At 61.9% G+C, this 57671-nt stretch carries 54 protein-coding genes (2 of these 54 cut by a window edge); 18 read left to right on the forward strand and 36 right to left on the reverse strand.

Annotated features, from left to right (window positions below; genetic code table 11):
- From dnaE to rpsB, 16 genes are all read right to left on the reverse strand, one after another.
- On the reverse strand, nt 1-499 hold the 5' portion of the coding sequence (gene dnaE / locus AACY45_RS16465) for a DNA polymerase III subunit alpha (protein ID WP_339546433.1). 3023 nt of this gene lie to the left of the window's left edge; 499 of the gene's 3522 nt are visible here — the first part of the coding sequence; the start codon lies at nt 497-499; its stop codon lies off the left edge, out of view.
- A gap of 73 nt (nt 500-572) precedes the next feature.
- On the reverse strand, nt 573-1199 hold the full coding sequence (rnhB, locus tag AACY45_RS16470; protein WP_339546523.1) for a ribonuclease HII: 627 nt from the start codon (nt 1197-1199) through the stop codon (nt 573-575).
- 11 nt (nt 1200-1210) lie between these two features.
- Entirely contained in the window at nt 1211-2341 is a 1131-nt protein-coding gene (gene lpxB, locus AACY45_RS16475; protein WP_339546434.1) for a lipid-A-disaccharide synthase, read from the reverse strand.
- Between the two features lie 2 nt (nt 2342-2343).
- On the reverse strand, nt 2344-3120 hold the full coding sequence (lpxA, locus tag AACY45_RS16480) for an acyl-ACP--UDP-N-acetylglucosamine O-acyltransferase (RefSeq protein ID WP_339546435.1): 777 nt from the start codon (nt 3118-3120) through the stop codon (nt 2344-2346).
- Entirely contained in the window at nt 3117-3557 is a 441-nt protein-coding gene (fabZ, locus tag AACY45_RS16485; protein ID WP_027619040.1) for a 3-hydroxyacyl-ACP dehydratase FabZ, read from the reverse strand. The genes lpxA and fabZ overlap by 4 nt, the downstream gene beginning before the upstream one ends.
- Nucleotides 3558-3665: 108 nt before the next feature.
- Nucleotides 3666-4721: a UDP-3-O-(3-hydroxymyristoyl)glucosamine N-acyltransferase gene (lpxD, locus tag AACY45_RS16490; RefSeq protein WP_339546436.1), complete on the reverse strand. Its 1056-nt coding sequence runs from the start codon at nt 4719-4721 to the stop codon at nt 3666-3668.
- Between the two features lie 3 nt (nt 4722-4724).
- On the reverse strand, nt 4725-5228 hold the full coding sequence (locus AACY45_RS16495) for an OmpH family outer membrane protein (RefSeq protein WP_339546437.1): 504 nt from the start codon (nt 5226-5228) through the stop codon (nt 4725-4727).
- A 45-nt stretch (nt 5229-5273) separates the two neighbouring features.
- Nucleotides 5274-7649 carry an outer membrane protein assembly factor BamA gene (bamA, locus tag AACY45_RS16500; RefSeq protein WP_339546438.1) on the reverse strand — a complete coding sequence of 792 codons (2376 nt, stop codon included), beginning with the start codon at nt 7647-7649 and terminating at the stop codon, nt 5274-5276.
- Between the two features lie 72 nt (nt 7650-7721).
- A complete protein-coding gene (gene rseP, locus AACY45_RS16505; protein WP_339546439.1) occupies nt 7722-9074 on the reverse strand; it encodes a sigma E protease regulator RseP in 1353 nt (450 codons plus the stop codon).
- 54 nt (nt 9075-9128) lie between these two features.
- Nucleotides 9129-10319 (reverse strand): 1-deoxy-D-xylulose-5-phosphate reductoisomerase, encoded by a 1191-nt coding sequence (gene ispC / locus AACY45_RS16510; RefSeq protein ID WP_339546440.1) that lies wholly within the window; start codon nt 10317-10319, stop codon nt 9129-9131.
- Complete coding sequence (locus AACY45_RS16515; RefSeq protein ID WP_339546441.1) at nt 10316-11122, reverse strand: phosphatidate cytidylyltransferase; 807 nt, start codon at nt 11120-11122, stop codon at nt 10316-10318. The genes ispC and AACY45_RS16515 overlap by 4 nt, the downstream gene beginning before the upstream one ends.
- Nucleotides 11122-11877: a polyprenyl diphosphate synthase gene (uppS, locus tag AACY45_RS16520; protein WP_095166791.1), complete on the reverse strand. Its 756-nt coding sequence runs from the start codon at nt 11875-11877 to the stop codon at nt 11122-11124. Before uppS ends, AACY45_RS16515 begins: the two co-directional genes overlap by 1 nt.
- A 13-nt stretch (nt 11878-11890) precedes the next feature.
- Nucleotides 11891-12448 carry a ribosome recycling factor gene (frr, locus tag AACY45_RS16525; RefSeq protein ID WP_339546442.1) on the reverse strand — a complete coding sequence of 186 codons (558 nt, stop codon included), beginning with the start codon at nt 12446-12448 and terminating at the stop codon, nt 11891-11893.
- Entirely contained in the window at nt 12445-13188 is a 744-nt protein-coding gene (gene pyrH, locus AACY45_RS16530; protein ID WP_011059526.1) for a UMP kinase, read from the reverse strand. The genes frr and pyrH overlap by 4 nt, the downstream gene beginning before the upstream one ends.
- Before the next feature lie 209 nt (nt 13189-13397).
- Nucleotides 13398-14261 (reverse strand): translation elongation factor Ts, encoded by an 864-nt coding sequence (gene tsf, locus AACY45_RS16535; RefSeq protein ID WP_339546524.1) that lies wholly within the window; start codon nt 14259-14261, stop codon nt 13398-13400.
- A gap of 191 nt (nt 14262-14452) precedes the next feature.
- Nucleotides 14453-15190: a 30S ribosomal protein S2 gene (gene rpsB / locus AACY45_RS16540; RefSeq protein ID WP_003219330.1), complete on the reverse strand. Its 738-nt coding sequence runs from the start codon at nt 15188-15190 to the stop codon at nt 14453-14455.
- Nucleotides 15191-15561: 371 nt separating this feature from the next.
- Between rpsB and map the strand changes: the two genes are divergently transcribed.
- The 3 genes from map to dapC all read left to right on the forward strand — a co-directional run bounded on the left by map (nt 15562) and on the right by dapC (nt 20448).
- Nucleotides 15562-16344, forward strand: coding sequence for a type I methionyl aminopeptidase (map, locus tag AACY45_RS16545; protein ID WP_339546443.1), 783 nt, complete (start codon nt 15562-15564; stop codon nt 16342-16344).
- A 38-nt stretch (nt 16345-16382) separates the two neighbouring features.
- The gene (locus tag AACY45_RS16550) at nt 16383-19085 is read left to right on the forward strand and encodes a [protein-PII] uridylyltransferase (protein WP_339546444.1); all 2703 of its coding nucleotides are present in this window, start codon (nt 16383-16385) and stop codon (nt 19083-19085) included.
- A 163-nt stretch (nt 19086-19248) separates the two neighbouring features.
- Nucleotides 19249-20448: a succinyldiaminopimelate transaminase gene (gene dapC / locus AACY45_RS16555; RefSeq protein WP_339546445.1), complete on the forward strand. Its 1200-nt coding sequence runs from the start codon at nt 19249-19251 to the stop codon at nt 20446-20448.
- A 7-nt stretch (nt 20449-20455) separates the two neighbouring features.
- On the opposite strand, the gene AACY45_RS16560 is transcribed toward dapC, so the two are convergent.
- Nucleotides 20456-22087: a Na+/H+ antiporter gene (locus AACY45_RS16560; protein WP_339546446.1), complete on the reverse strand. Its 1632-nt coding sequence runs from the start codon at nt 22085-22087 to the stop codon at nt 20456-20458.
- 289 nt (nt 22088-22376) lie between these two features.
- Here AACY45_RS16560 and AACY45_RS16565 point away from each other — a divergent pair, with 289 nt between their 5' ends.
- From AACY45_RS16565 to AACY45_RS16580, 4 genes are all read left to right on the forward strand, one after another.
- Nucleotides 22377-22685 (forward strand): arsenate reductase, encoded by a 309-nt coding sequence (locus AACY45_RS16565; RefSeq protein ID WP_339546447.1) that lies wholly within the window; start codon nt 22377-22379, stop codon nt 22683-22685.
- 33 nt (nt 22686-22718) lie between these two features.
- Nucleotides 22719-23753 (forward strand): 2,3,4,5-tetrahydropyridine-2,6-dicarboxylate N-succinyltransferase, encoded by a 1035-nt coding sequence (gene dapD / locus AACY45_RS16570; RefSeq protein ID WP_095166776.1) that lies wholly within the window; start codon nt 22719-22721, stop codon nt 23751-23753.
- Nucleotides 23754-23843: 90 nt separating this feature from the next.
- Nucleotides 23844-25049 (forward strand): aminotransferase class V-fold PLP-dependent enzyme, encoded by a 1206-nt coding sequence (locus AACY45_RS16575; RefSeq protein ID WP_339546448.1) that lies wholly within the window; start codon nt 23844-23846, stop codon nt 25047-25049.
- Nucleotides 25046-25450, forward strand: a complete 405-nt coding sequence (locus AACY45_RS16580) for a SufE family protein (RefSeq protein WP_339546449.1) — start codon at nt 25046-25048, stop codon at nt 25448-25450. Before AACY45_RS16575 ends, AACY45_RS16580 begins: the two co-directional genes overlap by 4 nt.
- A gap of 117 nt (nt 25451-25567) precedes the next feature.
- Here the strand turns inward: AACY45_RS16580 and tcdA are convergent, their stop codons facing one another.
- On the reverse strand, nt 25568-26380 hold the full coding sequence (gene tcdA, locus AACY45_RS16585; RefSeq protein WP_445261191.1) for a tRNA cyclic N6-threonylcarbamoyladenosine(37) synthase TcdA: 813 nt from the start codon (nt 26378-26380) through the stop codon (nt 25568-25570).
- A 219-nt stretch (nt 26381-26599) separates the two neighbouring features.
- Here tcdA and AACY45_RS16590 point away from each other — a divergent pair, with 219 nt between their 5' ends.
- From AACY45_RS16590 to AACY45_RS16605, 4 genes are all read left to right on the forward strand, one after another.
- Complete coding sequence (locus AACY45_RS16590; RefSeq protein ID WP_339546451.1) at nt 26600-29191, forward strand: glycosyltransferase; 2592 nt, start codon at nt 26600-26602, stop codon at nt 29189-29191.
- A gap of 198 nt (nt 29192-29389) precedes the next feature.
- Nucleotides 29390-30541: a succinyl-diaminopimelate desuccinylase gene (dapE, locus tag AACY45_RS16595; protein WP_339546452.1), complete on the forward strand. Its 1152-nt coding sequence runs from the start codon at nt 29390-29392 to the stop codon at nt 30539-30541.
- A complete protein-coding gene (locus AACY45_RS16600) occupies nt 30541-31350 on the forward strand; it encodes a putative RNA methyltransferase (RefSeq protein WP_339546453.1) in 810 nt (269 codons plus the stop codon). The genes dapE and AACY45_RS16600 overlap by 1 nt, the downstream gene beginning before the upstream one ends.
- Nucleotides 31351-31436: 86 nt before the next feature.
- Nucleotides 31437-31814, forward strand: coding sequence for a hypothetical protein (locus AACY45_RS16605; protein ID WP_339546454.1), 378 nt, complete (start codon nt 31437-31439; stop codon nt 31812-31814).
- Between the two features lie 133 nt (nt 31815-31947).
- Here AACY45_RS16605 and AACY45_RS16610 read toward each other — a convergent pair whose 3' ends face one another.
- The gene (locus tag AACY45_RS16610) at nt 31948-32157 is read right to left on the reverse strand and encodes a cold-shock protein (RefSeq protein WP_095166762.1); all 210 of its coding nucleotides are present in this window, start codon (nt 32155-32157) and stop codon (nt 31948-31950) included.
- A 248-nt stretch (nt 32158-32405) separates the two neighbouring features.
- On the opposite strand from AACY45_RS16610, the gene plsB reads away from it, so the two are divergent.
- Together plsB and AACY45_RS16620 are read left to right on the forward strand one after the other, a co-directional pair.
- Nucleotides 32406-34907 carry a glycerol-3-phosphate 1-O-acyltransferase PlsB gene (gene plsB / locus AACY45_RS16615; RefSeq protein WP_339546455.1) on the forward strand — a complete coding sequence of 834 codons (2502 nt, stop codon included), beginning with the start codon at nt 32406-32408 and terminating at the stop codon, nt 34905-34907.
- Nucleotides 34908-34958: 51 nt separating this feature from the next.
- Nucleotides 34959-35357, forward strand: a complete 399-nt coding sequence (locus AACY45_RS16620; RefSeq protein WP_339546456.1) for a YbaY family lipoprotein — start codon at nt 34959-34961, stop codon at nt 35355-35357.
- Nucleotides 35358-35363: 6 nt separating this feature from the next.
- Here the strand turns inward: AACY45_RS16620 and AACY45_RS16625 are convergent, their stop codons facing one another.
- Entirely contained in the window at nt 35364-38423 is a 3060-nt protein-coding gene (locus AACY45_RS16625) for an efflux RND transporter permease subunit (protein WP_339546457.1), read from the reverse strand.
- A 6-nt stretch (nt 38424-38429) separates the two neighbouring features.
- Nucleotides 38430-39530 carry an efflux RND transporter periplasmic adaptor subunit gene (locus AACY45_RS16630; RefSeq protein WP_339546458.1) on the reverse strand — a complete coding sequence of 367 codons (1101 nt, stop codon included), beginning with the start codon at nt 39528-39530 and terminating at the stop codon, nt 38430-38432.
- Between the two features lie 94 nt (nt 39531-39624).
- Between AACY45_RS16630 and AACY45_RS16635 the strand changes: the two genes are divergently transcribed.
- Entirely contained in the window at nt 39625-40260 is a 636-nt protein-coding gene (locus AACY45_RS16635) for a TetR/AcrR family transcriptional regulator (protein WP_339546459.1), read from the forward strand.
- 41 nt (nt 40261-40301) lie between these two features.
- Here AACY45_RS16635 and AACY45_RS16640 read toward each other — a convergent pair whose 3' ends face one another.
- Nucleotides 40302-41084, reverse strand: coding sequence for a class I SAM-dependent methyltransferase (locus tag AACY45_RS16640; RefSeq protein WP_339546460.1), 783 nt, complete (start codon nt 41082-41084; stop codon nt 40302-40304).
- A 93-nt stretch (nt 41085-41177) separates the two neighbouring features.
- On the opposite strand from AACY45_RS16640, the gene AACY45_RS16645 reads away from it, so the two are divergent.
- Nucleotides 41178-41804 (forward strand): energy transducer TonB, encoded by a 627-nt coding sequence (locus tag AACY45_RS16645; RefSeq protein WP_339546461.1) that lies wholly within the window; start codon nt 41178-41180, stop codon nt 41802-41804.
- A 3-nt stretch (nt 41805-41807) separates the two neighbouring features.
- Here AACY45_RS16645 and AACY45_RS16650 read toward each other — a convergent pair whose 3' ends face one another.
- From AACY45_RS16650 to ppc, 7 genes are all read right to left on the reverse strand, one after another.
- Nucleotides 41808-42455: an extensin-like domain-containing protein gene (locus AACY45_RS16650; protein ID WP_445261192.1), complete on the reverse strand. Its 648-nt coding sequence runs from the start codon at nt 42453-42455 to the stop codon at nt 41808-41810.
- A 70-nt stretch (nt 42456-42525) separates the two neighbouring features.
- Nucleotides 42526-43347, reverse strand: a complete 822-nt coding sequence (locus AACY45_RS16655; RefSeq protein WP_339546462.1) for an isocitrate lyase/PEP mutase family protein — start codon at nt 43345-43347, stop codon at nt 42526-42528.
- A 33-nt stretch (nt 43348-43380) separates the two neighbouring features.
- A complete protein-coding gene (locus AACY45_RS16660; RefSeq protein WP_339546463.1) occupies nt 43381-44241 on the reverse strand; it encodes a DUF72 domain-containing protein in 861 nt (286 codons plus the stop codon).
- Entirely contained in the window at nt 44241-44537 is a 297-nt protein-coding gene (locus AACY45_RS16665) for a hypothetical protein (RefSeq protein ID WP_339546464.1), read from the reverse strand. The genes AACY45_RS16660 and AACY45_RS16665 overlap by 1 nt, the downstream gene beginning before the upstream one ends.
- 153 nt (nt 44538-44690) lie before the next feature.
- Complete coding sequence (gene tsaB, locus AACY45_RS16670; RefSeq protein ID WP_339546465.1) at nt 44691-45365, reverse strand: tRNA (adenosine(37)-N6)-threonylcarbamoyltransferase complex dimerization subunit type 1 TsaB; 675 nt, start codon at nt 45363-45365, stop codon at nt 44691-44693.
- A 93-nt stretch (nt 45366-45458) separates the two neighbouring features.
- Nucleotides 45459-46106 (reverse strand): adenylate kinase, encoded by a 648-nt coding sequence (adk, locus tag AACY45_RS16675; RefSeq protein ID WP_166588584.1) that lies wholly within the window; start codon nt 46104-46106, stop codon nt 45459-45461.
- A 288-nt stretch (nt 46107-46394) separates the two neighbouring features.
- Entirely contained in the window at nt 46395-49025 is a 2631-nt protein-coding gene (gene ppc / locus AACY45_RS16680; RefSeq protein WP_339546466.1) for a phosphoenolpyruvate carboxylase, read from the reverse strand.
- 215 nt (nt 49026-49240) lie between these two features.
- On the opposite strand from ppc, the gene AACY45_RS16685 reads away from it, so the two are divergent.
- The 3 genes from AACY45_RS16685 (at nt 49241) to AACY45_RS16695 (ending at nt 51127) form a co-directional block, all read left to right on the forward strand.
- Nucleotides 49241-49585, forward strand: a complete 345-nt coding sequence (locus AACY45_RS16685; RefSeq protein ID WP_339546467.1) for a pilin assembly protein — start codon at nt 49241-49243, stop codon at nt 49583-49585.
- Between the two features lie 285 nt (nt 49586-49870).
- A complete protein-coding gene (locus AACY45_RS16690; protein WP_339546468.1) occupies nt 49871-50284 on the forward strand; it encodes a DUF4398 domain-containing protein in 414 nt (137 codons plus the stop codon).
- Nucleotides 50285-50338: 54 nt separating this feature from the next.
- On the forward strand, nt 50339-51127 hold the full coding sequence (locus AACY45_RS16695; RefSeq protein WP_339546469.1) for an OmpA family protein: 789 nt from the start codon (nt 50339-50341) through the stop codon (nt 51125-51127).
- Nucleotides 51128-51243: 116 nt separating this feature from the next.
- Here the strand turns inward: AACY45_RS16695 and AACY45_RS16700 are convergent, their stop codons facing one another.
- The 7 genes from AACY45_RS16700 to prfB form a co-directional block, all read right to left on the reverse strand.
- A complete protein-coding gene (locus AACY45_RS16700) occupies nt 51244-51573 on the reverse strand; it encodes a hypothetical protein (protein WP_339546470.1) in 330 nt (109 codons plus the stop codon).
- Complete coding sequence (locus AACY45_RS16705) at nt 51570-52484, reverse strand: alpha/beta hydrolase (protein WP_339546471.1); 915 nt, start codon at nt 52482-52484, stop codon at nt 51570-51572. Before AACY45_RS16705 ends, AACY45_RS16700 begins: the two co-directional genes overlap by 4 nt.
- A 75-nt stretch (nt 52485-52559) precedes the next feature.
- Entirely contained in the window at nt 52560-53837 is a 1278-nt protein-coding gene (locus AACY45_RS16710; RefSeq protein ID WP_339546472.1) for a flavohemoglobin expression-modulating QEGLA motif protein, read from the reverse strand.
- Between the two features lie 26 nt (nt 53838-53863).
- Complete coding sequence (locus AACY45_RS16715; protein ID WP_339546473.1) at nt 53864-54424, reverse strand: hypothetical protein; 561 nt, start codon at nt 54422-54424, stop codon at nt 53864-53866.
- Between the two features lie 57 nt (nt 54425-54481).
- Nucleotides 54482-55198: a TetR/AcrR family transcriptional regulator gene (locus tag AACY45_RS16720; protein WP_339546474.1), complete on the reverse strand. Its 717-nt coding sequence runs from the start codon at nt 55196-55198 to the stop codon at nt 54482-54484.
- A 97-nt stretch (nt 55199-55295) separates the two neighbouring features.
- On the reverse strand, nt 55296-56798 hold the full coding sequence (gene lysS, locus AACY45_RS16725) for a lysine--tRNA ligase (protein WP_339546475.1): 1503 nt from the start codon (nt 56796-56798) through the stop codon (nt 55296-55298).
- A 115-nt stretch (nt 56799-56913) separates the two neighbouring features.
- The gene (gene prfB, locus AACY45_RS16730) for a peptide chain release factor 2 (protein WP_339546476.1) occupies nt 56914-57671 on the reverse strand (it continues 338 nt past the right edge of the window). Within the gene, nt 56914-57671 belong to an annotated coding region that runs on past the window's edge; the region does not span the whole gene.

Here is a 57671-nt window from a genome sequence, read left to right on the forward strand (position 1 = left end):
GGTAAAAACGGTCCGGGAACACCGCCATCCACTCGCGGGCCAGGGTTTCGGCTTCATCCGGATTGCCGCCGAGCAGGGCCATGCCGATCTCGCCCTCCTTGGCCGCCGAGAGCATGATCAAGCCTTCGTTGGCTTCGGCCACCCACTCGCGCTCGATGATGATCTGGCCATTGCGCTGGCCGTCGATGAATCCGCGGGAAATCAGTTCGGTAAGATTGCGATAACCGACCGCATTCATCGCCAGGAAGCTGATCCGGCTCAACGCGTTGTCCGGATCCTTGTTCGACAGCCACAGGTCAGCGCCGCAGATCGGCTTGATCCCCGCGCCCATGGAGTTTTTGTAGAACTTGACCAGGGAACACATGTTGTTCTGGTCGGTGACCGCCACGGCCGGCATGTTCATGCCGACCAGGGTCTTGACCAGCGGCTTGATCCGCACCAGACCGTCGACCAGGGAGTATTCAGTGTGCAGGCGTAGGTGAACGAATGAAGCCGGCATAGTGATCCTGCTAATAACGTGGAGACAACAAGGCCCGGATTGTACCGGGCCTTGGCAAAAACATCAGCTTGGACTAGCGCTCGAGCAACCCTTCGCGAGCCTCGTAAGCCTGCCGCACCGGCGCGAACGAACGGCGGTGAATCGGGGTCGGACCCAGGCGTGCCAAGGCTTCCAGATGCACAGGGGTCGGATAACCCTTGTGACCGCCGATGCCATAGCCCGGGTAAATCAATTCAAAGGCCGCCATTTCGCGGTCGCGGCTGACTTTGGCCAGGATCGACGCCGCGGCAATCGCCGGGACCTTGCTGTCGCCCTTGACCACCGCTTCCGCCGGCATGGCCAGCTTGGGGCAACGGTTGCCGTCGATCATCGCCAGTTTTGGCTGGATGTGCAGGCCTTCGACGGCGCGCTGCATGGCCAGCATGGTGGCATGGAGAATGTTCAGCTCGTCGATTTCTTCGATTTCAGCGCGAGCGATGCACCAGCTCAGGGCCTTCTCACAGATTTCGTCGTAGAGCTTTTCGCGCCGGGCCTCAGTGAGTTTCTTGGAGTCATTGAGGCCGAGGATCGGGCGCAGCGGATCGAGGATCACCGCCGCCGTCACCACCGCGCCACAGAGCGGACCGCGCCCGACTTCATCGACTCCGGCGACCAGCGCCTCTGCATCCGCGACGAGGTTGAAATCCAGGCCCATTTGCATCTTTACGGTACTCATTGTGCTGCGCCGATCAAATTGAGGACCGCGTCGGCGGCCTGGTTCGAGGCATCGCGGCGCAGGGTCCGGTGGATCTGGTCAAAACCGAGGGTTTGCTCTTCGCCGCCATCGATCAGCGGCGAGAGGGTCAGCGCCAACGCTTCGGGCGTCGCATCGTCCTGCAGCAACTCGGGCACCAGCAGACGCTGAGCCAGCAAGTTCGGCAAGGAGATGTAGGGGCTTTTCACCATGCGCTTGAGAATCCAGTAGGTCAGCGGCGCCAGGCGATAGGCCACGACCATCGGCCGCTTGTACAACAAGGCCTCCAGGGTCGCGGTGCCCGAGGCGATCAGGACCGCGTCGCAGGCCGCCAGCGCCTGGTGCGAGCGCCCGTCCAGCAGGGTGACCGGCAAATCACGGCCCGCCAGCAGCGCTTCGAGCTGCACTCGCCGCTCCGGGTTGGCGCACGGGATGACAAACCGCACCCCTGGGCGCATGGCCCGCAGCCGCTGGGCCGCATCGAGGAACAAGCCGCCCAGGCGCCCGACTTCACCACCTCGGCTGCCCGGCATCAGCGCCACCAGCGGGCCGTCCGGCAGGCCCAGTTCGGCGCGCGCTGCGGCTCGGTCGGCTTCCAGGGGAATGGCATCGGCCAGGGTGTGGCCGACAAACCGCACCGGCACGCCTTGTTCTTCGTAGAAGCGGGCTTCGAACGGCAGCAGCGTGAGCATCAGGTCGCAGCCTTCGCGAATCTTCAGCACGCGCTTCTGCCGCCAGGCCCAGACCGAAGGGCTAACGTAGTGCACGGTCTTGATCCCGGCCTGGCGCAGCTTGAGTTCGATATTGAGGGTGAAGTCCGGCGCATCGATACCGATGAACACATCCGGTTTTTCGGCGATCAAGGTCTTGATCAGCTTCTTGCGCCGGGCCAACAGCTCACGCAGGCGACCCAGGACTTCCACCAACCCCATGACCGACAAACGCTCCATGGGGAAATAGGAAGTCAGGCCTTCAGCCTGCATCAGCGGGCCGCCGACACCGATGAATTCGACCGCCGGGTGGCGAGCCTTGAGGGCACGCATCAGACCCGCACCCAGGATGTCGCCGGAAGCTTCGCCCGCCACCAGCGCTATACGCAGATTAGCCATGGTTAGCGGGTGATGCCGCGGGTCGAAGACTGGATCGAGTCACGGAACACCGCAACTTCCGAAAACTGCGCCGAAGGCTCGGCCAGCTCAGTCAGCGCCTGTTCCACGGTCAAGCCCTGGCGGTAGACCACCTTGTAAGCGCGACGCAGGGCATGGATAGCTTCTTCGCTGAACCCACGACGGCGCATGCCCTCGAAGTTCATGCTGCGCGCTTCGGCCGGGTTGCCGAACACCGTGACATAGGCCGGCACATCCTTGCCGATCGCCGTGCCCATGCCGGAGAAACTGTGGGCGCCGATGTGGCAATACTGATGGACCAGGGTGAAACCGGAAAGGATCGCCCAGTCAGCCACGTGTACATGCCCGGCCAACGCAGTGTTGTTGACCAGGATGCAGTGGTTGCCGATGACGCTGTCGTGGCCGATGTGGGCATAGGCCATGATCAGGTTGTGATCGCCCAGGGTGGTTTCCGAACGGTCCTGGATAGTCCCACGGTGAATCGTCACCCCTTCACGGATGACGTTATGGTCACCGATCACCAGGCGCGTCTCTTCACCCTTGTACTTCAAGTCAGGGGTGTCCTCACCGATCGAGGAAAACTGATAGATGCGGTTGTGCTTGCCAATCCGAGTCGGCCCCTTGAGCACTACGTGCGGGCCAATCACTGTTCCCTCGCCGATTTCCACACCTGCGCCGACGATCGACCAAGGGCCGACCTCAACGCCGTCGGCCAGTACGGCCGTCGGATCGATGATTGCGCGAGGGTCAATCAAACTCATACTTTTTGTTCCGCACAGATGATCTCGGCCGAGCACACGGGCTTGCCATCCACCGAAGCCTGGCATTCAAACTTCCAGATCTTGCGCTTGCAGCTGATGAAGGTGGCTTCGAGGATCAACTGGTCGCCTGGCTTGACCGGCTGACGGAAGCGTAGCTTGTCAGAACCGACAAAGTAGTAAAGCGTGCCATCGGCAGGCTTGACGTCGAGCATTTTGAAACCAAGGATTCCGGCAGCCTGGGCCATCGCTTCAATGATCAATACGCCCGGCATGATTGGATGCGCAGGGAAGTGACCGTTGAAGAACGGCTCGTTGATGCTGACATTCTTGTAGGCACGAATGCGCTTTTCCTCAACATTGAGGTCCACTACGCGGTCCACCAGCAGGAACGGGTAACGGTGAGGCAGGTATTCGCGAATCTCGTTGATGTCCATCATTTCGGGGGGAAGCCTATGTAAAGATTGGGAACGCGCGACTGATGCACGCTCCTCTAGCAAATCAAGGAGGCAGTCTAACGGCTGTGCACACTTGATATGGAAATGGTATCAGCCATCTGATGAAGCATTACCACCAGGGGTCACTTCACTGACCTGCTTTTCCAGCTGGCGCAAACGTCGCGCGATGTCATCGAGCTGACGGATGCGCGCCGCGCTTTTGCGCCACTCGGCGGCCGGCTGCATGGCCGTACCGGAAGAATAGGCACCCGGCTCGGTAATCGAGTGGGTGACCATGGTCATTCCGGTCAGGAATACGTTGTCGCAGATCTCGATGTGCCCCACCAGCCCGACACCGCCGGCCAGCATGCAATGCTTGCCGATCTTGGTGCTGCCGGAAATGCCCACGCATGCCGCCATGGCGGTGTGATCACCGACCTGCACGTTGTGCGCGATCTGAATCTGGTTATCCAATTTCACCCCGTTGCCGAGAATGGTGTCAGCCAAGGCGCCACGGTCGATAGCGGTATTCACGCCAATCTCCACGTCATCACCGACCAGCACCCCACCGACCTGGGCAATTTTCTGCCAGATGCCCTTTTCGTTGGCGAAACCGAACCCTTCACCGCCGAGCACCGCACCGGACTGAATGACCACCCGCTTACCAATGCGCACGTCGTGGTACAGCGTCACTCGCGGGGCCAACCAGCCACCTTCACCGATCTCGCTACGGGCACCGATGAAGCAATGCGCGCCGACTGTGACGCCGGCAGCAATACGGGCACCGCTCTCGATCACCGCAAAGGCACCGATGCTCGCCGCCGGGTCAACCACTGCGTCCTGCGCGATGACCGCCGTCGAATGGATACCGGCAGCTGCCTTGGGCTTGGGATCGAACAAGTGGGACACCCGCGCGTACGCCGCGTAAGGGTCCGGCACTACCAGCGCGTCACCGGCAAAACCTTCGGCGTCAGCGGCCTTCAGCAACACGGCTGCGGCATGGCTGTCGGCCAGGTATTTGCGGTATTGGGGGTTTGCCAGAAAGCTCAACTGAGCTGGGCCAGCCTCTTGTAAAGTGGCTAGCCCAGTGATTGTCTTCTCTGGGTCGCCACACAGGGTGGCGCCCAGGAACTCGGCCAATTGGCCGAGGGTTTTAGTCGCTGTCATGGATTACTTCAGCTGATTCATGCGCTCGATCACCTGGCGGGTGATGTCGTATTGCGGCTTGACATCAATCACTGCGCCACGCTCGAAGACCAGGTCAAAAGCACCTTTCTTGATGACGGCTTCCACAGCGCTGTCCAGTTTCGGCTTGAGCTGCTTGAGCATTTCACGGTCGGCAACAGCCTTGGCTTCGTTCAATTCCTTGGACTGGAACTGGAAGTCGCGGGCCTTTTGCTTGAATTCAAGCTCCAAACGCTCACGCTCGCCCTGGGCCATTTTGTCGCCACCGCTGACCAGACGATCCTGGATGCCTTTGGCACTGCTTTCCAAGGTCTTGAGCTTGGTCAGTTGTGGGCCGAATTTCTTCTCGGCATCCACTGCGTACTTCTTCGCCGCGTCCGATTCCAGCAGCGCCATCTGGTAGTTCAGTACCGCGATTTTCATGTCGGCAAATGCCGGGGTCGCTACCAGGACAGTTGCCAGGAGAACCAATTGAGTCAACTTACGCACGATGCACTCCTACAAAATCCATTGTCGTTGTCTTGGGGCAGACGCTTAGAACGTCTGGCCGAGGGAAAATTGGAACACTTGGGTTTCAGCGTTATCCGGTTCTTTCACCGGCATGGCCAGAGCAAAGCTCAAAGGACCCAATGCGGTAACCCAGGTCACACCAATACCCACGGAGCTGGCCAGGTTGCTGAGACTGACGTCGTTGCACTGAGTTTTCGACTTCGAGCCATCGGCGTTGGTGCTCTGATCGCATTTGGCGTCGAACACGTTACCCACATCCCAGAACACGGAAGTGCGCAGCGAACGTTGATCCTTGACGAACGGCAGCGGGAACAGCAGCTCTGCACCGCCTTGGATCAGGACGTTACCACCAAAAGGCAGTGGGTCTTGGTCCGGATCGACCGAAGTACCCGGGTTAACGCCACGACTCGGGGTACTACGCGGCCCCAAGGTACTGTCCTTGAAGCCACGAACCGAGTTGAAACCACCAGCAAAGTAGTTTTCGTAGAATGGCAAGCCATCCGTCGAGCCGTAGCTGTCACCGTAGCCCAGTTCGGTGTGCAGGCGCACGGTGTAGTTATCGGTCAATGGCTGGAACAACTGGCCACGGTAGTCGAGCTTGAAGAACGACAGGTCGCTGCCCGGCACTGTGGTTTCCAGCGTCACGCTCTGGGAGTGACCACGGGTGGCCAATACGCCTTTGTTCAGGGTCGACTCGGACCAGCCGGCCGAAGCCTTGAAGTTCAGGTACTGGTCGCCTTCACGGTTTACGAAGTCGAAGATCTCGTCGACGGTGTACTGGCCGGTCTTGATCTTGTCTTGCTGGGCGTTAAAGCCGAAGGTCAGGCGCGACGTCTCGCTGATCGGGTAACCCACGCTGACACCTGCACCCAGGCTGTCCACGGCATAGCTGGCGACGTCGGTGTCGAGCTCATCGTAGTCAGTGGTGCGGTAGAAGGCGTTATAACCCAGGCTCACGCCATCGGCAGTCCAGTAGGGGTCCACGTAACCGAAGTTGTAGCGGCTCTGGTATTCACTGCGGGTCAAACCGATGCTGACCTTGTTACCGGTACCCAGGAAGTTGTTCTGGGTAATCGAACCACCGAGGATCAGACCGGCGCTCTGGGCAAAACCGACGCTGGCGGTGATGGAACCGGATGCTTGTTCTTCAACGCTGTAGTTGACGTCTACCTGGTCATCGACACCCGGCACGGCCGGCGTCTCGACGTTGACTTCCTTGAAGAAGCCCAGGCGCTCCAGACGGGTCTTGGACTGGTCGATCAGGTAGGTCGAAGCCCAGCCACCTTCCATCTGGCGCATTTCACGACGCAGCACTTCGTCTTCGGACTTGGTGTTGCCACGGAAGTTGATGCGGTTGACGTAGGCACGCTTGCCCGGATCGACCACGAAGGTGATATCGACCGTGTGGTCTTCGTCGTGCGGCTGAGGCACGCCGTTGACGTTGGCGAAGGTGTAGCCCTCGTTACCCAGGCGACGGGTGATCAGTTCGGAGGTGGTGGTCATCAGCTTGCGCGAGAACACCTGGCCTTTCTGCACCAGCAACAGCGCCTTGACCTGGTCTTCAGGTACTTTCAGGTCGCCGCTGAGCTTCACGTCACGAACGTTGTACTTCTGGCCTTCGTTGACGTTGACGGTGATGTAGACGTGCTTCTTGTCCGGGGTGATGGACACCTGGGTCGAAGCGATATCCATGTTGATATAGCCGCGGTCCAGGTAGTAGGAGCGCAGGCGCTCGAGGTCACCGGAGAGCTTTTCACGGGCGTACTTGTCATCGTTCTTGAAGAACGACAACCAGTTGGTGGTCTTGAGTTCGAACAGGTCGATCAGGTCTTCGTCGGGGAAAACCGTGTTGCCCACCACGTTGATGTGCTGGATCGCGGCAACGGTACCTTCGTTGATGTTGACCTTCAGGCCCACGCGGTTGCGCGGCTGGGGGACCACTTCGGTATCAACGGTGGCCGAGTAGCGGCCTTGAGCCACGTACTGGCGTTGCAGTTCGTTACGCACGCCTTCGAGGGTGGCGCGCTGGAAGATTTCGCCTTCAGCCAGACCGGATTGCTTGAGGCCCTTCATCAGGTCTTCAGTAGAGATCGCCTTGTTGCCTTCGATCTCGATACTGGCGACGGACGGACGCTCGACTACCGTGATGACCAGGACGTTGCCGTCGCGACCCAACTGGATGTCCTGGAAGAAACCGGTTTTGAACAGCGCACGAGTGGATTCGACCAGGCGACGATCATCCGCCTGTTCACCGACGTTCAACGGCAAGGCACCAAAGACGCTGCCAGCGGAAACCCGCTGGAGGCCGTTGACGCGAATATCGGAGATAGTGAAGGACTCGGCGTGAACTTCGGCGATCATCAATACGGTGAGAACCGCAGTTAGCAGCAGACGTTTCATGAAGTCCTTTCTTATTCCAACTGGCAATAAAAACTGCCGCAAAATGCGGCAGATTCGCAATTCAGCGAAGCGTTACAGTCGACCCAGATCGTTGACCAAGGCAAGCAACATCACCCCGACCACCAAACTGATACCGATCTGTATCCCCCAACCTTGCACCCGATCCGACAAGGGACGACCACGCGCCCACTCGATCAGATAAAACAACAAATGCCCCCCATCCAGTACAGGAATGGGCAACAAATTCAGAACCCCCAGGCTAATACTCAGATAAGCAAGGAAATTCAGGAAATCAGCGACGCCCGACTGGGCAGAAGCGCCCGCCACTTTAGCAATGGTTATCGGTCCACTCAAGTTTTTTACCGAGAGCTCGCCGAACAACATTTTCTTCAGCGAATCGAGGGTCAGCACACTCATGGTCCAGGTGCGTCGCGCCCCTTCGCCAATGGCCGCTACAGGACCGAAGCTGACCTCACGAATCATCGTTGGTGGCCAATCGACAGCTTTGACCCCAGCCCCCAGGTAACCGGTGGCGGCCTTGCTGCCCCCCCGGACTGCCAGGGTGACAAGGACGTCGATTTGAGCACCGTCGCGCTCGACCTGCAGCACAATTTTGGTTTCAGGACGTATACGCACCCAATCGACCACTTGCTGCCAATCCGTCAGCGCCTGTCCATCGAGTTTCAACAGGCGGTCGCCGGTTTTCAGGCCTGCGGCCTGGGCCGGCCCCTTCGGATCGAGTTCAGCCAGGACCGGCGGCAAGGCCGGACGCCATGGCCGAATGCCAAGGGAGCGAATCGGATCAGGCTCATCGGCACCTTTGAGCCATTGGTCCAGAATCAGCTCACGGGGAGTATCGGCAGTGGAACCCTCTTCGCGCACCAACAACTGCACTGCACCACTCTCGCCCAGACGGCGGACCAGTTGCAGATTGACCGCAGCCCAGCCGGAAGTGGCCTCGCCATCGACGGCGACGATTTCCTGACCCGGGCTCAAACCGGCCTTGGCGGCGATGCTGTCGGCATCTACACCGCCGATCACCGGGCGTATCTGCTCGGTACCGAGCATCGCCAGGACCCAGAAGAACACCAGGGCCAGCAGGAAGTTGGCGACAGGGCCGGCAGCAACGATAGCGATCCGCTGGCGAACCGACTTGCGATTGAAGGATTGCTCCAACTGATCGGCCGGTACCTCAGCCTCCCGCTCATCGAGCATTTTCACGTAGCCACCCAGCGGGATGGCGGCAATCACAAACTCGGTACCCTGGCGATCGTGCCAGCGCAGCAACGGCATGCCGAAGCCTACGGAAAAGCGCAGAACCTTGACCCCGCAGCGACGCGCGACCCAGAAGTGGCCGAATTCGTGGAAGGTGACCAGCACGCCCAGGGCTACCAGGGTGCCGACAATCATATAGAGCGCGCTCATCTACTTTCTCCGCAATCCTATTCAGCGCTGGCGCGGGCAAACCTGCCGCAACACCTATCGCCCGTGACGGCTCAACCAACGTTGCGCCAGTACACGCGCTTTCGCGTCCGCCGTAAACACTGCCTCAAGATCCGCCACAGCCACCACCGGCTCGAGGTTCAATACTTCCTCGATGATACTCGCGATCTCCAGGTAGCGGACACGCCCATCCAGAAAGGCGGCAACCGCCACTTCATTGGCCGCATTCAACATGGCCGGCGCGCTGTTACCCGCCTCGGCCGCCTGGCGTGCCAGGCGCAGGCACGGGAAACGCTCTTCGTCGGGCGCCTGGAAGTCCAGGCGCGCGATAGCAAACAGGTCAAGCGGTGCCACGCCAGAGTCAATCCGCTCAGGCCAGGCCAGCGCATTGGCGATGGGCGTGCGCATGTCCGGATTGCCCAGTTGGGCCAGCACCGAACCGTCCACGTAGTCGACCAGCGAGTGGATCACGCTCTGCGGGTGGATCACCACCTCGACCTGGGACGGTTTGGCATCGAACAGCCAGCAGGCCTCGATCAGCTCCAGGCCCTTGTTCATCATGCTGGCCGAGTCGACCGAAATCTTGCGCCCCATCGACCAGTTGGGGTGGGCGCAAGCCTGATCCGGCGTGACATGTGCCAGCTCGGCCAGGGCAGTCTGGCGGAACGGGCCGCCCGATGCCGTCAGCAGTATCCGCCGCACCCCGACATTGCCCAGCCCGCGGGAGAAATCCGTCGGCATGCACTGGAAGATCGCATTGTGCTCACTGTCGATCGGCAACAGCACCGAACCACTCTTGTGCACCGCCTGCATGAACAGGGCGCCGGACATCACCAGCGCCTCTTTGTTGGCCAGCAGGATCTTTTTGCCCGCCTCCACCGCCGCCAACGTCGGGCGCAGTCCTGCCGCACCGACTATCGCCGCCATCACCGCATCCACTTCGGGGTCGGCAGCCACCTGGCACAACCCCTCCTCCCCCACCAGTACACGGGTGGGCAGGCCAGCAGCCCGTAGATCATCCTGCAGGCGGCGAGCCGCCTCAGGTTGCGGGACCACGGCAAAACGCGGCACATGACGGACGCACAACGCCAGCAACTCGCTAAGGCGCGAGAAGCCGCTCAAGGCAAATACCTGGAAACGCTCAGGGTGGCGAGCGATGACATCCAGGGTGCTCAGGCCTATGGAGCCGGTCGCACCGAGCACGGTGATTTGTTGTGGCCGGCTCACGGTGCGGCCATCCACAACAACACGGCGAACAAGGGAATGGCTGCGGTCAGGCTGTCGATTCGATCCAGCACCCCACCGTGACCCGGCAGCAAGTTACTGCTGTCCTTGATCCCGGCCTGACGCTTGAACATGCTTTCGGTCAGGTCGCCGACCACCGAAATGAACACGATGATGGCCGCGCCGATCAAGCCCTTGAGCAACTGACCTACGGTCCAATCGCGCACCAGGCCGACGACCAGGGTAATCACCAGGCTCAACAGCAGGCCGCCATACACCCCCTCCCAGCTTTTGCCGGGACTGACCAGCGGCGCCAGCTTGCGCTTGCCGAAGGCTCGGCCGGAGAAGTAAGCGCCAATGTCCGCGCCCCAGACCAGCACCATGACCGCCATGATCAGCCAGTTACCCAGCGGGTACTGCTTGATCAGCACCAGGCCTTGCCAGGCCGGCAACAGGATCAGCAGGCCGATCACCAGCTTGCAGGCGGCACTGGCCCAATGTTCGCTAGTCTTGGGATAGGTCAGCACCAGGAAGGTCGCCACACCCCACCACAGCACGGCTGCACCCAACACCCAAGGCGCAAGCCCGGGCACCAAATGCAGGACCAGCAGCATCGCCGCCACTACGGCCGCGTAGGTGACACGCATCGACTGCGCCTCGAAGCCCGCCAGGCGCGCCCACTCCCAGGCGCCCAGGGTCACCACCAGGCCGATGAACAGCGCAAAAGCGGAACCTTCGAGCAGGAAAAACCCGCACAGGGCGATTGGCAGCAGGATCAGTGCCGTGATGATTCGTTGTTTAAGCATTAAACCCGGGCTCCAGCTTCAACCTGCTCACTCGTTTTACCGAAGCGACGTTGGCGAGAAGCGAAATCGGCCAGTGCAGTGCGCATGGCTTCGTGTTTGAAGTCCGGCCAGAACAGGTCGGAGAAGTACAACTCGGAATAGGCCATCTGCCACAACAGGAAGTTGCTGATGCGATGCTCGCCACCGGTGCGGATACACAGGTCGGGCAACGGCAGGTCGCCTGTGGACAGGCAGGTCTGTAGCAAATCCGGCGTGATGTCGTCCGGCCGCAGGTGACCGGCCTGAACTTCTCGCGCCAGACGTTGCGCCGCCTGGGCGATGTCCCACTGGCCACCATAGTTGGCGGCGATTTGCAGGACAAAACGATTGGCCCCGGCCGTCATCGCCTCGGCTTCACGCATGGCTGCCTGAAGCTCGGGATGAAAGCGCGAGCGGTCGCCAATGATGCGCAAGGAAATGTTGTTGTCGTTGAGGCGCTTGGCCTCACGACGCAACGCCTTGAAGAACAGGTCCATCAAGGCACTGACTTCATCGGCCGGGCGCTGCCAGTTCTCACTGGAAAACGCAAACAGGGTCAGGACTTCCACCCCCGATTCAGCGCACACCTCGATCACGGCGCGCACAGCATCGACGCCCGCCTTGTGCCCGGCAACGCCGGGCAAGAAACGTTTTTTTGCCCAGCGATTATTGCCGTCCATGATGATCGCGACATGTCGCGGCACCGTGGACAGCGCAGGCTGCTTGGTCTTTTCCATGAAAGCGCGACCCTTATACGGCCATCAAATCCGCTTCTTTTTGCTTCACGGCGACTTCGATTTCAGCCACGAACTTGTCGGTCAACTTCTGCACGTCATCAGCGGCGCGACGCTCGTCGTCTTCGCTGATTTCCTTCTCCTTGACCAGATCCTTGAGCTGGCTCAGGGCATCACGACGGATGTTGCGCACGGCAACACGGGCGTCTTCTGCCGCTTCACGGGCCTGCTTGGTGAAACCGCGACGGGTTTCTTCAGTCAGTGCCGGCATGGAGATCAGCAGCAACTCGCCCAGGTTGGTCGGGTTCAGGTTCAGGCCTGCGCTCTGGATCGCCTTGTCGACCGCTGCCAGCATGTTGCGTTCAAACGCAACCACTTGCAGGGTACGCGAATCCTTCACGGTCACGTTGGCGACCTGGCTGATCGGGGTGTCGGAACCGTAGTACGGCACCATCACGCTGCCCAGGATGCTTGGGTGAGCCTTGCCGGTACGGATCTGGCCGAATGCCTTGGACAGCGAGTCCAGGGATTTGGCCATGCGCTCTTGAGCGTCTTTCTTGATTTCGTTGATCATTGTTCGCCTTCCTCGATCAGAGTCCCTTCAGCGCCGCCATGTACGATGTTCAGCAGGGCGCCGGGCTTGTTCATGTTAAATACGCGCAGCGGCATCTTGTGGTCGCGGCACAGGCAGATAGCCGTCAGGTCCATGACACCCAGCTTGCGATCCAGTACTTCATCGTAGGTCAGATGATCAAACTTCTCGGCATGCGGGTCTTTGAATGGATCTGCGGTGTACACGCCATCAACCTTGGTCGCCTTGAGCACGACGTCGGCATCGATTTCGATCGCGCGCAGGCAGGCGGCCGAATCGGTGGTGAAGAACGGGTTGCCGGTACCGGCCGCGAAAATCACCACTTCCTTGGAGTTGAGGTGACGCATGGCCTTGCGGCGATCGTAGTGATCGGTCACGCCGACCATGGAAATGGCGGACATCACAATGGCCGAGATATTGGCACGTTCCAGTGCGTCGCGCATGGCCAGGGCGTTCATCACAGTGGCCAGCATGCCCATGTGGTCGCCAGTGACCCGATCCATGCCGGCCGCACTCAGTGCCGCGCCGCGGAACAGGTTGCCACCACCAATCACCAGACCCACCTGGACACCGATACCGACCAGTTGGCCGACTTCCAGCGCCATGCGATCCAGCACCTTGGGGTCGATCCCGAACTCTTCGGAGCCCATCAAGGCCTCGCCGCTAAGCTTGAGTAGAATGCGTTTATAGCGAGCCTGATAACCACTGCCCTGCTGAGCCATTGCGAATCTCTCCTGCGGCGTATTTTAAAAAATTCTGTGCGGGCTGTTTGCAGCCTGCGTTTACTCTAGCTTGACGCTATCACAGCGCCATCGGAACACGGCTTTGTAAGCCAGTTCCGAGGGGATGCCAAATAAAATCGACTTCCCATTTGAAAAGAGGCTGCGCGCGTGAGCGGGCAGCCTCTTTCGGGCGACAGTTGAAAACTGTCTTATTGCTTGGCAGCAGCCAGCTGGGCAGCAACTTCTTCAGCGAAGTTGTCGACCGGCTTCTCGATGCCTTCGCCTACTTTGAAGTAAGTGAAGGAAACGATTTCGGCACCGGCTTTCTTGGCCAGTTCGCCCACCTTGATTTCAGGGTTCTTGACGAACGCCTGCTCAACCAGGCTTGCTTCAGCCAGGAACTTGCTGATACGGCCTTTGACCATGTTCTCAACAATGTTTTCTGGCTTGCCTTTGATTTTTTCTTCGTTCAGCTGCAGGAACACGGCTTTTTCGCGCTCGATCGCGTCAGCGGAAACTTCCGATGGCAGCAGGAACTCAGGGTTGCTAGCCGCTACGTGCATAGCAATGTCCTTGGCCAGCTCAACGTCGCCGCCTTTCAGAACAACCGCTACACCGATCTTGTTGCCGTGCAGGTAACCACCCACCACATCACCTTCAACGCGAGCCAGGCGACGGATGTTGACGTTTTCGCCAACCTTGCCGACCAGTACCAGGCGAGCAGCTTCTTGAGCTTCGATCAGCGGAGCGACGTCAGTCAGCTTGTCGGCGAACGCTTTTTCAACGCTAGCAGCAACAAATGCCTTGAAGTCGTCCTGCAGAGCCAGGAAGTCCGTCTGAGAGTTCACCTCCAGCAGGACTGCGGATTTACCGTCTTCCTTCAGGGCGATAGCACCTTCAGCAGCAACGTTGCCTGCTTTTTTGGCAGCCTTGATGGCGCCCGAAGCACGCATGTCATCAATGGCTTTTTCGATGTCGCCGCCAGCCTTGGTCAAGGCCTTTTTGCAGTCCATCATGCCTTCGCCAGTACGCTCGCGCAGTTCTTTGACCAACGCTGCAGTAATCTCTGCCATTTTCAAATTCCTCTTGGATAGGTTTTCAACCATTCCACCCGATCGAACGGGCGTTCAATTCTTCTCGACCCACCCCTTGTTAGCTGCCGCACGTTACAAAAAAGGCAGTGGGCGCCGACAAATGGTTTTCGAGGTGGCAAAAAGGGGGCCAAGCCCCCTTTTTGCTTACTGAGTCAACGCCAAGGCGTCAATTACTCAGCTGCTGCTACCGGAGCTTCTTCTACGAACTGCTCGGTGCCGCCAGCAACGTGGTTGCGACCGCGGATTACAGCGTCAGCCATCGAACCCATGTACAGCTGGATAGCGCGGATTGCGTCATCGTTGCCTGGGATGATGTAGTCAACGCCTTCCGGGCTGCTGTTGGTATCGACTACGCCGATAACCGGGATGCCCAGCTTGTTGGCTTCGGTGATCGCGATGCGCTCGTGATCAACGTCGATAACGAACAGTGCGTCAGGCAGACCGCCCATGTCCTTGATACCACCCAGGGAACGATCGAGCTTTTCCAGGTCACGAGTGCGCATCAGCGCTTCTTTCTTGGTCAGCTTGGCGAAAGTACCGTCTTCGGCTTGCACTTCAAGGTCACGCAGACGCTTGATGGAAGCACGGATGGTTTTGAAGTTGGTCAGCATGCCGCCCAACCAGCGGTGATCGACGTACGGCGAACCGCAACGTGCTGCTTCTTCAGCAACGATCTTGCCAGCGGAACGCTTGGTGCCGACGAACAGAATCTTGTTTTTGCCCTGGGCCAGACGCTCTACGAAAGTCAGAGCTTCGTTGAACATTGGCAGGGTTTTTTCAAGGTTGATGATGTGGATCTTGTTACGCGCGCCGAAAATGTATTTACCCATTTTCGGGTTCCAGTAACGGGTCTGGTGACCGAAGTGCACACCGGCCTTCAGCATATCGCGCATGTTGACTTGGGACATGATAGTTCCTTAATAAGTCGGGTTTGGCCTCCACGTATCCCAATGACCAACCAGCAGCTTCAGCTGAAGGCACCCAGGTCATCGTGTCGACACGTGTGTGGATTTAAGCCTTTCGGGGCATCCCCGGAAAGCGGCGCATTTTATACCATAGCAAGGCTGAAAACGGAACCCGGTTTCTCAAAACCAGGCGAGCGCGAATGTTCCAGCCCTTGGAATCGCTCAAGATTGCGCCATTCTATAGAGAGAAGCGATGCATGCCGCCACGGATTTGCCGTGATCGTCTGTTAGAATCGCCTTTTTCAGGCCTGCGCGCCGCATCACGCAGAGCCCATTCCGTATAGCAAGCGCCACTGAGCGTAGAGAGAGCCTGTATGACCGTCACCCTCAAAACCCCAGAGGACATCGCCAAAATGCGCATCGCCGGCAAGCTTGCCGCCGAGGTGCTGGAAATGATTGCTGAACACGTCAAGCCCGGGATCACCACCGAAGAGCTCGACCGCATCTGCCACGACTACATCGTCAACGAGCAGCAGGCCATCCCTGCCCCGCTCAACTATAAAGGCTTCCCGAAGTCGATCTGCACCTCGATCAACCATGTGGTCTGCCACGGCATTCCGAATGAGAAAGCCCTGAAGGACGGCGACACCCTGAACATCGACGTCACCGTGATCAAGGACGGCTACCACGGCGACACCAGCCGCATGTTCCACGTCGGCAGCGTGCCGGTCTGGGCCGAGCGCCTGTCCCAGGTCACCCAGGAATGCATGTACAAGGCCATCGAAATCGTCAAACCCGGCTGCCGCCTGGGCGACATCGGCGAAGTGATCCAAAAGCACGCTGAAAAGAACGGTTTCTCGGTGGTGCGCGAGTTCTGCGGCCACGGCATCGGCAAAGTGTTCCACGAAGAGCCACAAATCCTGCACTACGGCCGTGCCGGTACCGGCATGGAACTGCAGGCTGGCATGACCTTCACCATCGAGCCGATGATCAACCAGGGCAAGGCCGACACCAAGGTCCTGGGCGATGGCTGGACCGCCATCACCAAGGACCGCAAGCTCTCCGCCCAGTGGGAACACACCCTGCTGGTGACCGAAACCGGTTACGAGATCTTCACCTTGCGCAGCGATGACACCATCCCTCGCGTTTCTGCCTGACCTGCCGTTCCCAGCCTTATAGAAAGGAAAGCCAATCGATGCCGCAGGTGGATCCCGAACTCTTCGACCGCGGCCAGTTCCAGGCTGAACTGGCCCTGAAGGCAAGCCCGATTGCGGCTTTCAAGAAGGCCATCCGCCAGGCCCGCGAGGTACTCGACACGCGCTTTCGCAGCGGCCGGGACATTCGCCGGCTGATCGAGGATCGCGCCTGGTTCGTCGACAACATCCTGCAAAAGGCCTGGGACCAGTTCAGTTGGAGCGAAGACGCCGACATCGCGCTGGTCGCGGTCGGCGGCTACGGCCGGGGCGAATTGCACCCCTATTCCGACATCGACCTGCTGATCCTGCTGGACAGCGCCGATCACGAAGTTTTCCGCGACTCCATCGAGCGCTTCCTGACCCTGTTGTGGGACATCGGCCTGGAAGTGGGCCAGAGCGTGCGCTCGGTGGACGAATGCGCGGTGGAAGCCCGCGCCGACCTGACGGTCGTCACCAACCTCATGGAAAGTCGCACCATTGCCGGCCCCGAGCATTTGCGCCAGCGCATGCTCGAGGTCACCAGCACCGCGCACATGTGGCCGGCCAAGGAGTTCTTCCTGGCCAAGCGCACCGAGCAGAAGGCCCGTCACCACAAGTACAACGACACCGAATACAACCTGGAACCCAACGTCAAAGGCTCACCCGGCGGCCTGCGGGATATCCAGACGATCCTGTGGGTCGCTCGCCGCCAATACGGCACCCTGAACCTGCGCGCCCTGGCCGGCGAAGGTTTCCTGGTGGAAAGCGAGAACGCCCTGCTGGCCTCCTCCCAGGAATTCCTGTGGAAAGTCCGCTACGCCCTGCACATGCTTGCCGGGCGTTCGGAGGACCGCTTGTTGTTCGACCACCAGCGCTCGATCGCTGGCCTGCTGGGTTTTGAGGGCGAAGACGCCAAGCACGCCATCGAAAACTTCATGCAGCAGTACTATCGGGTGGTGATGAGCATTGCCCAGCTCAGCGACCTGATCATCCAGCACTTCGAGGAAATCATCCTCGCCCCGGCCGACGAAGCGCCGCCGCAGCCGATCAACTCGCGCTTCCAACTGCATGACGGCTACATCGAGGCCATCAACCCCAACGTGTTCAAGCGCACGCCGTTTGCCATGCTGGAAATCTTCGTGCTGATGGCCCAGCAGCCGGAAATCAAGGGCGTGCGCGCCGACACCATTCGCCTGCTGCGCGAACACCGGCACCTGATCGACGACGACTTCCGCCACGACATCCGCAACACCAGCCTGTTCATCGAGCTGTTCAAGTGCAAGATCGGCATCCACCGCAACCTGCGGCGGATGAACCGCTATGGCATTCTCGGCCGCTACCTGCCGGAGTTCGGTTTTATTGTCGGGCAGATGCAGCATGACCTGTTCCACATCTACACGGTCGATGCCCACACCCTGAACCTGATCAAACACCTGCGTAAGCTGCAGTACACCCAGGTGTCCGAAAAATTCCCGCTGGCCAGCAAGCTCATGGCCAAGCTGCCCAAGCCGGAACTGATCTACCTGGCCGGGCTGTACCACGACATCGGCAAGGGCCGGCATGGCGACCATTCCGACATCGGCGCGGTGGACGCGGAAGCCTTCTGCCAGCGCCATCAGCTCCCCGCCTGGGACAGCCGCCTGATCGTCTGGTTGGTGCAAAACCACCTGGTGATGTCGACCACGGCCCAGCGCAAGGACTTGTCCGACCCTCAAGTGATCCACGACTTTGCCCTCGCGGTCGGCGACGAGACCCGGCTCGACTACCTGTATGTACTGACCGTCGCGGATATCAACGCCACCAACCCGACCCTGTGGAACTCCTGGCGCGCCAGCCTGTTGCGCCAGCTCTACACCGAGACCAAGCGCGCCTTGCGCCGCGGCCTGGAAAACCCGGTGGACCGCGAGGAGCAGATTCGCCAGACCCAAAGCGCGGCCCTGGACATCCTGGTCCGCGGTGGCACCGATCCGGACGACGTCGAACAGCTCTGGTCGCAACTGGGCGACGACTACTTCCTGCGCCACACCGCTGGCGATGTGGCCTGGCACAGTGACGCGATCCTCCAGCAGCCGGCCGACGGCGGCCCACTGGTCCTGATCAAGGAGACCACCCAGCGCGAGTTCGAGGGCGGCACCCAGATCTTCATCTATGCACCGGACCAGCACGACTTCTTCGCCGTGACCGTGGCCGCGATGGACCAGCTCAACCTGAACATTCACGACGCCCGGGTCATCACCTCCACCAGCCAGTTCACCCTCGACACCTACATCGTGCTCGACACCGATGGCGACTCGATTGGCGACAACCCGGCCCGGGTCAAGCAAATCCGCGACGGCCTGACCGACGCGCTGCGCAACCCGGACGACTACCCGACCATCATCCAGCGGCGGGTACCGCGCCAGCTCAAGCATTTCGCCTTCGCGCCCCAGGTGACGATCCACAACGATGCCCACCGCCCGGTCACCGTGCTCGAGCTCAGCGCCCCGGACCGCCCGGGCCTGCTCGCACGAATCGGCGGGATATTCCTCGAATTCGACCTGTCGCTGCAGAACGCCAAGATTGCCACCCTCGGCGAACGGGTCGAAGACGTGTTTTTCATAACCGACGCCCACAACCAGCCGCTCTCGGACCCGGAGCTGTGCCGCCGACTGCAGGATGCAATCGTCGAGCAGTTGAGCGTCACCCAGGAACCGGAGATCAAGCTGTCGCGCCTGAGCATTTGATTCCCAGCTTCCCCCTGTGGGGGCGGGCTTGCCCGCGATGGCGCCAGCACATTCAAGACCCACAGTGGCTGATCCACCGCTATCGCGGGCAAGCCCGCTCCCACGCTGGATCTGCTGCATTACACAGATTGCATTCATTTAATGTCGCCATCGAGACTCACCGATGAACAACGCTCTGAACCAGCTCCAGCCCTACCCGTTCGAAAAGCTTCGCGCCCTGCTCGGTGCTGTCACGCCCAACCCGGACAAGCGCCCGATCGCCCTGTCCATCGGCGAGCCGAAACACCGCTCGCCAAGCTTCGTCGCCCAAGCCCTGTCCAGCAATCTGGAGCAGATGGCCGTTTACCCGACTACCCTCGGGATCCCGGCCTTGCGCGAAGCCATCGCGGGCTGGTGCGAGCGGCGCTTCAACGTCCCCGCCGGCTGGATTGATCCGGCGCGCAACGTGCTGCCGGTCAATGGCACCCGTGAGGCGCTGTTCGCCTTCACCCAGACGGTGGTCAACCGTGGCGACGACGCGCTGGTGGTCAGCCCGAACCCGTTCTACCAGATCTACGAAGGCGCCGCGTTCCTTGCCGGGGCCAAGCCGCATTACCTGCCGTGCCTGGACAAAAACGGCTTCAACCCGGATTTCGACGCCGTATCGCCCGACATCTGGAAACGCTGCCAGATCCTGTTCCTGTGCTCACCCGGCAACCCGACCGGTGCATTGATCCCGGTGGACACCCTGAAAAAGCTGATCGCCCTGGCTGACGAATACGACTTCGTGATTGCCGCCGACGAGTGCTACAGCGAACTGTACTTCGACGAGCAAACCCCACCACCTGGCCTGCTCAGTGCCTGCGTGGAGCTGGGCCGCCAGGATTTCAAGCGCTGCGTGGTGTTCCACAGCCTGTCCAAGCGTTCCAACCTGCCGGGCCTGCGCTCGGGTTTCGTGGCCGGCGATGCCGAGATCCTCAAGGGCTTCCTGCTGTATCGCACCTACCACGGCTGCGCCATGCCGGTCCAAGCCCAACTGGCCAGCGTGGCCGCCTGGAACGATGAAGAGCACGTGCGCGCCAACCGCACCCTGTACCGCGAGAAGTTCGATGCGGTGCTGGCGATCCTCAGCCCGGTACTCGACGTCCAGCGTCCGGATGGCAGCTTCTACCTGTGGCCGAACGTCGGCGGCGACGATGCCGCCTTCTGTCGCGACCTGTATGTCGAGGAGCACGTGACGGTAGTGCCGGGCTCTTATCTGTCGCGCGAAGTCGACGGCTTCAACCCGGGTGCCGGCCGCGTGCGCCTGGCCCTGGTTGCGCCCCTGGCCGAATGCGTGGAAGCCGCCGAGCGGATCCGCGCCTTCATCCAGCGCCGCCAGTAACCCGGCGCTACTTCACCTGCCCCAGGTTGGCCTCGCTCAAGTCGAGGTCGGCCAGTACCTCGCGCAGCACGTCATCACCAATCTGGTGATGGCGACTGAGCCGGTATAACTCCAGACGCTGGGCCCGCAGCGCGTTCAGACGCAAGCGCCGCTCCAGCAAGTCCATCTGAAACGCCAGGGCCTGGGCTTCCGCGGAATCGTTGAAGACCTCCAACTGGTGCCGGTACTCGGACATGATCCGCGCCTTGAGCTCCGCCGCCAGTGCAGCCTGCGCGGCATCCTGTGGATTGGCCTCCTCGGCCTCCAAGGCGTGAATCGCCGCCTCGGCGGTCTTGCGCCAGGCGTCGCGCACCTCTTGCCGGCGCTTGTCGTCCGGACTCGTCGGCAGACCGCGCAACAGCAAGGGCAAGGCGATGCAGGCCGTCACCAGCGACAACAGGATCACCCCGGCAGCAATGAAGATCAGCAGGTCGCGCTCAGGAAACGCCTCGGTGCCCATCAGCATCGGCACCGACATCACACCCGCCAACGTCACCGCCCCGCGCACGCCACCGACCGTCAACAGCCAGCAGGAACGGGCGGTCGGCACCTGGGTCAGCTCGCCTTTACCGCGCCATCGCCGCAACAGCACCGACAAGCGCCAGATGCTCTGCACCCAGATGAACCGCAGCATCACCAAGGCCAGGAAAATCGCCACCACATCCAGGCAACGATAAAACAGGGTCGGCCACAGCGAGGTTTCGTGACTGACCACAGCCTTGATGATGTCCGGCAATTGCAGGCCCAACAGCAGGAAAATCAGGCCATTGAAGGCAAACTCCAGCAGCGACCAGACACTGCGATTGAGCAGCCGGGTACTGGTCTGGCGCGGCAGCAGGTCAAGCCAGCTCTGCATCATCCCCGCCGCCACCGCCGACAGAATGCCCGAGACACCCAAGCGTTCGGCCAGCACATAGGCGGCAAACGGCAGCAGCAACATGAACACCACGTGGGTCGCCGGATCGTCCCAACTGCGGGCGATCATCCAGGCCCGCAGGCGCCCGACCAGCCAGCTCAGGGCCACACCCACCAACAGCCCGCCAATGGCCACCAGGACAAAGGTCAGGCTGGCATTGGCCAGGGAAAACGCCCCGGTAATGGCAGCCGCCAGGGCAAACTTGAAGGTCACCAGGCCCGAGGCATCATTCATCAGGGCCTCGCCCTGCAGCATGTGCATCAAGGGCGTGGGCAAGCGGTTCTGGGAAATCGCCGAGACCGCCACGGCGTCGGTCGGCGACAACACCGCCGCCAGCGCGAAGGCCACCGGCAACGGAATGCTCGGCACCAGCCAATGAATGAAGTAGCCCGCCCCGACCACAGTGAACAACACCAGCCCCACCGCCAGGGTCAGAATCGGCCCGCGCAACTTCCACAGCTCCCGCTTGGGCATGCGCCAGCCATCAGAGAACAGCAGCGGGGGCAGAAACAGAAACAGGAACAGCTCGGGATTGAGTGCCACATGCAGCCCCAGCGTCGGCCACGCGAGCAGCGCCCCGGCGGCGATCTGCACCAGCGGCAATGGCAGTGGAATCACCCGACCCACCAGCCGCGAGACACTGACCAGCATCAGCAGGATGAGGACGGTATAAGCGGTTTGCATAAAACAACAGTTCCCGGACAGTCGACGTGCAGCAGCACACATCAGGCAACAAGTTGCCGTTGAAGTGCCATATTAGACGCTTAAGCTATCCTTCGACCTTTGCACAAAGGTCGCACCTGACCCGTTAACCTGTCGCACAATCGTTTTATGCCCGTCGACGCCGACGCCGAACCCCCTCGGTCATGGCATAATCCTTCACCTTTTAGTTCCAGCACCTCCAAAGGGGGGCAATTCCTTGACCGCTTCAAGCAAAACGTTGCACCTTTTCGGCATCAAAGCCTGCGACACCATGAAAAAGGCGCGCACCTGGCTCGATGAAAACGCTGTCGGCTTTGATTTCCACGATTACAAGACGGCCGGAATCGACCGTGAGCACCTGACCCAGTGGTGCAACGAGCACGGCTGGCAAGTGGTGCTCAACCGTGCAGGCACGACCTTTCGCAAACTCGACGACGAACGCAAAGCCGATCTCGACCAGGCGAAAGCTATCGAACTGATGCTCGCACAACCCTCGATGATCAAGCGCCCGGTGCTCGATCTCGGTGACCGAACCCTGATTGGCTTCAAGCCAGATATCTACGCGGCCGCACTCAAGTAAGGCAGCCCGTTCAATTTTGTTAGAGGTAATTGCATGTCCACTACCCTGTTCAGCGTGGCCTTTGGTGTTGGTACCCAGAATCGTCAAGGCACATGGCTGGAAGTGTTCTACGCCCAACCCCTGCTCAACCCATCGGCCGAATTGATCGCCGCCGTTGCCCCGATCCTTGGCTACACCGAAGGCAACCAGGCCATCGCTTTCACTACCGCCCAGGCCGCGCAACTGGCCGAAGCCGTAAAGGCGATCGATGCCACCCAGGCCGCCCTGCTGACCCGCCTGGCGGAAAGCCACAAACCGCTGGTCGCCACCCTGCTGGCCGAAGACGCACAACTGAGCTCCACCCCAGAGGCCTACCTCAAGCTGCACCTGCTGTCCCATCGCCTGGTCAAGCCACACGGCCTGAACCTGGCCGGGATCTTCCCGCTGCTGCCCAACGTCGCCTGGACCAGCCAAGGCGCCATCGACCTTGGCGAGTTGGCCGAGCATCAACTCGAAGCCCGCCTGCGTGGCGAACTGCTGGAAGTGTTCTCGGTGGACAAGTTCCCGAAAATGACCGACTACGTGGTACCGGCGGGCGTGCGTATCGCTGACGCCTCGCGGATCCGCCTGGGTGCGTACGTGGGCGAAGGCACCACCGTGATGCACGAAGGTTTCGTCAACTTCAACGCCGGCACCGAAGGCCCGGGCATGATCGAAGGCCGCGTGTCGGCCGGTGTCTTTGTCGGCAAGGGTTCGGACCTGGGCGGCGGCTGCTCCACCATGGGCACCCTGTCGGGCGGCGGCAACATCGTGATCAAGGTCGGCGAAGGCTGCCTGATCGGCGCCAACGCCGGTATCGGCATCCCGTTGGGCGACCGCAACACCGTCGAGTCGGGCCTGTACGTCACCGCCGGGACCAAAGTGGCCCTGCTGGATGAAAACAACCAACTGGTCAAAGTGGTCAAGGCTCGTGAGCTGGCCGGTCAGTCCGACCTGCTGTTCCGCCGCAATTCACAGACCGGCGCCGTGGAATGCAAGACCCACAAGTCGGCCATCGAACTGAACGAAGCGCTGCACGCCCACAACTAAGCGTCACACGAGTTCACCTGTAGGAACGAGCCCGCTCGCTCCTACAGGGGCCTGGCATATGCCCGCCCATGTTCACTAGGGCCCGATAGCATGATGATTTCCTCACCCTGGCGCGCCGACTTCCCGGCCATCGCCGCCCTGCAACGGCAAGACCAGACCTACCTGGACAACGCCGCCACCACCCAGAAACCCCAAGCCCTGCTCGACGCGCTGGCGCACTACTACGCCAATGGCGCGGCCAACGTCCATCGGGCGCAACACCTGCCCGGCGCCCATGCCACGCAAGCGTTCGAAGACAGCCGCAGCAAAGTTGCGCACTGGCTCAATGCCGGCACCTGCGGGCAAATCATCTTCACCCACGGCGCAACCTCCGCGCTGAACCTCCTGGCCTATGGCCTGGAACACCTTTTCCTCCCGGGCGATGAGATCGTCATCAGCGCCCTGGAACACCACGCCAACCTGCTGCCCTGGCAACAACTGGCCAAACGTCGCGAGCTGAACCTGGTGATACTGCCACTGGACGCCGACGGCGTGATCGACCTGCAGGCCGCCGCCGGACTGATCGGCCCCCGCACCCGGTTGCTGGCCGTCAGCCAGCTGTCCAACGTGCTGGGGGCCTGGCAGCCATTAGAGCCGCTGCTGACCCTGGCACAGGCCCATAACGCCTTGACCGTGATCGATGGCGCCCAGGGCGTGGTCCACGGCCGGCACGACGTGCAGGCGCTGGGCTGCGACTTCTATGTGTTCTCCAGCCACAAACTCTACGGGCCCGATGGCCTGGGGGTGGTGTTTGGCCGCAACGCCGCCCTGGAGCAATTGCGCCCCTGGCAGTTCGGTGGCGAGATGGTGCTGGACGCCAACTACCACGACGCCCGGTTTCGCCCCGCCCCCCTGGGCTATGAAGCCGGGACCCCGCCGATTGCCAGCGTGATTGGCCTGGGCGCGACCCTCGACTACCTGGCGGGCCTGGACCAGGACGCGGTGTCGGCCCACGAAGCGGCGTTGCATGACTACTTGCTCAAGGGGCTGCAGGCGCGCAATGGCATCCGGCTACTGGGCAAACCCCAACTGGCACTGGCCAGCTTTGTCGTCGAGGGCGTGCACAACGCTGACTTGGCCCACCTGCTCACCGAACAGGGGATTGCCGTGCGCGCCGGTCATCACTGCGCCATGCCATTGCTCAAGCGCTTCGAACTGGCCGGGGCTATTCGTGTGTCACTGGCGCTGTACAACGACTCCGAAGACCTTGAACGCTTCTTCGAAGCCCTGGACCAAGCCCTGGAACTGTTGCGATGAACCTGCCCGCCGAAGCCGTCAACGCCCTGCACACCTTCCAGGCCGCCGCCGGCTGGGAACAACGGGCCCGCCTGCTGATGCAATGGGGCGACCGCCTGCCGCCCTTGAGTGAGGCCGACAAAACCGAAACCCACCGCGTACACGGCTGTGAAAGCCAGGTGTGGCTGGTGGGCAAGTTGCACGACGGCCACTGGCAGTTTGCCGCGAGCAGCGATGCGCGCTTGATCCGCGGGCTGGTGGCCTTGCTGCTGGCGCGGGTCAACGGCTTGTCCGCGCAAGACCTGCAACAGGTGGATTTACCCGACTGGTTCAACCAACTGGGCCTCAGCCGCCAGCTCTCACCGTCCCGCAGCAATGGCTTGAATGCGGTGTTGCAGCGGATGAATGAGTTGGCGGGTTAATCGCCATCGCGAGCAGGCTCGCTCCCACAAGGGGATTTGTACTCGCCACAGATCCACTACGGGAGAGAGCCGGCCGGCGCTCCGTCTGCTCGGCGATAAGGCCATCAGAGTCGACCATTAAGCCTGAGGCTTGACCTTGTCCGCCGGCCGCCGCACACCCGCCACAATCTTGTCCACCGCCTTGGTCGCCGCCACCATGCCGAAGGTCGCGGTCACCATCATCACTGCGCCAAAGCCCCCGGCGCAGTCCAGCTTGACGCCGTCGCCGACAAAACTCTTCTGCAGGCAGATGCTGCCATCGGGTTTGGGGTAGCGCAGCTGTTCGGTGGAGAACACGCACGGCACGCTGTAGTGGCGGGTCACGGTGCGGGAGAAGTTGTAGTCGCGACGCAGGGTCGAGCGCACCTTTGAGGCCAGCGGGTCGTTGAAGGTGCGGTTCAGGTCGCAGACCTGGATCAGCGTCGGGTCGATCTGCCCGCCGGCGCCGCCGGTGGTGATGATCTGGATCTTGCGGCGCTTGCACCAGGCGATCAGCGCGGCCTTGGCGTTGACGCTGTCGATGCAGTCAATCACGCAGTCGATCTGCGGCGTGATGTACTCGGCCATGGTCTCGCGGGTCACGAAGTCCGCCACCGCGTGCACCTTGCACTCGGGATTGATCCCGCGCAGGCGCTCGGCCATGACCTCGACCTTGGGTTTGCCCACCGTGCTGTCCAAGGCGTGCAACTGCCGATTGGCGTTGCTCACACAGACGTCGTCAAGGTCGAACAGGGATATCTCGCCCACCCCGCAACGGGCGATGGCTTCCGCCGCCCAGGAACCGACGCCACCGACGCCGACTATCGCTACGTGGGCCGCGCGCAACCGTGCCAGGCCTTCAATGCCATACAAGCGGGCGATGCCAGCAAACCGCGGATCTTCTGTACTCATGACCACCCCCCTAAAAACCGGCGCGCATTATAGGGCCACGGGCCGACAAGTTTTAACCTTCTGGCTACAAGTGTAAGAACTAATGTGAAAGTCGATTGCCCAATGCCAGGCATTTCCCTATCCGCTGTACGGTCAGTGAAGGCCCAGTGTAGGATGCGCGCCCTTTGGCCGTAAGCCGACCGCCCCCTCGTTCCGCACCCTTTGGAACCCGAAATAGCTATGTCATCGCGTAAATTTGGACTCAACCTGGTGGTAGTGCTGGCGATCGCCGCGCTGTTCACCGGTTTCTGGGCGCTGATCAACCGCCCGGTCACGACCCCCAACTGGCCAGAGCAGATCTCCGGTTTTTCCTACTCGCCGTTCCAACAAGGCCAGTTCCCGCAGAAAAACCAGTTTCCGTCCGACGAACAAATGCGTCGTGACCTGGAAATCATGAGCAAGCTGACCGACAACATCCGCACCTACTCCGTCGACGGCACCCTGGGGGATATTCCCAAGCTGGCGGAAGAGTTCGGCCTGCGCGTGACCCTGGGCATCTGGATCAGCCCGGACCTGGAACGCAACGAACGCGAAATCCTGCGTGCCATCGAGATTGCCAACACCTCGCGCAGCGTGGTGCGGGTGGTGGTCGGCAACGAAGCGATTTTCCGCAAGGAAATCACCGCCGAACAGCTCAGCGTGATCCTCGATCGGGTGCGTGCCGCGGTCAAAGTCCCGGTGACCACCTCCGAGCAATGGCACGTCTGGGAAGAAAACCCGATGCTGGCCAAGCACGTCGACCTGATCGCCGCCCACGTCCTGCCCTACTGGGAATTCATACCGGTGGATCAGGCAGGTCAGTTCGTCCTGGATCGCGCCCGCGACCTGAAGAAAATGTTCCCGAAAAAGCCCCTGCTGCTCTCCGAAGTGGGCTGGCCGAGCAACGGCCGCATGCGCGGCGGTGCCGATGCCACCCCGGCTGACCAGGCGATTTACCTGCGCACACTGGTCAACAAGCTCAACCGCCAGGGCTTCAACTACTTCGTGATCGAAGCCTTCGATCAGCCATGGAAAGCCAGCGACGAAGGCTCGGTGGGCGCCTACTGGGGCGTGTTCAACGCTGCGCGCCAGCAGAAATTCAACTTTGAAGGCCCGGTGGTCGCGATTCCCCAATGGCGCGTGCTGGCCATCGGTTCCGTGGTCCTGGCGCTACTGTCCCTGACCCTGTTGATGATCGACGGCTCGGCCCTGCGCCAGCGTGGTCGGACCTTCCTGACCTTCATCGCGTTCCTCTGCGGTTCGGTGCTGGTGTGGATCGGCTACGACTACAGCCAGCAATACAGCACCTGGTTCAGCCTGACGGTGGGTTTCCTGCTCGCCCTCGGTGCCCTGGGGGTATTTATCGTGCTGCTCACCGAGGCCCATGAATTGGCCGAGGCGGTGTGGATTCACAAGCGTCGGCGCGAGTTCCTGCCGATCGAGGGCGATTCGAGCTACCGCCCCAAAGTGTCGATTCACGTGCCCTGCTACAACGAGCCGCCGGAGATGGTCAAACAGACCCTCAATGCCCTGGCCAACCTCGACTATCCGGACTTTGAAGTCCTGATCATCGACAACAACACCAAGGACCCGGCCGTCTGGGAGCCGGTGCGCGATTACTGTGCAACCCTGGGCCCGCGCTTCAAATTCTTCCACGTCGCGCCCCTGGCCGGATTCAAGGGCGGCGCGCTGAACTACCTGCTGCCGCACACCGCCAAGGACGCCGAAGTGATCGCGGTGATCGACTCCGACTACTGCGTACACCCCAACTGGCTCAAGCACATGGTGCCGCACTTTGCCGATCCGAAAATCGCCATCGTGCAGTCGCCGCAGGACTATCGCGACCAGAACGAAAGCACCTTCAAGAAGCTCTGCTACGCCGAATACAAAGGTTTCTTTCATATCGGCATGGTCACGCGCAACGACCGCGATGCGATCATCCAGCACGGCACCATGACCATGACCCGCCGTAGCGTGCTCGAAGAGCTCGGCTGGGCCGACTGGTGCATCTGCGAAGACGCCGAACTGGGCTTGCGGGTATTCGAGAAAGGCCTGTCAGCGGCGTACTACCACGACAGCTACGGCAAGGGCCTGATGCCCGATACCTTTATCGACTTCAAGAAGCAGCGCTTCCGCTGGGCCTACGGTGCGATCCAGATCATCAAGCGCCACACCGCCAGCCTGATCCGCGGCAAGGGCACCGAACTGACCCGTGGCCAGCGTTACCACTTCCTCGCGGGCTGGCTGCCGTGGGTGGCCGACGGCATGAACATCTTCTTCACTGTCGGCGCCTTGTTGTGGTCGGCGGCGATGATCATCGTGCCGCACCGGGTCGACCCGCCGCTGTTGATTTTTGCCATCCCGCCCTTGGCGCTGTTCGTGTTCAAGGTGGGTAAGATCATCTTCCTTTACCGCCGGGCGGTGGGGGTCAACCTCAAGGATGCATTCTGCGCGGCGCTGGCCGGCCTGGCGTTGTCCCATACCATCGCCAAGGCGGTGCTGTACGGTTTCTTCACCAGCAGTATTCCGTTCTTCCGCACGCCGAAAAATGCCGACAACCACGGCTTCTGGGTGGCCATTTCGGAGGCCCGCGAAGAGCTGTTCATCATGTTGCTGTTGTGGGGCGCAGCACTGGGAATCTGCCTGGTGCAAGGCCTGCCGAGCAACGACATGCGCTTCTGGGTGACCATGCTGCTGGTGCAGTCGCTGCCGTACCTGGCGGCGCTGGTCATGGCGTTCCTGTCGTCGCTGCCAAAACCTTCGGCCGAGGCTGAAACTCAACCAGCGGTCTAAATCTGTAGCGATGCACTAAACGGCGGCCAATGGTCGCCGTTTTGCTTTAAGATATCCGCCATTTTGCGCGCCCTGACCACAATTCCTGTGGGAGCGAGCTTGCTCGCGATGAGTCCGTCACATTCAACCTCTATGTTGAGGCTGGTTGCGCTATCGCGAGCAAGCCCACTCCCACATTAAGATCTTCCGGAGTCTTACATGACGGCCCACGCCGACCTTTCGCCGACCCTCCAACTCGCCATCGACCTGATTCGTCGCCCGTCCGTGACGCCGCTCGATGCCGATTGCCAGAAGCAGATGATGCAACGTCTGGGCGATGCCGGTTTTCTGCTGGAGCCGATGCGCATCGAAGATGTGGATAACTTCTGGGCCACCCACGGCCAGCAGGAAGGTCCGGTCCTGTGCTTCGCCGGTCACACCGACGTAGTGCCAACCGGCCCGGTGGCGGCCTGGCAGATCGACCCGTTCGACGCGCTGATCGACGAACACGGCATGCTCTGCGGGCGTGGCGCAGCCGACATGAAGGGCAGCCTGGCGGCCATGACCGTGGCGGCCGAGCGGTTTGTCGCCGATTACCCGAACCACAAGGGCAAGGTCGCCTTCCTGATCACCAGCGACGAGGAAGGCCCGGCGCACCATGGCACCAAGGCCGTGGTCGAACGCCTGGCCGCGCGCCAGGAGCGCCTGGACTGGTGCATCGTCGGCGAGCCGTCGAGCACCACCCTGGTCGGTGACGTGGTCAAGAACGGTCGCCGTGGCTCCCTCGGCGCCAAGCTGACCGTGCGCGGCGTGCAAGGCCACGTGGCCTACCCGCACCTGGCGAAGAACCCGATCCACCTCGCCGCCCCGGCCCTGGCCGAACTGGCCGCCGAGCACTGGGACCACGGCAACGATTTCTTCCCGCCGACCAGCTTCCAGATTTCCAACGTCAACTCCGGCACTGGCGCGACCAACGTGATCCCCGGCGACCTGGTGGCGGTGTTCAACTTCCGCTTCTCCACCGAATCCACCGTTGAAGGCCTGCAACAGCGGGTCGCAGTGATCCTCGACAAGCACGGCCTGGACTGGCACATCGACTGGGCCCTGTCCGGCCTGCCGTTCCTCACCGAACCCGGCGCCCTGCTGGATGCCGTTGCCTCGAGCATCAAGGACATCACCGGCCGCGATACCCACGCGTCCACCAGCGGCGGCACCTCGGACGGGCGTTTTATCGCCACCATGGGCACCCAGGTGGTCGAGCTCGGCCCGGTCAACGCGACAATCCACCAGGTCAACGAGCGGGTCCTGGCCAGCGACCTCGATGTGCTGACCGAAATCTACTATCAGACCCTGATCAAGTTGCTCGCCTGATGCTCGCCTGCCCTATCTGCAGCGCGCCGCTGAGCGCAGTCGACAACGGCGTGACGTGCCCGGCCGGGCACCGTTTCGACCGTGCTCGCCAGGGTTACCTGAACCTGCTGCCGGTGCAGCACAAGAACAGCCGTGACCCGGGCGACAACCAGGCCATGGTCGAGGCACGTCGTGACTTCCTGAACGCCGGGCACTACGCCCCGGTGGCCAGGCGCCTGGCTGAATTGGCCGCCGAACGCGCGCCACAACGCTGGCTGGATATCGGCTGTGGCGAGGGCTACTACACCGCGCAGATCGCTGCGGCCCTGCCCGCTGCCGAGGGTTATGCCCTGGATATCTCCCGCGAAGCCGTGAAGCGCGCCTGCAAGCGCAATCCGCAACTGACCTGGTTGATCGCCAGCATGGCCCGGGTGCCATTGGCCGATGCCAGTTGCCAGTTCCTGGCCAGCGTCTTCAGCCCGCTCGACTGGCAGGAGGCCAAGCGCCTGCTCAGCCCTGGCGGCGGCCTGATGAAAGTCGGCCCGACCAGCGGCCACCTGATGGAACTGCGTGAGCGCCTGTACGACGAAGTCCGTGAGTACACCGATGACAAGCACCTGGCGCTGGTGCCGCAAGGCATGACCCTGCAACACAGCGAGACCCTGGACTTCAAACTGAACCTGGTGGAACCCCAGGATCGCGCCAACCTGCTGGCCATGACCCCCCACGGCTGGCGCGCCAGCGCCGAACGCCGGGCGGCCGTGATCGAACAGGCCGAGCCGTTCGAGGTCAGTGTGTCAATGCGCTACGATTACTTCGTACTGCAATAACCCTTTAACTTTTTGGCCCCCGCCGCTGGCGTGGGGCCGGCTAAATCCGCGAATGGATTTTTCGAAACCTGCCGTGAGGAACATCCATGCGCCAACCCGATATCGAGATTTACCTCAAAGACGCCGACGTCGACTACAAGGCCATCGCCGCCTGGCTCGGCGCTGCACTGGGCCCTTGCACCGATTGGGAACAGAAAGGCCAGACCTATAAGTGCAAGGCCGGCAACGTGCCCGTTACCTGGCTGCCCAAAGCCGTGGGTAAGTGGAACAGCCTGTACCTGGAAAGCGACCAGACCCCATGGGACGACGACATCGCCTGCGCCCGCGCCGCGTTTGCCGCGCTGAACGTCGAAGTACGCTGCGCGCCAGGGACCTGGGTCGAGGAAGAAGGTGAGGAATCAGCTGACCGCTGGATGCGCATCAGCGCGGACGGTGAAGAAGAGATCACCTGGAAAACGGCTTAACAGCCCTACACCAGACCTGTGGGAGCGGGCTTGCCCGCGCAGACCGCGGCACATCCAGCATTGATGTGACTGACAAACCGCTTTCGCGGGCAAGCCCGCTCCCACCGGGTTTTGTGTGATCCGAGGAGCGGATTTACAAACCTACCACATCCTCAGCCTGCAGCCCTTTCTGCCCGTCCACCACGGCGTATTCAACCTGCTGGCCCTCGACCAGCGAGCGGTGGCCTTCACCACGGATCGCACGGTAGTGCACGAACACATCAGCTCCCCCCTCGCGCTGGATGAAGCCATAACCCTTGGCGTCGTTGAACCACTTCACGTTGCCGGTCTCGCGCGTTGCCATCAATCAGTACTCCCATTTTTTATTATTAAGTCGGCCTGTTCCAGGACAAGCCTGCAGAACGTTTGCCACCGCTCGACGCTGGGTAACAATCCGAGTCGATAGTGGCAAACGGCTGGCCGAGTATATGCCAGCCGTAAAAACTCTCAACTCAACAATACTTCGCCACCTTTTTGCCGATTTTCGACGAATACGGCACACTAGCGGCCCCGAGCGCTTGCTCGGTTTTTCCAACTCAAAGCAGAAGCCGTATGACCCGCTCCCCGCTCCGCCGTCTAGTGTTTGGCACCTTGCGCCGACTGTTGTACCTCTGGGTCCGCTCAGAGACGATCAACCAGTCGTCCTTTACCCTCAACCTCGACCGCAGTCGCCCGGTGTTCTACGTCCTGCAAAACCCCTCACTGACCGACCTGGCCGTGCTCGACACCGAGTGCACCAAGGCCGGCTTGCCGCGTCCGGTGCTACCGGTGTCGGTGGGTACCCTGCTGGAGCCGGCCGCATTCTTCTACCTGACGCCGGAGCCGGACTGGCTCGGCCGCCAGGACAAGCGCGGCGCACCGCCCACCCTGACCCGCCTGGTCAGCGCCCTGAGCCAGAACGCCGTCGAAGATGCGCAGATCATTCCAGTCAGCGTGTTCTGGGGCCAGTCGCCCGACAGCGAATCGAGCCCATGGAAGCTGCTGTTCGCCGACAGTTGGGCCGTCACCGGCCGCCTGCGTCGCCTGCTGAGCATCATGATTCTGGGGCGCAAGACCCGGGTGCAATTCTCCGCGCCGATTCACTTGCGCGAGCTGGTCGACCACAACAAGGGCCACGAACGCACCGTGCGCATGGCCCAACGCATCCTGCGGGTGCACTTTCGCAACCTCAAGGCCGCAGTGATCGGCCCGGACATTTCCCACCGCCGCAACCTGGTCAAGGGCCTGCTCAACCAGCCGCTGGTCAAGCAGGCAATCCTCGACGAAGCCGAGCGCGAGAACATCTCGCCGGAAAAAGCCAAGGCCCAGGCCCTGCGTTACGGCAACGAGATTGCCTCGGACTACACCTACACCGCGATCCGCTTTCTGGAAGTGGTGCTGAGCTGGTTCTGGAACAAGATCTACGACGGGATCAAGGTCAACCACATCGAAGGCGTGCAGAAGGTCGCCCAGGGTCACGAAGTGATCTACGTGCCGTGCCACCGAAGTCACATCGACTACCTGCTGCTGTCCTACCTGCTGTTTCGCAATGGCCTGACCCCGCCGCACATCGCGGCCGGGATCAACCTCAACATGCCGGTGATCGGCGGCTTGCTGCGTCGGGGCGGGGCGTTTTTCATGCGCCGCACCTTCAAGGGCAACCCGCTCTACACCTCGGTGTTCAACGAATACCTGCACACCCTGTTCACCAAGGGCTTCCCGGTGGAGTACTTCGTCGAGGGCGGCCGCTCGCGCACCGGGCGCATGTTGCAACCCAAGACCGGGATGCTGGCTATCACCCTGCGCAGCTTCCTGCGCTCCTCGCGCATGCCCATCGTCTTCGTGCCGGTGTACATCGGCTACGAGCGGGTGCTGGAAGGCCGTACCTACCTCGGCGAGTTGCGGGGCGCGAGCAAGAAAAAAGAGTCGATCTTCGACATCTTCAAAGTCATCGGCGCGCTCAAGCAGCGCTTCGGCCAAGTGGCGGTGAACTTCGGCGAGCCGATCAAACTGGCCGAGTTCCTCGACAGCGAACAACCGGACTGGCGCAGCCAGGACCTCGGCCCGCAGTTCAAGCCCGCCTGGCTCAACGAAACCACCAACCGCCTGGGCGAACGCGTGGCACGCCACCTCAACGAAGCGGCAGCGATCAACCCGGTCAACCTGGTGGCCCTGGCGTTGCTCTCCACCACTCGCCTGGCACTGGACGACCGGGCGATGGCGCGGGTGCTGGACCTGTACCTGGCCCTGTTGCGTCGCGTGCCTTACTCGCCGCACACCACCTTGCCCGAAGGCGATGGCCGCGCGCTGATCGGACACGTCAAGGACATGGACCTCTTGTCCGAGCAAAGCGATGCGCTGGGCAAGATCCTCTATCTGGATGAGCAGAACGCCGTCCTGATGACCTACTACCGCAACAACGTGCTGCACATCTTCGCCCTGCCGGCGCTGCTCGCCAGCTTCTTCCAGAGCGCCTCGCGGATGAACCGCGAACAGATCCTGCGCTACACCCGCGCGCTGTACCCGTACCTGCAATCGGAGTTGTTCATTCGCTGGACGCTGGACGAACTGGACGCGGTGATCGACCAGTGGCTCGAAGCCTTTGTCGAGCAAGGCCTGCTGCGCCTGGAAAATGACGTGTACCTGCGGCCTGCGCCCAGCTCGCGGCATTTCGTGTTGCTGACCCTGCTGTCCAAGAGCATCGCCCAGACCCTGCAGCGCTTCTACATGGCCATCTCGCTGCTGCTCAACAGCGGCCAGAACACCCTCAGCGCCGAAGAGTTGGAAGACCTGTGCACGGTCATGGCCCAGCGCCTGTCGATCCTGCACGGCCTCAACGCCCCTGAGTTCTTCGACAAGAGCCTGTTCCGCCACTTCATCCAGACCCTGCTCGACCTCGACGTGCTGCGGCGCGACGAAGCCGGCAAGCTCAGCCATCACGAGTTGCTGGGAGAATTGGCCGAAGGCGCCGCCAAACGTGTGTTACCCGCGGAAATTCGCCTGTCGATCCGCCAGGTCGCGCTGCATCGCAGTGAAGATGCCGCCGATCAACCCGCATCGCCACCCACTGTCTAAATGAACCAGGGCGCCAGTCTGTTGCTGGCGCCCGCGCTACGGAGATCCGTGATGAAAAAACTCACCCTGCTCGCCGCCGCAGCCTTGCTCACCGCCTGCCAGACGCCCTCCTCCGAACCCAAGGTAGCCCTGGACGGGGAGGTCTTCTACCTGCAACGCATCGCCCTGCCACCAACCGCCACCTTGAGTGTCAGCCTGCAGGACGTGTCACTCGCCGATGCACCGGCCCGGGTGATCGACGAACAGAAAGGCCCAGTTCAAGGCCAGGTCCCCCTGAAGTTCCACCTCAGCTACGACCCCCAGCACGTTGAACCTGGCCACCGCTACTCGGTGAGCGCGCGGATCGAAAACGACGGCAAGCTGCTGTTCATCACCACCGAGCATCACGCCGTGCAACTGGACGGCAAGGATCCTCAGCCGCTGCACGTGCGCGTCGACGCCGTGCGCTAAGTCCGTTTACTCCTTCCTGACCCTGAACCACGCCGCATACAGTGCCGGCAGGAACAACAGGGTCAGGGCCGTGGCGACGATCAAACCGCCCATGATGGCCACGGCCATCGGGCCGAAGAACACGCTGCGCGACAACGGGATCATCGCCAGCACGGCGGCCAGCGCCGTCAGCACGATAGGCCGGAAGCGCCGCACCGTGGCTTCGATGATCGCCTGCCAGGGCTTGAGGCCGGCCCGAATGTCCTGTTCGATCTGGTCCACCAGGATCACCGAGTTGCGCATGATCATCCCCGACAGGGCGATGGTGCCCAGCATCGCCACAAAACCGAACGGCTGGCGAAACACGATCAGGAACAGGGTGACGCCGATCAGCCCCAGTGGTGCCGTCAGGAACACCATGGCGGAGCGCGAGAAGCTGCGCAGTTGCAACATCAGCAACGTCAGCACCACCACGATGAACAACGGCACACCGGCCTTCACCGAGTCCTGGCCACGGGCCGAGTCTTCCACCGTGCCGCCGACATCCAGCAGGTAGCCGTCGGGCAGTTCGGCGCGAATCGGCTCCAGGGTCGGCTGGATCTGCTTGACCAGGGTGGCCGGTTGTTCCTTGCCGTAGATGTCGGCACGCACCGTTACGTTGGGCAAGCGGTTGCGGTGCCAGATGATGCCCTCTTCAAAGCCGTATTCCAGGGTCGCCACCTGGGACAGCGCCACGCTCTTGCCGTTGTCCGTCGGCACCGCCAGGCTCGACAGCAGCGACAGTTCACTGCGTTCGTGCAAGGTGCCGCGCAAGAGGATTTCGATCAACTCGTTGTCTTCACGGTACTGGCTGACGCTGGAACCGGTCAGCGAGCTTTGCAAAAACGTCGACAGATTGGCCGTGCTCACGCCCAGCGCCCGGGCCCGGTCCTGATCGACATTGAGGTACACCACCTTGCTCGGCTCTTCCCAATCCAGGTGCACGTTGACCACATGGGGGTTCTCACGCACCTTGGCCGCCACTTTGCGGGCCAGGGCACGCACCTCCTCGATGTGTTCGCCGGTCACCCGGAACTGCACCGGGTAACCCACCGGCGGGCCGTTTTCCAGGCGCGTGACCCGTGAGCGCAACGCCGGGAACTGCTCGTTGAGGGTCTCGATCAGCCAGGTCCGCAGGCTTTCCCGCTCCTCGATGGTATTGGCCAATACCACGAACTGGGCAAAGCTGGCCGCCGGCAATTGCTGGTCCAGCGGCAGGTAGAATCGCGGCGAACCGGTGCCGATGTAGGCCACGTAGTTCTCGATGCCGGCGTGTTCCTTGAGCAATGCCTCCAGGCGCTTGACCTCGGCAGTGGTATTGCTCAGCGAGGCGCCTTCGGCCAGCTTCAGGTCGACCATCAGTTCCAGTCGGCCGGAGGCCGGAAAGAACTGCTGCGGGACAAACCGGAACAGCACCACCGAGGCCACGAACAGCACGACGGTCAGGGCGATCACCGTTTTGCGCCGGCGCACGCACCACTCCACCAACCGCCGAACCCGTTGATAAAACGGCGTGCCGTAGGGGTCGGGCTGGTCGGCGCCGTGCTTGGCGGCGTGAATCTTGGCCAGGTCCGGCAGCAGCTTCTCGCCCAGGTACGGCACAAACACCACCGCCGCCACCCAGGATGCCAGCAACGCGATGGTCACCACCTGGAAGATCGAACGGGTGTATTCGCCGGTGCCCGATTGCGCCGTGGCGATCGGCAGGAAACCGGCGGCGGTGATCAAGGTCCCGGTGAGCATCGGGAAGGCGGTACTGGTCCAGGCATAGCTGGCGGCCTTGAGGCGGTCGTAGCCCTGCTCCATTTTGATCGCCATCATTTCCACGGCAATGATCGCGTCGTCCACCAGCAGCCCCAGGGCCAGCACCAGCGCACCCAGGGAAATCTTGTGCAGGCCGATGCCCAGGTAATACATGCAGGCAAAGGTCATCGCCAGCACCAGGGGAATCGCCAGGGCAACCACCATGCCGGTGCGCACGCCGAGAGAGAAAAAACTCACCAGCAGGACAATCGCCAGCGCTTCGACCAGCACCTGCACGAACTCACCGACACTGGTTTTCACCGCCGCCGGCTGATCCGAGACCTTGCGCAGTTGCATGCCGGCCGGCAGGTTGTTCTGGATGCGCTCGAACTCCAATTCCAGGGCCTTGCCCAAGATCAGGATGTCACCGCCGTCCTTCATGGCCACCGCCAGGCCGATGGCATCCTCGCCCATGAAGCGCATGCGCGGCGCCGGTGGATCGTTGAACCCCCGGCGCACGTCCGCCACATCGGCGATCCGGAACGTCCGGTCTCCGACCCGGATCGGAAACCGCTGGATCTGCTCCACCGTCTCGAAGTTGCCCGAGACCCGCAGTTGCAAGCGCTCGCTGCTGGTTTCAAAGAAGCCGGCGTTGGACAGCGCATTCTGTTCTTCCAACGCCTGCTGCACGGCAGCCAGGGGCAAGCCCAGGGTGGCGAGCTTGACGTTGGACAGTTCGATCCAGATCTTTTCGTCCTGCAGCCCCAGCAGGTCGACCTTGCCGACATCCTTGACCCGTTGCAGCTGGATCTGGATGCGGTCGGCGTAATCCTTGAGCACCGCGTAATCAAAACCGTCACCGGTCAGGGCGTAGATGTTGCCAAAGGTGGTGCCGAACTCATCGTTGAAGAACGGCCCCTGAATCCCTGGGGGCAGGGTCTGGCGAATGTCGCTGACCTTCTTGCGTACCTGATACCAGAGCTCGGGGATCTGCTGCGAATGCATCGAGTCCCGGGCAATGAACGTCACCTGGGATTCGCCGGGGCGGGAAAACGAGACAATACGCTCGTACTCGCCGGTTTCCATCAGCTTCTTTTCAATGCGTTCGGTGACCTGGCGCGAGACTTCCTGGGCAGTTGCCCCGGGCCAATTGGTCTTGATCACCATGGCCTTGAAGGTGAACGGCGGGTCCTCGCTCTGCCCCAACTTGGTGTAGGACAGGGTGCCCACGACTGCCAGAAGGATCATCAAAAACAGTACGATCTGGCGATTGCGCAACGCCCATGCGGAAAGATTGAAACCCATTGGGTATTACTCCTTGGCCGCCAGATTGACCACGCGGTTGGAGCGATCCACCGGCCGCACCTGCTGGCCTTCGAGAAGCACATGCACCCCGGCCGCCACGACCCAGTCGTCGGGGCTCAGGCCCTCCAGCACCGGCACGGTTTTTTCGCCGAACGCACCGACGCGCACCGGGACTTTTTTCAGGGTGTTGTTGGCACCCACGACCCAGACGTAGGTGGCGCCGTTCTCGGCCGTGAGCGCCGAAAGCGGCACGGTGAGTGCCACGGCATCGGCGCTCTGAATGAACACCCGGGCGCTTTGCCCAAGTTCGGCCGGGACCTTGCCGGCGGTAAAGGTGATACGCGCCGCGAAGGTCCGCGACTTGGGATCGGCGGCGGGCGACAGCTCGCGAATCGTGCCGGTGAATCGCTGGCCTTGTTGGGTCCAGAGTTCGACCGTGACCGGCTGACCGACCTTGAACCGGCCAAAATGCTGCTCCGGCAGACTGATCAGGACCTCACGCTCGCCATCGGTGGCCAGGGTAAAGACCGTTTGCCCGGCGCCCACCACTTGCCCGACTTCCACTGCGCGCTTGGCCACGACCCCATCCTGGGGCGCGCGCAACACCGCATAGCTGGCCTGATTGCTGGCCACGTCGAACTCCGCCTTGATTTGCTTGAGGCGTGCTTCACCGGAGCGGTAGAGGTTCTCGGCATTGTCGTACTGCGAGCGGCTGACCATCTGCCGCTCCATCAGGGTCTTGTACCGGTCGCGTTCGGCGCGTACCAGGTTGAGGTTGGCCGCTGCCGCCGCGACCTGGGCCCGGGCTGCGTCCAGTTGCAGGCGCACGTCCTCGGGGTCGAGCTCGGCCAGTGCCTGGTTGGCCTTGACCCGTTGGCCTTCGTCGACCAGTCGTCGGCTGACTTTGCCACCGATGCGAAACGCCAGGTCCGGCTCATAACGCGCGCGGACTTCACCGGGGTAGCTGTCCAGCGCCTGAGCCGAAGGCTCTGGCTGGACCACCATGGCCGGGCGTACGGTGGCCTGCACCGGCTCTTCGTGACCGCACGCCGTTAAAAACAGCGCCAGGCTGACTGGCAACGCGAGGGGCAAGGCATAGCGGAACATGGTGAGCGACCTTTCGCTAATGGTGCTTGGAATAATTATACTGGGCGGTATGTTATTAATAGCAAACTCACCAGTCCAGTATTAAAAGCGAAAAATGTCCAACACTCTTTCTCCCTCCAACGGCCCGGGTCGCCCAAAAGATCTCGCCAAGCGCGAAGCGATCCTCGAGGCAGCCAAGCGCCTGTTCCTGAGCAACGGTTATTCGAGCACCAGCATGGACGCGGTGGCGGCTGAGGCCGGCGTATCAAAACTGACCGTCTACAGCCACTTCAATGACAAGGAGACGCTGTTCAGTGCCGCGGTCATGGCCAAGTGCGAAGAGCAAGTGCCCACCCTGTACTTCGAATTGCCCGACGGCATGCCGGTAGAACATGTACTGCTGAACATAGCCCGAGGCTTTCATCAACTGATCAACAGCGATGAATCAGTCAACCTGCACCGGCTGATCATGGCCCTGGGCAGCCAGGACCCGAAGCTCTCGCTGATCTTCTTCGACGCCGGCCCGCAACGGATGCTCAACGGCATGGAGCGCTTGCTCGGCAAGATCGACCAATTGGGGGCCTTGCGCATCGACAAACCGCGCAATGCCGCCGAGCACTTCTTTTGCCTGCTCAAGGGCGCGGGAAATTTCCGCCTGCTCTACGGCTGCGGCGCCCCCCCCATCGGCGAGGCGGCCGAAGCCCATGTGCAGGAAGTGGTGGGATTGTTTATGCGGGCGTATCGGCCCTAGGTGGCTACAAGCTGCAAGCCATGTAGCTTGCAGCTTGTAGCTTACGACTTGAGTGCTTTTTTCGGATAGATGTCATACCGGCTGGACTTGCCATCCAGCGCATGGCTCGGCTTCGGCCCGGCAATGCACGGTGCCTTGCGCGGGCGTTTGACCACGACCCGGTGGCTGGCCAAGGCCAGGGCGGCTTCCAGCAGGGCCGGGGCATCCGCGTCGTCCCCCACTAACGGGCGAAACAGGCGCATTTCCTTTTTCACCAATGCGGTTTTCTCACGGTGCGGGAACATCGGGTCGAGGTAGATCACTTGCGGCGGCTCGCCTTCCCAATTACGCATCAGCTCGATCGAATTGCCCTTGAGCAAGCGCATCCGCGCGACAATCGGTGCCACGTCGAAGTCTTCTGCCGCCCGGGCCAGACCGTCCTCGAGCAAAGCACCAATCAACGGCTGGCGCTCGATCAGGCTGATTTCGCAGCCCAGGCTGGCCAGCACAAAACCGTCCTTGCCCAGCCCCGCCGTGGCATCCAGCACCCTGGGGCGCACGCCTTGGGCGACCCCCACCGCCTTGGCGATCATCTGTCCGCTGCCGCCGCCGTACAACCGGCGATGGGCCGCGCCACCCTCGACGAAATCCACCCGCACCGGACCTGGCACATCCGGCCCCAGTTGCTGCAACTGCAAACCCTGCTCGCCCACTTGCAGGGCGAACTCGGCATCGTCCAACTGCAGCGGCAGGCCCAGGCGCTCGGCCCAATGCATGGCTTGCGCCTGAAAGCCATCCGCCAGGGCCTGGACTTTGATGCGGCTGGCCGCAGGTTGCTCACTCATCAGAAAACACACTCAAAAAATTAATGATCGGCAAAAACGGCCGATAACCAAACTATCGAGCATTTTGCCAGAGCTGAGCGTCGACCGAGAAAAATGTCAGACATTCAACACGTACCCGCCGGGTTTATTTCGCCTTACCGCGAATACAGCCGGCACAACACCCAGACACTGAGCGGCGTCAGTCACCTGTGGCAGGATTTTTTTGCCCAGGCCCTGGCCGATCAGTTGGGTGGCCGGGTACCGGCCGCAGGCGACTACACACCCGTGGCCATCGATGGCCCGGATGAGCCCCCTGGCGGCTCTGAGCTGCTGAACGAGATTGTCAGCCAGCGTGCGTACGACATCGTCGATACCGAGATCCGCCCGCCCGAGCCGTTGTTCCTGCCGATCGCCGAATTCGAGATGGACCTGCTGGACCCGCCAGCCCCGCCCTTCCCAGCTGACGAGATCGTCGCCCAGCAAGCGCAACAGGACTTCGACCACGAGTGGCTGCGCCCGCTGGTGCTCACGGCCGGCCAACCCCTGCCGCCCCCGGGCCCGGGCCCGGCACCACAACCGCGGGCGCTGTTCCTGCCGATTGCCGAGTTCGAGCTGCAACTGTTGCCGCCGCCTGCCCCGCCCTATCCGCCGGAAGAACAGGTCGAACAACAGAAGCAACTGGACTTCGACACCCGCTGGGCGCGGCCGATCATCCTGCACAACCTGCGCATCGCCGCCTGAGTCTCAGCGACAGACCCACCAGGGCCCCGCATCCAGGTGAAAATGATTGCGATGGGCGGCGTTGTAGTCTGGGCTCAGCACCACATTAAACACCTCACAGGCGTCATCCCGCACCTTACGCAAAAACCGCGCGTTGTCGTTGTCCTGTGGCCAGTCGCGCAACACGTTGACCGTGCGTCCATCGGCCAGGCGAAACCCGGCAATGTCCAGGGCGTTGGCCGTGGCGTGCTGGCTGCGCGCGGCTTTTTCCCGGTTGTACATATTGCGGCAGGCAAAACTGCCCAGGTGATCGACCCGCGCCACCCCCTGACCGTAGACCGCCTGAGCCGCCGGCTGCAGCGCGTGACGCTGAAACAGGGCAAAGGCGACGGCCAAGGGGCAACTGGCGAGAAAGCTGCTGCTCAGCGCCACCTCGCCGCCTTGCACACGCAAGGTGTTGTGCAACGGGCAGGCGGCATCGGCCGGGCTGTCGGCCTGGCGGCTGAACGTCAGGCCGGAGGTGGCGAGTACCTGGTCACAGAGTGCCGGGTTGTCGCGCAAGCGCATCAGCTTGTAGCGCGTCAGCAGGTTCGGCGCCGCCTGTACGTCCAGCGGCGCCCAGGGATTCCACGCCGCAGGCACGGGCAACCAGCCACGCCAGACGCCGAACATCACAACTCCCACCAGCAACAACAACAACAGCGCCAGGACTTTCACCCACGTCACCCTCACGCCCCGTCAGTCAGTCTTTGAACAGTTGATTGGCCTGCGCATACGGCATCGAGCGCTCGGTGAAGCCAAAGGTGCCGTGCTCCTGAATCTCCCGGGCGGCGCGGAAGAACTCGCCATAGGCCGCCAAGGCCATGGCCGAACCGACGCTGATGCGCCTGACGCCCATCTCGCTGAGTTGCGCTACGGTGAGCTTGAGCCCCCCGGACATCAAGACGTTGACCGGTTTGGGCGCCACCGCCTGCACCACCGCCAGCACCTCTGCGGCCGTACGCAGGCCGGGGGCATACAGCACATCGGCGCCCGCCTCGGCAAACGCCTGCAGGCGGCGGATGGTGTCGGCCAGGTCTGGGTTGCCGTGCAGGTAGTTCTCCGCGCGGGCGGTCAAGGTGAAGGGGAATGGCAGGCTGCGTGCGGTCGCCACCGCCGCTTCGATGCGCGCCACGGCATGCTCGAAGCAGTAAATGGGGCCGTCTTCGCGGCCCGTGGCGTCTTCGATGGAACCACCGACGGCCCCGGCACTGGCGGCACGCAGCAGGCTTTCGGCGCAGAGCGCAGGGTCATCGGCAAAACCGTTTTCCAGGTCCACGGCAACCGGCAAGTCACTGGCCGCGACTATCGCCCGGACGTTGGCCAGGGTGTCCTCAAGCTTCAGCGCGCCGTCGGGGCGGGCCATGGAAAACGCGTAACCGGCACTGGTGGTCGCCAACGCCGGGTAACCCAGGCTGGCCAGCATCCTGGCCGAACCGGCATCCCAGGGGTTGGGGATCACAAAGGTCCCGGGACCTTCGTGCAAGGCTTTGAACGCTTGGGCTTTGAGGATCTGCGTGGCCATTGGCTTGTTCCTGTCGCGGGGATGGGCCCGTCGTCAGAGCAACCCAAGCTGCTCCGCGGCGGGTTCTCTGTATAGCTCAGGCAGCGCCGGCAAGCCAGGCAAACGCGTCATCAACCGAGCATGAAAGTGCTGCGCCAACGCGGCTGCCTGCAGGTTGTCGGCGGTGTGCAGGAAGATGTACGGCGTGCGTCCCTCTTCGATCCACTGAGCGATTTTCTCGACCCAGGGCGTCAGGAACGGATCATTGGCCTGCAACAGCGGATGACCGATGAAGCGCACCTGCGGGCACTGGGTGAACGCCGCCGGGCGAGTCGGCACGTTGGGTTTCTTCGACTGCGCATGCAGGACCCCAGGGTCGCGCGAGGTGCAACTGAACAACGCGCGTGGATCCAGGCAGATCCGTTCCACGCCACGCGCCAGCAGCAGGCGATTGAACTGGCGCTCGGCGTCGCCCTTGGCAAAGAAATCCCGATGCCGCACTTCCACCGCCAGGGGCCGCTGCAAACCGTCGATAAACCCGGCGAGTTCCGGCAAGCGTTGCGGGGTGAAGGCCTTCGACAGCTGCAGCCAGAACGGCGCCACCCGCTCACCCAGCGGGCTGAGCAGTTGCACAAAAGACTCGGCGGCCGTCAGTTGCTCACGCAGGTCACCGCCGTGGCTGATATCGCTGGGGAACTTGGCGGTGAAACGAAAGTGCCCGGGCATGGTTTGCGCCCAGCGCTCCACCGTCGCCGGAGCCGGACGCGCATAAAAGGTGGTGTTGCCTTCAACCGCGTTGAACACCTGGGAATACAGCGCCAGGAACTGGTTGGGACGGGCGTCTTGCGGATACAGGGACTGGCGCCAGGCGAGTTCGCTCCAGGACGGACAGCCGATGAAATACGGCAGCGACATCAGATGTGCAGGTCGAGACCCAACACTTCCATGTCCCAATCGACGAAAGCGGCGGTACTCAGGTAGCTGGCCAGGGCCAGGGAGACATGCCGGCTCATCGCGCGGCGGTAGAGCAGGTCTTGCGGGCGGGCGGGCAGATTGCTCGTGCGCTGGGCGGCGCGGGCGGCCAGTTGCTCTTCAGAGGGCACTTGCGGTTCGTCGTCGTGGTCCAGCACGGACTCGTCCACCGTCGCACTGCCTTTGCGTGGCTTGCGAGGGATGGGATAGGACTGCGAGGAAAAACCGTCTACGCGCATAGAGATAAACTCGTTATCAATGACGGCAATTTAGCGGCACTTACTGCGGCGCGCAAATGACCAAGTGATAACTAGAACACATAAAAGGCAAAAGGTTTAAAAGCCTGGGCCAGAAACTGACGATTGACTGCAGGCACGGTCACTGACGAAGGCTTAGCGGGCCTTGGGGGTCGCCACTTTGTCGCGCAGGTACACCGGCTGGGCGTTGTCGGCCACAATCGCTTCACCGCGCTCCCAGGCGAACTGCGCCAGGCTCAGCAAGTCCTGGGCGTGGGGTAGCATGCCGGCGTCCTGGCCGCTCAGGCTGACCGCTATGCGCTCGGCATACCCCCAACCGGTACCGGCACCAAACCACTCGCCCGCAGCATCCGCGGGCAGTGCCGCGACTTCCGGTGGCAGCACCGCCTCGGCGCCTACCAGGCGCATTTCACCGGCGGTTTCGCGGTAGCAACCCCAATAGACTTCGTCCATGCGGGCATCGATGGCGGCCGCCACCTGAGTCGCGCCATGCTCGCGCAACGCGCGCTGGGCCAGCACGGCCAGGTTGGACACCGGCAACACCGGACGATCCAGGGCAAACGCCAGGCCCTGGACCACGCCGATGGCAATCCGTACCCCGGTGAACGCCCCAGGCCCACGACCAAAGGCAATCGCATCGACCGCCTGCAAGGTGGTGCCCGCCTCGGTCAGCAATTGCTGGATCATCGGCAGCAGCTTCTGCGCATGCAGGCGTGGGATCACCTCGTAATGGCTGGTGACCTTGCCGTCATGCAGCAAGGCAACGGAGCAAGCTTCAGTCGCGGTGTCCAGGGCCAGCAAGGTACTCATCGATGTTTCCGTCAGCGTCGTAGAAAAAAGTCCGTCAGTATAAACAACAACGGCCCGCAAGCGGGCCGTTGAACGTAACGCCGATGAGCTTTATCAGCTCAGTGCTTCAAGCACCTTGCCGGTGATGGCTTCAACCGAACCCACGCCTGCAATGTGGCTGTACTTCGGCTTGCCCTGGGCAGCCGCAAGATTCTGGTAGAACGCCACCAGAGGCTTGGTCTGGTCGTGGTAGACCGACAGGCGATGACGCACGGTTTCTTCGGTGTCGTCTTTGCGCTGCACCAGCTCTTCGCCAGTGATGTCGTCCTTGCCAGCCAGTTTTGGCGGGTTGTACACGGTGTGGTAAACGCGGCCGCTGGCTTCGTGGACACGACGACCGGCGATACGCTGGACGATTTCTTCATCGTCGACGGCGATTTCCACCACGTGGTCCAGCTCGACGCCTTCGCTGACCAGTGCTTCAGCCTGGGGGATAGTGCGCGGGAAACCGTCGAACAGGAAACCGTTGGCACAATCCGGCTGGGCGATACGGTCCTTGACCAGGGCGATGATCAGGTCGTCGGAGACCAGGCCGCCGGCATCCATGATGCTCTTGGCCTTGATGCCCAGCTCGGTGCCCGCCTTGACCGCCGCACGCAGCATGTCGCCGGTGGAGATCTGTGGAATGGAGAATTTTTCGGTGATGAACTTAGCCTGAGTACCTTTACCGGCCCCGGGAGCTCCCAGCAGAATGACGCGCATCGATGTGCTCCTCAATTTCTTATTTATAAACGATCGGATTCGCCGCGTGGGGCCAATCTCAGAATAGGGTCGTGGGCCGCCCAAACGGCCAAAGGCTGATCAAGATACACAGCAGGCACGGCCCACACAAGCCGCCGAAAGTCGGAGGAACCCGCTCCGGTCGTGCCGTTGCGACGAGGTACTCCAAGTCGCAACCCCATAACAAAGTGTCGCCTGGCAGGCGCCGGCAACCCTGCCCGGCGGCCCCTACGCCGGACACTGCGGGCTGCCGACATTACCCATCGAGCCTTAGCCGGTGTTGCGCAAACCGGCGGCAATCCCCGCTACAGACACCAGCAACGCTTGCTCCACCGGGCTGCCCTGTGCCACCTCCTGCTGCCGCGAGCGGGCCAGCAACTCGGCCTGCAATAGATGCAGGGGGTCCAGATAGGTGTTGCGCAACCGGATGAATTCCAGGGTATCGGGGCTATGGGCGAGCAGCTGCGACTGGCCAGTCAGGCCTAGGACCACCGCGCACGCCTGCGACAATAGGTCGCGTAAATGCGCCCCCAAAGGCAACAAATCAGCCTCCACCAGACGCTCGTCGTAGGACCTGGCGATGTCCGCGTCGGCCTTGGCCAGGACCATTTCCAACATGTCGATTCGGGTGCGAAAGAATGGCCATTGTTCGCGCATCTGCCCCAGCAGCTCACCCTCGCCACGGGCCAGCGCCTTGCTCAACGCCGCTTCCCACCCCAGCCAGGCGGGCAGCATCAGGCGGGTCTGGGTCCAGCCGAAGATCCATGGGATCGCCCGCAGGCTTTCAATGCCACCGGCCCGGCGCTTGGCCGGTCGACTGCCCAGGGGCAGCCGTCCCAGCTCCTGCTCGGGGGTCGATTGGCGGAAGTATTCGACAAACTGCGGATTCTCCCGCACCACCGCGCGATAAGCGCTCACGCCATCGGCGGCCAATTCGTCCATCAAACCGCGCCACGCGGGTTCCGGCGGCGGTGGCGGGAGCAAGGTCGCCTCCAGCACAGCGGCCAGATAGAGGTTCAGGTTCTGCTCGGCGATGTCCGGCAGGCCGAACTTGAAGCGAATCATCTCGCCCTGCTCGGTGGTACGAAAGCGTCCTGCTACCGAACCCGGCGGCTGCGACAGAATCGCCGCGTGGGCCGGGCCACCGCCACGGCCCACGGTCCCACCGCGGCCATGGAACAGCAGCAGCTCGACTTGCTGCTCACGGCAGATATCCACCAGCCGCTCCTGCGCCCGGTATTGCGCCCAGGCTGCAGCCGTAGTGCCGGCGTCCTTGGCCGAATCGGAGTAGCCGATCATCACTTCCTGGGGGCCTTGCAAACGCGCGCGGTAGCCGGGCAGCAGCAACAGTTTTTCGATCACCGGCCCGGCGTTGTCCAGGTCCGCCAGGGTTTCGAACAACGGCACCACGCGCATCGGCCGCAGTACCCCGGCCTCCTTGAGCAGCAGTTGCACGGCGAGCACGTCGGAGGCAGCGCCGGCCATGGAGATCACATAGGAGCCCAGCGAAGCTGCCGGGGCGGCGGCGACTTCCCGGCAGGTCGCGAGGACCTCCGCGGTGTCGGCTGAAGGCTTGAAGTGACTGGGCAACAGCGGCCGGCGATTGTGCAGCTCAGTCATGAGGAACGTGATGCGCGCTTCCTCGTCCCAGTCTTCGTAACGCCCCAGGCCGAGATAGTCGGTGATCTCGGTCATCGCCGAACAATGGCGGGTGGAGTCCTGTCGCACGTCCAGGCGCACCAGGAACAGGCCGAAGGTCACGGCCCGGCGTACGCAGTCGAGCAGCGGGCCATCGGCAATCACCCCCATGCCGCATTCGTGCAGCGACTGGTAGCACAGCTCCAGCGGGTCCAGCAGGTCGCGGTTGTTATGCAGGACATCGGCCCCGGCCGGGCTGTTCGCCGCCAACGAAGCCTGGGCCCAGTTGCGGGTCGCCCGCAGTCGATCACGCAATTGCTTGAGCACCGCCCGGTAAGGCTCGGCACTGTCACCAGCCTTGGCCTGCAGCGCTGCGCTGGCCTTTTGCATCGACAGGTCGGCGGCCAGTTGATCGACATCGCGCAGGTACAAGTCCGCCGCCATCCAGCGTGCCAGCAGCAACACCTCACGAGTCACCGCCGCCGTCACATTGGGATTGCCGTCCCGGTCGCCGCCCATCCAGGAGGCAAAACGGATCGGCGCGGCTTCCAGCGGCAAGCGCAAGCCGGTGGCGGTCTGCAGGGCCAGGTCGGCCTTGCGCAGGTAATTGGGAATCGCCTGCCACAGCGAATGTTCGATCACCGCGAACCCCCACTTGGCCTCGTCCACCGGGGTGGGTCGGGTGCGGCGGATTTCATCGGTGTGCCAGGCTTCGGCGATCAAGCGCTGCAAGCGTTGCTGGATCTGTTCACGCTCGGCGCTGGTAAGGTCGCGATGGTCCTGCGCGGCCAGTTGCGCGGCAATCGCGTCGTACTTCTGGATGAGGGTGCGGCGCGCCACTTCGGTGGGGTGCGCGGTGAGCACCAGCTCGATCTCCAGCCGTCCCAATTGTCGGGCCAGTGACTCGGCACTGTGGCCCTCGGCCCGCAGGCGGGCCAGCAGTTGCGGCAGGACCCGCGCCTCGAATGGTGCCGGCTGCGACTCTTCGCGGCGATGGATCAACTGGTACTGCTCGGCGATGTTCGCCAGGTTGAGGAACTGGTTGAACGCCCGCGCCACTGGCAGCAGTTCGTCCTCGCTCAACTGGTTGAGGCTGGCACTCAGTTCGGCGTCCATGGAGCCGCGCCGGTCGGCCTTGGCACCCTTGCGAATCTGCTCGATCTTGTCGAGAAAACCATCCCCGTACTGTTCGCGGATGGTGTTGCCCAGCAGCTCACCCAAGAGGTGAACATCCTCGCGCAAGCGTGCATCGATATCGGTCATCAGCAGTTCTCCAGCGAATGGCGGTCAGCTATCAGGCGCAGTCCTTGAGGCTCAAGAGTGCCGCTCGCAGCCGGTTCTTACAAGCAGGCGACGAATCGACTTTAAACCTTGGCGGTTGCGGCTAGTCTCATGAGTAAGCCCTACCCAGGCTTGCTACCGGCCACCGCCGCAGACTCATCACAACCTGTCACGAGCAGGTGACTATTGAGGTCATTATGAAAATCCGTGAACTGGCCCAGCATTGGGAAGAAACCGCCAAAGGCCGTTTGACCAAGACCGGCTACAGCATTCACCTGGACGTCGAAGCCGCGGCACGCCTGGCGGCACTCAGCGAAATGTACCCCAAGCGCCATCCCGAAGAGTTGCTCGGGGAACTGATTGGCGCCGCCCTGGAGGAGCTCGAAGCGAGCTTTCCGTACATCAAGGGCCAGCAGGTCATTGCCACGGACGAAGAGGGTGATCCGCTCTACGAAGACGTCGGCCCTACCCCCCGTTTCCTCGCCCTGTCCCGGCAACATCTGCATGACCTTTCGGCGGCAGCCGGCAAGCAGAAACACTAGGCGACACCCCGCTCGACCCTCCTTGAAACTGCGTATTCCTGAGCCCTTCGTGGCCTGGGGATACTCCTGCGCGATGCAAAAGTTCCCGGTTTAGAGCCTCGCGCCAACCCTCGATCTTTTTTCGGGCGATTCGCCATCTTTTCTGAACTTTGAAAAAAGGCCTCGGGTCACAGCCAGTAACCATCACTGGAACAGCCGTACCAACCCACGCTGTCACAGACCTCGCCCCATCGCTCCCACGGCTCCACGACCAGGATGGATTTGACGATTTTCAGGAGTTATCCAATGGAGTTGAAGACCATGAAAACCAGCACCGCCACCACCCCGTCCACATTCCCGCGCGGTCTCAAGTTGGCCGCCCTGGCACTCGGTTGCAGCTTCGTTCTGGCCGGTTGTGCCGGCAACCCGCCAACCGAGCAGTACGCCGTCACCCAATCGGCGGTCAACAGCGCGGTCAGTGCCGGCGGCACCGAGTTTGCCGCCGTGGAAATGAAGTCGGCTCAGGACAAGCTCAAACAAGCCGAACTGGCCATGCACGACAAGCAATACGACCAGGCCCGAATGCTGGCCGAACAGGCTGAGTGGGATGCCCGCGTCGCCGAACGTAAAGCCCAGGCGATGAAAGCCGGGCAGGCGCTCAAGGACTCTCAGCAAGGCGTTCAGGAAATGCGCCAGGAAAGCCAGCGCAGCGTGCAGTAAGCCCTGCCCTCACGCCCCTGTGCACCCGCGAATCGATAGAAAGGACGAACCACTATGCGTAAGCAATTGATGATCCCAACTCTCCTGGCCGCCAGCGTTACCCTGGCCGCCTGCTCGACGCCACCCAATGCCAACCTGGAACAGGCCCGGACCAACTACTCGGGCCTGCAGGCCAATCCACAAGCAAGTAAAGTTGCGGCCCTGGAAACCAAGGAAGCCAGCGACTACCTGGACAAGGCCGACAAAGCCTTCCAGGAGCGCGAGAAGACCGAGCAGGTCGATCAACTGGCGTACCTGACCAACCAGCGCGTTGAAGTCGCCAAGCAGACCATCGCCCTGCGTACCGCCGAAGCCGACCTGAAAAATGCTTCGGCGCAACGGGCCCAAGCCCGCCTTGATGCCCGTGACGCGCAGATCAAGCAGTTGCAAAACAGCCTCAACGCCAAGCAAACCGATCGCGGCACCCTGGTGACGTTCGGCGATGTGCTGTTTGCAACCAACAAGGCTGAACTGAAATCCAGCGGCCTGGTGAACATCAACAAACTGGCGCATTTCCTCGCCGAAAATCCGGACCGCAAGGTGATTGTCGAGGGTTACACCGACAGCACCGGTGCCGCCAGTTACAACCAGAGCCTCTCCGAACGCCGTGCCGGTTCGGTGCGCATGGCCCTGGTGAAAATGGGCGTCGACCCGGCGCGCGTGGTCGCCCAGGGCTACGGCAAAGAGTACCCAGTGGCGGAGAACAGCAGCGTCTCGGGCCGGGCCATGAACCGTCGGGTGGAAGTGACCATTTCCAACGACAACCAGCCGGTGATCCCGCGTTCGGCAGTGAGCGCAAACTAAGCGTTTGACGCCGTTACGCAAAAGCCCCGCCTGATTCGATCAGGCGGGGCTTTTGCGTAACGGCGTCCTCAATACCTGGCGCACGCTCCTACAGAATTTGCAGCGGAGTCATGGACTCAGGGTTCGAGCTGTTGTGGAGTTTCCTGCCCCATGCAGCGCACGGCTTTTTTCTTGCTGTTGATCAGCACACCGGTCAGGCCTTTCTGTTCGGTGTCGAACAACACCAGCACGCCGTCGATGCATTGCGCGACCTGGGCCGCAGGCTCCAGGGAGACCTTATAGTCTTCGCCCGGCACGGTCTTGAGCATGGTGAACTCGTTGAGCAGCAAGGCGTCTTCCGGCTTGGCAAAGTGCAGGTAGCCGTACCACCACAGGGCAGCGACCGTGCCCAGGATGCTGCAGATACCGGTGATGATCAGTGGAATGGCGTTACGTTCTTCACTCATTGCGGATTCTCTTGCGGTTGATCGGATGAATGGCTGGGGGCCGGGTAATTGGGGATTTCTCCCAGGCGGCGCACACCATTGAAGTGCTGCGGATCGTCCAGATAGCGCAGCATGACGGTTCGCCAGACCGGGTCGGCGAATGTCTGCACATGGCCACCGCGGGTCAATTGCAGGACCTTCGGCGGGGGCGCAGCTTGATACAGTCGGATGCCGTTGGAAAGAGGCACGATGGGATCGTCGATGCTGTGGTAGAGCAGTTTCGGCACAGCGTTGACCTGGGGCATGGCGCGGATCGCGCTGTCAGCGTCCGGCACCAGCCACGACAACGGCACCTGGAACGGCCAGGTCAGCCAGGAGGTGCTGAGGGCAAACTGGCCCACTTCGCGGTAACTGGCCGGCACACCGTCGAGCACCAATGCCTTGAGCTGCGCCTGGCGCTGCGGGCGTTCGGCCAGGTAATGCAACGCCATCGCACCGCCCAGGCTCTGGCCGAGGACAATCAGCGGCGTGCCCTGCACCTGCGGCGCCTGGTCCAGCCATTTGAACGCGGCGTCGATGTCCTGATAGACCTGCGGTAGACCGGGCTCGCCTTCTGACAGGCCATAACCGCGATAGTCCAGCAGCAGCACTTGATAACCCTCTTTGGGCAACCACCAACTGCCCCCCAGGTGCGCCGCCAGGTTGCCGCCGTTGCCGTGCAGATGCAGGACGGTGCCCTTGACCGCGACACCTTCTTTTGCCGGCAACCACCAAGCGTGCAGTTTGACCCCGTCGGCAGTGGTCAGGCTGACGTCGCGGTACTGCAGCCCGGCTTTGTCCGGGGTAAACGGCAGGCCGGGCTCGGGATAGAACAGCAATGAGCTGCAGCCACTGAGGCTCAGGAACAGGCAAAGGATGCCGAGGATTCTCATCCGGTGAAACCTCGCAAAAAAATCGGGGCGCCCACCTCGGTAGGGGCAAGCCGTGCTCCTACCGATGGGAGGGGGTTACAGAATATTGGAGTAGTCCGCTTCGATCCGGTCCAGGCTCAGGTGGTTGAGGAAGTTGGAGAAGCACATCCAGGCCGACAACGCGTTCATGTCACGGAACTGCGCGGGCAGGTACTTGGGCGGTTCCACCAGGCCTTCATCCACCAACTGGCGCAGGGTGCGCATGTCTTCCAAAGTCGTCTTGCCGCAAAACAGCAACGGGATCTGCTCAAGCTTGCCTTTGCGCACGGCCAACTGAATGTAGTTGTAAACCATGATAAAGCCCTTGAGATAGGACAAATCTTTGGTAAATGGCAGCCCGTTTGGCACCGACCCACGAAATACCCGGCTGGCATTGCCATAACTTTCGGCCATTTCGAAGCCCTGCTCGCGGAAGAACTCGAAAATCTGCAGGAAGTCCGCGCCCTCCTCGACCATGTGGATCGCCCGGGTACGGTTGGTCAGCTTGCGCAGGCGGCTGGGGTAGGAGGCGAAGGCGATAATCTCCATCAGAATCGCCAGGCCCTCCTGGGTCACCGTCGAAGACGGCGGCCCCTTGGAGAGGAAGGTGCAGATCGGCTGGTTCAGCCCGTTGAGCGTGGTGCCGACGTGCACCAGCCCCTCATGCACCTCCAGGGCGCGCACGTCACGTTCGTTGAACATCGCGTCGGTGCGAATCTTGATGTAGTCGGCACCGGCCGCCGCATCGGCGACGATCCCGTCGGACTCGAACACCCGGATGGTTTCCTCGGCCTCGCCAAACACCTTGTTCAAGCGGGTCTGCAGCAGGTGCACGGCCTCTTTGGCGGTGAGGATCTTCGGCTCGTCCTTGAGGTCGCCCCGGCCATCGATGTTGTTCAGGTAGTCGGACATCATCAGGCCCAGATCGGCCAGGGTCGGATCGCCGGCATGGAACGCATCGGACGCCGCGCCATACAGCTCCTGGGATATCAGCCCGAAATCCTCGGTGCCACGGGCCTCGAGCATCCGCACCACCATGCGGTACTCCTTGCACATGCGCCGCATGATCTGCCCGACCGGGTTGAACTGGCCGAGCTGGCGAGTGATGTCGCGCTCGATGTTCTGGAATTCCAGCTTCACTTTGCTCGAATCGAAGGCCAGGGGCCGATTGAGGTAATAGTCCCGATCCACCGCCGGCATTTCCTTGCCATTGGCCTTGAGGAAGCCCGTACGGATGTTGTCGTCCCACTTCACCGCATCGAGGACCCGGATCGGCGTTTGCGCCAGCACTATGCGATCAGACAAGGTGCGTATCGTCTGTTGGTAATCGTCCACCGGTTGCTCCCTTGGTTAACCGTTGCCTACTGCGCTGATTGAGTGGTGTGCGGTCGTTGATACCGTGCGGCCTCGACGAAGACGTCGGAATTGGCCGGATCGTCGAGGTAGGCAAACACCTGGTCCATGCTGCTGTTGATCAGCACGCCATCGCCGTCATCGGTGCTGAACGGCTCACCCTGGAGGTGTTGCCCAAGCGCCTGGCGGATCTGCTCCAGGTCGAGGTTATAGATCACCAGCTCCTGTTTATCGTTGAGCTCAAAACCGGCGATGGTGAAATGGCCGCCGTACTGGGCCGGCACCTTGGCCGAGAGGTACCAGCGGTTGCCGTGGCGCGACACCGTAAACGGATAGGCCTCGCGCTCCTTGGGTTTGGCCTTGAAGTAGCTGACCGCCTGGTAGCGGTCCGGGCCGACGCGGGTCAGGTCCAGGTTCTGTGCTTCACCCCAGGCATTCTTGCTGGTCCATTTGCCGAGCAAACCCGCCGGCGCAGCCTCGCTCCCCGGCATGGCCTGGTTGAATGACACCAGGCAGCCGCTGAGCAGCAGGAACGACAGGGTGATCACGATGACACGCCAGTACTTCATTCAAGACTCCCAATGAACACACGCCGACACCGCCCCAGTCATCTGCCCTGCGAAGGGTTACACCGAGGCCAGCACCAAATGCATATACCGTGTGAGGATTCCGAGCATTTCTTCCTCCGCCAACGGCTCTGCCTCGTTAAGCAGGCCTTGATATTCCATCCGTCCGATTATCGCCGTCAACACTTTGGCATCCTGCTGCGGCTCGGGCGAGCCCAGCACCTGAAATAGCTGGCAGGTGCCCTGCAGGAGAATCTGCTGATGGGAACGTACCAGCAACGCCAGGCGCGGGTTGAGCAAGGCTTCCTGGCGGAACGCCTGTTCGGCCATCAGGTGCTCGCGGCGATTGAGCAATTGCCGGTGCACATAGTCAGCGGTGAACCGGGCAATGTCGTCGGCCAGCCGCGAACGCGACTCGGGGCTGCCATCCCCACTGTCAACCATCTCGCGCAACAACCCTTCATGATTGGCCCACAGCTTGGCCATGTAGGCCGCGCTGCGCTCCACGTACTGGGCAAAGGTATCGGTGAGCAAGTCATCGATGTCCTTGAAATAGTAGGTGGTCGCCGACAGTGGCACGCTGGCCTCGGCGGCCACGGCGCGGTGCCGCACCGCTCGCACACCGTCGCGCACGACAATGCGCATCGCGGCGTCGAGAATGTCCTGTCGACGCTGTTCACTGCCCTGTCGGCTGGCCTTGCGGCCCTGGTACTGAACACTTTCAGCGACCGCCGTGGCGATCCCCGCTGCTCCTTCTTGAGCATTTGCACGATTCACCGGTCTTACCTCGCAGTTGGAAGCAATAAGTTGATACGTTTGTTCCATACAGGCAATAAAAAGCCGCCTGACGTAGGCGGCTTTTTCACTGCGGCATTTACGCTTGCGGTCGCATGTGCGGGAACAGGATCACATCGCGGATCGACGGTGAGTTGGTCAGCAACATCACCAGGCGATCGATACCGATGCCCTCACCCGCCGTTGGCGGCATGCCGTACTCCAGCGCACGCACGAAGTCGGCGTCGTAATGCATGGCCTCATCATCACCGGCGTCCTTGTCGGCCACCTGGGCCATGAAACGCTCGGCCTGGTCTTCCGCGTCGTTCAACTCGGAGTAGGCGTTGGCGATTTCGCGACCACCGATGAACAGTTCGAAACGGTCGGTGACGTTCGGGTTGTCGTCGTTACGACGGGCCAGCGGCGACACTTCGAATGGGTACTGGGTGATGAAGTGCGGCTGCTCCAGCTTGTGCTCGACCAGCTCTTCGAAAATCATCACTTGCAGCTTGCCCAGGCCTTCGAAGCCCAGGACCTTGGCCCCGGCTTTCTTGGCGATGGCCCGTGCCTTGTCGATGTCGGTCAGGTCGTCGGCCGTCAGCTCAGGGTTGTACTTGAGGATCGAGTCGAATACCGACAGACGTACGAACGGCTCGCCGAAGTGGAACACCTTGTCGCCGTACGGCACGTCGGTGCTGCCCAGGACCAGCTGCGCCAGCTCACGGAACAGTTCTTCGGTCAGGTCCATGTTGTCTTCGTAGTCGGCGTACGCCTGGTAGAACTCCAACATGGTGAACTCAGGGTTGTGACGAGTCGAAACGCCCTCGTTACGGAAGTTGCGGTTGATCTCGAAAACTTTCTCGAAGCCGCCCACCACCAGGCGCTTGAGGTACAGCTCAGGCGCGATGCGCAAGAACATTTCCATGTCCAGCGCGTTGTGGTGCGTCTCGAACGGCTTGGCCGCAGCACCACCGGGGATGGTTTGCAGCATCGGCGTCTCGACTTCAAGGAAGTCGCGCTTCATCAGGAAGCTACGGATATGGGCGATAACCTGCGAACGCACGCGGAACGTCTGGCGCACTTCTTCGTTGACGATCAGGTCAACGTAGCGCTGGCGATAACGCTGCTCGGTGTCGGTCAGGCCGTGGTGCTTGTCCGGCAGTGGGCGCAGCGACTTGGTCAGCAGGCGCACGCTGGTCATTTCCACGTACAGGTCGCCCTTGCCGGAACGGGCCAGGGTGCCTTCGGCGGCGATGATGTCGCCCAGGTCCCAGGTTTTCACCGCGGCCAGGGTTTCTTCGGACAGGGTCTTGCGGTTGACGTAGACCTGGATGCGCCCGGACATGTCCTGGATCACCATGAACGAGCCACGGTTAAGCATGATGCGACCGGCAACCTTGACCGGGATTGCAGCCTCTGCGAGCTCTTCCTTGGTCTTGTCCGCGTACTGCTTCTGCAGGGCATCGCAGTAGTTGTCGCGGCGGAAGTCGTTCGGGAAGGCGTTGCCCTTGGTGCGCTCGGCAGCAAGCTTTTCCTTGCGCAGGGCGATCAGGGTGTTTTCTTCCTGTTGCAGGGCTTGCGGATCGAGTTCTAGGTCGCTCATGTCTTCAAAAATTCCATCACAGGTTCGTTGCCCCCAGGCCTGCGGCCTGGGGATCGCCGGCAAGCCGGCTCCTACAGAGGATCGCGGTGTGTCAGGCGATCCCGTGTTGCATGTCTTACAGGCCTTGTTTGAGGCTCGCCACCAGGTATTCGTCGATATCGCCGTCGAGCACCTTGTCGCAGTCGCTGCGCTCGATGTTAGTGCGCAGATCCTTGATCCGCGACGCATCGAGCACGTACGAGCGGATCTGGTGACCCCAGCCGATGTCCGACTTGGTGTCTTCCAGGGCTTGCGAAGCGGCGTTGCGTTTCTGCACTTCCTGCTCGTACAAGCGCGCCCGCAACATTTTCATCGCGGTGTCTTTGTTGGCGTGCTGGGAACGTTCGTTCTGGCAACTGACCACGGTGTTGGTCGGTACGTGGGTAATACGTACGGCCGAGTCGGTGGTGTTGACGTGCTGACCACCGGCACCCGAGGAGCGGTAGGTGTCGATACGCAGGTCCGAAGGGTTGATGTCGATTTCGATGTTGTCATCGATTTCCGGCGACACGAACACGGCCGAGAACGAGGTGTGGCGACGGTTGCCGGAGTCGTACGGGCTCTTGCGCACCAGGCGGTGCACGCCGATTTCGGTGCGCAACCAGCCAAAGGCGTACTCACCCTTGATGTGCACGGTGGCGCCCTTGATCCCGGCAACTTCACCGGCCGACAGTTCCATGATGGTCGCGTCGAAACCGCGTTTGTCCGCCCAGCGCAGGTACATGCGCAGCAGGATGTTGGCCCAGTCCTGGGCCTCGGTGCCACCGGAGCCGGCCTGGATGTCCAGGTAGGCGTTGTTGGCATCCATCTCACCGCTGAACATGCGGCGGAACT

The organism is Pseudomonas sp. RA_35y_Pfl2_P32, from assembly GCF_963970735.1.
In the GTDB taxonomy this organism is placed as follows: domain Bacteria; phylum Pseudomonadota; class Gammaproteobacteria; order Pseudomonadales; family Pseudomonadaceae; genus Aquipseudomonas.

Bases quoted from the DNA above. Each gene is read 5' to 3' on its own strand.
- rnhB (WP_339546523.1), bottom strand. From the start codon at position 1,199: ATGCAAATGGGCCTGGATTTCAACCTCGTCGCGGATGCAGAGGCGCTG.
- lpxB (WP_339546434.1), bottom strand. From the start codon at position 2,341: ATGGCTAATCTGCGTATAGCGCTGGTGGCGGGCGAAGCTTCCGGCGAC.
- lpxA (WP_339546435.1), bottom strand. From the start codon at position 3,120: ATGAGTTTGATTGACCCTCGCGCAATCATCGATCCGACGGCCGTACTG.
- fabZ (WP_027619040.1), bottom strand. From the start codon at position 3,557: ATGATGGACATCAACGAGATTCGCGAATACCTGCCTCACCGTTACCCG.
- lpxD (WP_339546436.1), bottom strand. From the start codon at position 4,721: ATGACAGCGACTAAAACCCTCGGCCAATTGGCCGAGTTCCTGGGCGCC.
- bamA (WP_339546438.1), bottom strand. From the start codon at position 7,649: ATGAAACGTCTGCTGCTAACTGCGGTTCTCACCGTATTGATGATCGCC.
- rseP (WP_339546439.1), bottom strand. From the start codon at position 9,074: ATGAGCGCGCTCTATATGATTGTCGGCACCCTGGTAGCCCTGGGCGTG.
- AACY45_RS16515 (WP_339546441.1), bottom strand. From the start codon at position 11,122: ATGCTTAAACAACGAATCATCACGGCACTGATCCTGCTGCCAATCGCC.
- uppS (WP_095166791.1), bottom strand. From the start codon at position 11,877: ATGGAAAAGACCAAGCAGCCTGCGCTGTCCACGGTGCCGCGACATGTC.
- frr (WP_339546442.1), bottom strand. From the start codon at position 12,448: ATGATCAACGAAATCAAGAAAGACGCTCAAGAGCGCATGGCCAAATCC.
- pyrH (WP_011059526.1), bottom strand. From the start codon at position 13,188: ATGGCTCAGCAGGGCAGTGGTTATCAGGCTCGCTATAAACGCATTCTA.
- tsf (WP_339546524.1), bottom strand. From the start codon at position 14,261: ATGGCAGAGATTACTGCAGCGTTGGTCAAAGAACTGCGCGAGCGTACT.
- rpsB (WP_003219330.1), bottom strand. From the start codon at position 15,190: ATGTCCCAAGTCAACATGCGCGATATGCTGAAGGCCGGTGTGCACTTC.
- map (WP_339546443.1), top strand. From the start codon at position 15,562: ATGACCGTCACCCTCAAAACCCCAGAGGACATCGCCAAAATGCGCATC.
- AACY45_RS16550 (WP_339546444.1), top strand. From the start codon at position 16,383: ATGCCGCAGGTGGATCCCGAACTCTTCGACCGCGGCCAGTTCCAGGCT.
- dapC (WP_339546445.1), top strand. From the start codon at position 19,249: ATGAACAACGCTCTGAACCAGCTCCAGCCCTACCCGTTCGAAAAGCTT.
- AACY45_RS16560 (WP_339546446.1), bottom strand. From the start codon at position 22,087: ATGCAAACCGCTTATACCGTCCTCATCCTGCTGATGCTGGTCAGTGTC.
- AACY45_RS16565 (WP_339546447.1), top strand. From the start codon at position 22,377: ATGAAAAAGGCGCGCACCTGGCTCGATGAAAACGCTGTCGGCTTTGAT.
- dapD (WP_095166776.1), top strand. From the start codon at position 22,719: ATGTCCACTACCCTGTTCAGCGTGGCCTTTGGTGTTGGTACCCAGAAT.
- AACY45_RS16575 (WP_339546448.1), top strand. From the start codon at position 23,844: ATGATGATTTCCTCACCCTGGCGCGCCGACTTCCCGGCCATCGCCGCC.
- AACY45_RS16580 (WP_339546449.1), top strand. From the start codon at position 25,046: ATGAACCTGCCCGCCGAAGCCGTCAACGCCCTGCACACCTTCCAGGCC.
- tcdA (WP_445261191.1), bottom strand. From the start codon at position 26,380: ATGAGTACAGAAGATCCGCGGTTTGCTGGCATCGCCCGCTTGTATGGC.
- AACY45_RS16590 (WP_339546451.1), top strand. From the start codon at position 26,600: ATGTCATCGCGTAAATTTGGACTCAACCTGGTGGTAGTGCTGGCGATC.
- dapE (WP_339546452.1), top strand. From the start codon at position 29,390: ATGACGGCCCACGCCGACCTTTCGCCGACCCTCCAACTCGCCATCGAC.
- AACY45_RS16600 (WP_339546453.1), top strand. From the start codon at position 30,541: ATGCTCGCCTGCCCTATCTGCAGCGCGCCGCTGAGCGCAGTCGACAAC.
- AACY45_RS16605 (WP_339546454.1), top strand. From the start codon at position 31,437: ATGCGCCAACCCGATATCGAGATTTACCTCAAAGACGCCGACGTCGAC.
- AACY45_RS16610 (WP_095166762.1), bottom strand. From the start codon at position 32,157: ATGGCAACGCGCGAGACCGGCAACGTGAAGTGGTTCAACGACGCCAAG.
- plsB (WP_339546455.1), top strand. From the start codon at position 32,406: ATGACCCGCTCCCCGCTCCGCCGTCTAGTGTTTGGCACCTTGCGCCGA.
- AACY45_RS16620 (WP_339546456.1), top strand. From the start codon at position 34,959: ATGAAAAAACTCACCCTGCTCGCCGCCGCAGCCTTGCTCACCGCCTGC.
- AACY45_RS16625 (WP_339546457.1), bottom strand. From the start codon at position 38,423: ATGGGTTTCAATCTTTCCGCATGGGCGTTGCGCAATCGCCAGATCGTA.
- AACY45_RS16630 (WP_339546458.1), bottom strand. From the start codon at position 39,530: ATGTTCCGCTATGCCTTGCCCCTCGCGTTGCCAGTCAGCCTGGCGCTG.
- AACY45_RS16635 (WP_339546459.1), top strand. From the start codon at position 39,625: ATGTCCAACACTCTTTCTCCCTCCAACGGCCCGGGTCGCCCAAAAGAT.
- AACY45_RS16640 (WP_339546460.1), bottom strand. From the start codon at position 41,084: ATGAGTGAGCAACCTGCGGCCAGCCGCATCAAAGTCCAGGCCCTGGCG.
- AACY45_RS16645 (WP_339546461.1), top strand. From the start codon at position 41,178: ATGTCAGACATTCAACACGTACCCGCCGGGTTTATTTCGCCTTACCGC.
- AACY45_RS16650 (WP_445261192.1), bottom strand. From the start codon at position 42,455: ATGTTCGGCGTCTGGCGTGGCTGGTTGCCCGTGCCTGCGGCGTGGAAT.
- AACY45_RS16655 (WP_339546462.1), bottom strand. From the start codon at position 43,347: ATGGCCACGCAGATCCTCAAAGCCCAAGCGTTCAAAGCCTTGCACGAA.
- AACY45_RS16660 (WP_339546463.1), bottom strand. From the start codon at position 44,241: ATGTCGCTGCCGTATTTCATCGGCTGTCCGTCCTGGAGCGAACTCGCC.
- AACY45_RS16665 (WP_339546464.1), bottom strand. From the start codon at position 44,537: ATGCGCGTAGACGGTTTTTCCTCGCAGTCCTATCCCATCCCTCGCAAG.
- tsaB (WP_339546465.1), bottom strand. From the start codon at position 45,365: ATGAGTACCTTGCTGGCCCTGGACACCGCGACTGAAGCTTGCTCCGTT.
- adk (WP_166588584.1), bottom strand. From the start codon at position 46,106: ATGCGCGTCATTCTGCTGGGAGCTCCCGGGGCCGGTAAAGGTACTCAG.
- ppc (WP_339546466.1), bottom strand. From the start codon at position 49,025: ATGACCGATATCGATGCACGCTTGCGCGAGGATGTTCACCTCTTGGGT.
- AACY45_RS16685 (WP_339546467.1), top strand. From the start codon at position 49,241: ATGAAAATCCGTGAACTGGCCCAGCATTGGGAAGAAACCGCCAAAGGC.
- AACY45_RS16690 (WP_339546468.1), top strand. From the start codon at position 49,871: ATGGAGTTGAAGACCATGAAAACCAGCACCGCCACCACCCCGTCCACA.
- AACY45_RS16695 (WP_339546469.1), top strand. From the start codon at position 50,339: ATGCGTAAGCAATTGATGATCCCAACTCTCCTGGCCGCCAGCGTTACC.
- AACY45_RS16700 (WP_339546470.1), bottom strand. From the start codon at position 51,573: ATGAGTGAAGAACGTAACGCCATTCCACTGATCATCACCGGTATCTGC.
- AACY45_RS16705 (WP_339546471.1), bottom strand. From the start codon at position 52,484: ATGAGAATCCTCGGCATCCTTTGCCTGTTCCTGAGCCTCAGTGGCTGC.
- AACY45_RS16715 (WP_339546473.1), bottom strand. From the start codon at position 54,424: ATGAAGTACTGGCGTGTCATCGTGATCACCCTGTCGTTCCTGCTGCTC.
- lysS (WP_339546475.1), bottom strand. From the start codon at position 56,798: ATGAGCGACCTAGAACTCGATCCGCAAGCCCTGCAACAGGAAGAAAAC.